The 57,671-nt window shown below is 45.5% G+C and carries 53 protein-coding genes and 1 tRNA gene (2 of these 54 cut by a window edge); 9 read left to right on the forward strand and 45 right to left on the reverse strand.

Annotated elements, in window-relative coordinates; translation table 11 throughout:
- On the forward strand, nt 1–567 hold the 3' portion of the coding sequence (locus NST33_RS20775) for a right-handed parallel beta-helix repeat-containing protein (RefSeq protein WP_339304892.1). 795 nt of this gene lie to the left of the window's left edge; the window shows 567 of its 1,362 coding nt (coding positions 796–1,362); its start codon lies off the left edge, out of view; its stop codon occupies nt 565–567.
- Nucleotides 568–708: 141 nt separating this feature from the next.
- Here the strand turns inward: NST33_RS20775 and NST33_RS20780 are convergent, their stop codons facing one another.
- Nucleotides 709–978 (reverse strand): DUF6809 family protein, encoded by a 270-nt coding sequence (locus NST33_RS20780; protein ID WP_339304894.1) that lies wholly within the window; start codon nt 976–978, stop codon nt 709–711.
- Nucleotides 979–1,091: 113 nt separating this feature from the next.
- On the opposite strand from NST33_RS20780, the gene NST33_RS20785 reads away from it, so the two are divergent.
- A complete protein-coding gene (locus tag NST33_RS20785; protein ID WP_339304896.1) occupies nt 1,092–1,310 on the forward strand; it encodes a helix-turn-helix transcriptional regulator in 219 nt (72 codons plus the stop codon).
- 251 nt (nt 1,311–1,561) lie between these two features.
- Here the strand turns inward: NST33_RS20785 and NST33_RS20790 are convergent, their stop codons facing one another.
- From NST33_RS20790 to NST33_RS20815, 6 genes are all read right to left on the reverse strand, one after another.
- Nucleotides 1,562–2,011 (reverse strand): hypothetical protein, encoded by a 450-nt coding sequence (locus NST33_RS20790; protein ID WP_339304898.1) that lies wholly within the window; start codon nt 2,009–2,011, stop codon nt 1,562–1,564.
- 88 nt (nt 2,012–2,099) lie between these two features.
- A complete protein-coding gene (locus NST33_RS20795; protein ID WP_339304900.1) occupies nt 2,100–2,282 on the reverse strand; it encodes a hypothetical protein in 183 nt (60 codons plus the stop codon).
- Between the two features lie 454 nt (nt 2,283–2,736).
- Nucleotides 2,737–3,000, reverse strand: coding sequence for a hypothetical protein (locus NST33_RS20800; RefSeq protein WP_339304902.1), 264 nt, complete (start codon nt 2,998–3,000; stop codon nt 2,737–2,739).
- A 163-nt stretch (nt 3,001–3,163) separates the two neighbouring features.
- The gene (locus NST33_RS20805; RefSeq protein ID WP_339304904.1) at nt 3,164–3,373 is read right to left on the reverse strand and encodes a hypothetical protein; all 210 of its coding nucleotides are present in this window, start codon (nt 3,371–3,373) and stop codon (nt 3,164–3,166) included.
- A 68-nt stretch (nt 3,374–3,441) separates the two neighbouring features.
- A tRNA-OTHER gene (locus NST33_RS20810) sits at nt 3,442–3,526 on the reverse strand.
- 79 nt (nt 3,527–3,605) lie between these two features.
- Nucleotides 3,606–3,746: a hypothetical protein gene (locus NST33_RS20815; protein ID WP_339304906.1), complete on the reverse strand. Its 141-nt coding sequence runs from the start codon at nt 3,744–3,746 to the stop codon at nt 3,606–3,608.
- Between the two features lie 384 nt (nt 3,747–4,130).
- Between NST33_RS20815 and NST33_RS20820 the strand changes: the two genes are divergently transcribed.
- Nucleotides 4,131–5,270 carry a beta family protein gene (locus NST33_RS20820; RefSeq protein WP_339304908.1) on the forward strand — a complete coding sequence of 380 codons (1,140 nt, stop codon included), beginning with the start codon at nt 4,131–4,133 and terminating at the stop codon, nt 5,268–5,270.
- Here NST33_RS20820 and NST33_RS20825 read toward each other — a convergent pair.
- From NST33_RS20825 to NST33_RS20855, 7 genes are all read right to left on the reverse strand, one after another.
- Complete coding sequence (locus tag NST33_RS20825) at nt 5,191–5,805, reverse strand: sce7726 family protein (RefSeq protein ID WP_339304910.1); 615 nt, start codon at nt 5,803–5,805, stop codon at nt 5,191–5,193. The genes NST33_RS20820 and NST33_RS20825 overlap by 80 nt on opposite strands.
- Nucleotides 5,806–6,065: 260 nt before the next feature.
- Nucleotides 6,066–6,692, reverse strand: coding sequence for a hypothetical protein (locus NST33_RS20830; protein WP_339304912.1), 627 nt, complete (start codon nt 6,690–6,692; stop codon nt 6,066–6,068).
- Between the two features lie 310 nt (nt 6,693–7,002).
- Nucleotides 7,003–7,851 (reverse strand): putative phage abortive infection protein, encoded by an 849-nt coding sequence (locus tag NST33_RS20835; protein WP_339304914.1) that lies wholly within the window; start codon nt 7,849–7,851, stop codon nt 7,003–7,005.
- Nucleotides 7,852–9,273: 1,422 nt separating this feature from the next.
- Entirely contained in the window at nt 9,274–9,471 is a 198-nt protein-coding gene (locus tag NST33_RS20840; protein ID WP_339304916.1) for a hypothetical protein, read from the reverse strand.
- Between the two features lie 231 nt (nt 9,472–9,702).
- Nucleotides 9,703–10,188, reverse strand: coding sequence for a hypothetical protein (locus tag NST33_RS20845; RefSeq protein ID WP_339304918.1), 486 nt, complete (start codon nt 10,186–10,188; stop codon nt 9,703–9,705).
- A gap of 78 nt (nt 10,189–10,266) precedes the next feature.
- A complete protein-coding gene (locus tag NST33_RS20850; RefSeq protein WP_339304920.1) occupies nt 10,267–10,881 on the reverse strand; it encodes a pentapeptide repeat-containing protein in 615 nt (204 codons plus the stop codon).
- A gap of 17 nt (nt 10,882–10,898) precedes the next feature.
- The gene (locus tag NST33_RS20855; RefSeq protein WP_339304922.1) at nt 10,899–12,146 is read right to left on the reverse strand and encodes a WXG100 family type VII secretion target; all 1,248 of its coding nucleotides are present in this window, start codon (nt 12,144–12,146) and stop codon (nt 10,899–10,901) included.
- A 646-nt stretch (nt 12,147–12,792) separates the two neighbouring features.
- Here NST33_RS20855 and NST33_RS20860 point away from each other — a divergent pair.
- Nucleotides 12,793–13,356 carry a DUF4879 domain-containing protein gene (locus NST33_RS20860; protein ID WP_339304924.1) on the forward strand — a complete coding sequence of 188 codons (564 nt, stop codon included), beginning with the start codon at nt 12,793–12,795 and terminating at the stop codon, nt 13,354–13,356.
- Between the two features lie 204 nt (nt 13,357–13,560).
- Here the strand turns inward: NST33_RS20860 and yaaA are convergent, their stop codons facing one another.
- The 8 genes from yaaA to NST33_RS20900 all read right to left on the reverse strand — a co-directional run bounded on the left by yaaA (nt 13,561) and on the right by NST33_RS20900 (nt 22,828).
- Nucleotides 13,561–14,313: a peroxide stress protein YaaA gene (gene yaaA / locus NST33_RS20865; RefSeq protein WP_339304926.1), complete on the reverse strand. Its 753-nt coding sequence runs from the start codon at nt 14,311–14,313 to the stop codon at nt 13,561–13,563.
- 214 nt (nt 14,314–14,527) lie between these two features.
- Nucleotides 14,528–15,406, reverse strand: coding sequence for a prohibitin family protein (locus tag NST33_RS20870; protein WP_237174498.1), 879 nt, complete (start codon nt 15,404–15,406; stop codon nt 14,528–14,530).
- 511 nt (nt 15,407–15,917) lie between these two features.
- The gene (locus NST33_RS20875) at nt 15,918–16,805 is read right to left on the reverse strand and encodes a cell wall hydrolase (RefSeq protein ID WP_336763640.1); all 888 of its coding nucleotides are present in this window, start codon (nt 16,803–16,805) and stop codon (nt 15,918–15,920) included.
- A 277-nt stretch (nt 16,806–17,082) separates the two neighbouring features.
- On the reverse strand, nt 17,083–18,300 hold the full coding sequence (locus NST33_RS20880) for an MFS transporter (RefSeq protein ID WP_036614537.1): 1,218 nt from the start codon (nt 18,298–18,300) through the stop codon (nt 17,083–17,085).
- A 113-nt stretch (nt 18,301–18,413) separates the two neighbouring features.
- Nucleotides 18,414–19,229, reverse strand: a complete 816-nt coding sequence (locus NST33_RS20885; protein ID WP_336763637.1) for a carbohydrate ABC transporter permease — start codon at nt 19,227–19,229, stop codon at nt 18,414–18,416.
- Nucleotides 19,230–19,278: 49 nt separating this feature from the next.
- Complete coding sequence (locus NST33_RS20890; RefSeq protein WP_017687487.1) at nt 19,279–20,151, reverse strand: sugar ABC transporter permease; 873 nt, start codon at nt 20,149–20,151, stop codon at nt 19,279–19,281.
- A 3-nt stretch (nt 20,152–20,154) separates the two neighbouring features.
- The gene (locus NST33_RS20895) at nt 20,155–21,429 is read right to left on the reverse strand and encodes an extracellular solute-binding protein (protein ID WP_221822229.1); all 1,275 of its coding nucleotides are present in this window, start codon (nt 21,427–21,429) and stop codon (nt 20,155–20,157) included.
- A gap of 214 nt (nt 21,430–21,643) precedes the next feature.
- A complete protein-coding gene (locus tag NST33_RS20900) occupies nt 21,644–22,828 on the reverse strand; it encodes an LLM class flavin-dependent oxidoreductase (protein ID WP_221822231.1) in 1,185 nt (394 codons plus the stop codon).
- 694 nt (nt 22,829–23,522) lie between these two features.
- Here NST33_RS20900 and NST33_RS20905 point away from each other — a divergent pair.
- Together NST33_RS20905 and NST33_RS20910 are read left to right on the forward strand one after the other, a co-directional pair.
- On the forward strand, nt 23,523–24,395 hold the full coding sequence (locus NST33_RS20905; RefSeq protein ID WP_221822232.1) for an AraC family transcriptional regulator: 873 nt from the start codon (nt 23,523–23,525) through the stop codon (nt 24,393–24,395).
- Nucleotides 24,396–24,865: 470 nt separating this feature from the next.
- Nucleotides 24,866–26,198 (forward strand): IS3 family transposase gene (locus NST33_RS20910; RefSeq protein WP_339304931.1). Its coding sequence is split into 2 segments (ribosomal slippage): nt 24,866–25,264 and nt 25,266–26,198, totalling 1,332 coding nucleotides; the frame shifts between segments, so codons are not numbered across the junction.
- Nucleotides 26,199–26,316: 118 nt separating this feature from the next.
- On the opposite strand, the gene NST33_RS20915 is transcribed toward NST33_RS20910, so the two are convergent.
- The 6 genes from NST33_RS20915 to NST33_RS20940 form a co-directional block, all read right to left on the reverse strand.
- Entirely contained in the window at nt 26,317–27,240 is a 924-nt protein-coding gene (locus tag NST33_RS20915; RefSeq protein WP_221825273.1) for a hypothetical protein, read from the reverse strand.
- 8 nt (nt 27,241–27,248) lie between these two features.
- The gene (locus NST33_RS20920) at nt 27,249–28,616 is read right to left on the reverse strand and encodes a nucleotide sugar dehydrogenase (protein WP_221825275.1); all 1,368 of its coding nucleotides are present in this window, start codon (nt 28,614–28,616) and stop codon (nt 27,249–27,251) included.
- 153 nt (nt 28,617–28,769) lie between these two features.
- On the reverse strand, nt 28,770–29,573 hold the full coding sequence (locus NST33_RS20925) for a response regulator (RefSeq protein ID WP_221825278.1): 804 nt from the start codon (nt 29,571–29,573) through the stop codon (nt 28,770–28,772).
- A gap of 275 nt (nt 29,574–29,848) precedes the next feature.
- A complete protein-coding gene (locus NST33_RS20930) occupies nt 29,849–31,249 on the reverse strand; it encodes a glycosyltransferase (protein WP_017687480.1) in 1,401 nt (466 codons plus the stop codon).
- 22 nt (nt 31,250–31,271) lie between these two features.
- The gene (locus NST33_RS20935; protein ID WP_091018251.1) at nt 31,272–32,480 is read right to left on the reverse strand and encodes a HEAT repeat domain-containing protein; all 1,209 of its coding nucleotides are present in this window, start codon (nt 32,478–32,480) and stop codon (nt 31,272–31,274) included.
- Between the two features lie 26 nt (nt 32,481–32,506).
- Entirely contained in the window at nt 32,507–34,732 is a 2,226-nt protein-coding gene (locus NST33_RS20940; protein WP_221825281.1) for a hypothetical protein, read from the reverse strand.
- Nucleotides 34,733–35,596: 864 nt separating this feature from the next.
- On the opposite strand from NST33_RS20940, the gene NST33_RS20945 reads away from it, so the two are divergent.
- Together NST33_RS20945 and NST33_RS20950 are read left to right on the forward strand one after the other, a co-directional pair.
- A complete protein-coding gene (locus NST33_RS20945; RefSeq protein ID WP_339177784.1) occupies nt 35,597–36,841 on the forward strand; it encodes a DNA polymerase IV in 1,245 nt (414 codons plus the stop codon).
- A complete protein-coding gene (locus NST33_RS20950; RefSeq protein WP_339304934.1) occupies nt 36,838–37,179 on the forward strand; it encodes a YolD-like family protein in 342 nt (113 codons plus the stop codon). Before NST33_RS20945 ends, NST33_RS20950 begins: the two co-directional genes overlap by 4 nt.
- A gap of 215 nt (nt 37,180–37,394) precedes the next feature.
- On the opposite strand, the gene glsA is transcribed toward NST33_RS20950, so the two are convergent.
- The 9 genes from glsA to NST33_RS20995 all read right to left on the reverse strand — a co-directional run bounded on the left by glsA (nt 37,395) and on the right by NST33_RS20995 (nt 49,130).
- Nucleotides 37,395–38,336: a glutaminase A gene (gene glsA, locus NST33_RS20955; protein WP_339304935.1), complete on the reverse strand. Its 942-nt coding sequence runs from the start codon at nt 38,334–38,336 to the stop codon at nt 37,395–37,397.
- 60 nt (nt 38,337–38,396) lie between these two features.
- Nucleotides 38,397–38,879 (reverse strand): GNAT family N-acetyltransferase, encoded by a 483-nt coding sequence (locus tag NST33_RS20960; RefSeq protein WP_339177788.1) that lies wholly within the window; start codon nt 38,877–38,879, stop codon nt 38,397–38,399.
- A 261-nt stretch (nt 38,880–39,140) separates the two neighbouring features.
- Nucleotides 39,141–40,376 carry an OFA family MFS transporter gene (locus tag NST33_RS20965; RefSeq protein ID WP_036675050.1) on the reverse strand — a complete coding sequence of 412 codons (1,236 nt, stop codon included), beginning with the start codon at nt 40,374–40,376 and terminating at the stop codon, nt 39,141–39,143.
- Nucleotides 40,377–40,556: 180 nt separating this feature from the next.
- Complete coding sequence (locus NST33_RS20970; protein ID WP_339304937.1) at nt 40,557–41,357, reverse strand: LytTR family DNA-binding domain-containing protein; 801 nt, start codon at nt 41,355–41,357, stop codon at nt 40,557–40,559.
- A 10-nt stretch (nt 41,358–41,367) separates the two neighbouring features.
- The gene (locus NST33_RS20975) at nt 41,368–43,020 is read right to left on the reverse strand and encodes a sensor histidine kinase (protein WP_339308735.1); all 1,653 of its coding nucleotides are present in this window, start codon (nt 43,018–43,020) and stop codon (nt 41,368–41,370) included.
- Nucleotides 43,021–43,919: 899 nt separating this feature from the next.
- Complete coding sequence (locus NST33_RS20980) at nt 43,920–44,207, reverse strand: stage VI sporulation protein F (protein ID WP_036614589.1); 288 nt, start codon at nt 44,205–44,207, stop codon at nt 43,920–43,922.
- A gap of 115 nt (nt 44,208–44,322) precedes the next feature.
- Nucleotides 44,323–46,368 carry an ATP-dependent DNA helicase RecG gene (recG, locus tag NST33_RS20985; RefSeq protein WP_221825296.1) on the reverse strand — a complete coding sequence of 682 codons (2,046 nt, stop codon included), beginning with the start codon at nt 46,366–46,368 and terminating at the stop codon, nt 44,323–44,325.
- A gap of 10 nt (nt 46,369–46,378) precedes the next feature.
- Nucleotides 46,379–47,242 (reverse strand): DegV family protein, encoded by an 864-nt coding sequence (locus NST33_RS20990; RefSeq protein WP_339177795.1) that lies wholly within the window; start codon nt 47,240–47,242, stop codon nt 46,379–46,381.
- 76 nt (nt 47,243–47,318) lie between these two features.
- Nucleotides 47,319–49,130: a DAK2 domain-containing protein gene (locus tag NST33_RS20995; RefSeq protein ID WP_221825302.1), complete on the reverse strand. Its 1,812-nt coding sequence runs from the start codon at nt 49,128–49,130 to the stop codon at nt 47,319–47,321.
- 637 nt (nt 49,131–49,767) lie between these two features.
- Here NST33_RS20995 and rpmB point away from each other — a divergent pair.
- Nucleotides 49,768–49,956, forward strand: a complete 189-nt coding sequence (gene rpmB, locus NST33_RS21000) for a 50S ribosomal protein L28 (protein WP_017687459.1) — start codon at nt 49,768–49,770, stop codon at nt 49,954–49,956.
- 194 nt (nt 49,957–50,150) lie between these two features.
- Here the strand turns inward: rpmB and spoVM are convergent, their stop codons facing one another.
- The 8 genes from spoVM to rsmB form a co-directional block, all read right to left on the reverse strand.
- Complete coding sequence (spoVM, locus tag NST33_RS21005) at nt 50,151–50,231, reverse strand: stage V sporulation protein SpoVM (RefSeq protein WP_019424875.1); 81 nt, start codon at nt 50,229–50,231, stop codon at nt 50,151–50,153.
- Nucleotides 50,232–50,398: 167 nt separating this feature from the next.
- Nucleotides 50,399–50,650, reverse strand: a complete 252-nt coding sequence (locus NST33_RS21010) for a hypothetical protein (RefSeq protein WP_221825304.1) — start codon at nt 50,648–50,650, stop codon at nt 50,399–50,401.
- Between the two features lie 3 nt (nt 50,651–50,653).
- Complete coding sequence (rpe, locus tag NST33_RS21015; protein WP_017687456.1) at nt 50,654–51,313, reverse strand: ribulose-phosphate 3-epimerase; 660 nt, start codon at nt 51,311–51,313, stop codon at nt 50,654–50,656.
- Between the two features lies 1 nt (nt 51,314).
- Complete coding sequence (gene rsgA / locus NST33_RS21020; RefSeq protein ID WP_047843681.1) at nt 51,315–52,223, reverse strand: ribosome small subunit-dependent GTPase A; 909 nt, start codon at nt 52,221–52,223, stop codon at nt 51,315–51,317.
- A gap of 61 nt (nt 52,224–52,284) precedes the next feature.
- Nucleotides 52,285–54,495 (reverse strand): Stk1 family PASTA domain-containing Ser/Thr kinase, encoded by a 2,211-nt coding sequence (gene pknB, locus NST33_RS21025; RefSeq protein ID WP_221825307.1) that lies wholly within the window; start codon nt 54,493–54,495, stop codon nt 52,285–52,287.
- A complete protein-coding gene (locus NST33_RS21030) occupies nt 54,492–55,268 on the reverse strand; it encodes a Stp1/IreP family PP2C-type Ser/Thr phosphatase (protein ID WP_017687453.1) in 777 nt (258 codons plus the stop codon). The genes pknB and NST33_RS21030 overlap by 4 nt, the downstream gene beginning before the upstream one ends.
- Nucleotides 55,269–55,275: 7 nt before the next feature.
- Nucleotides 55,276–56,316, reverse strand: a complete 1,041-nt coding sequence (gene rlmN / locus NST33_RS21035; protein WP_017687452.1) for a 23S rRNA (adenine(2503)-C(2))-methyltransferase RlmN — start codon at nt 56,314–56,316, stop codon at nt 55,276–55,278.
- Between the two features lie 254 nt (nt 56,317–56,570).
- Nucleotides 56,571–57,671, reverse strand: the 3' portion of a protein-coding gene (rsmB, locus tag NST33_RS21040) for a 16S rRNA (cytosine(967)-C(5))-methyltransferase RsmB (protein WP_339304939.1). The gene runs 378 nt beyond the window's last position; 1,101 of the gene's 1,479 nt are visible here — the last part of the coding sequence; the start codon falls outside the window, past its right edge; it ends in the stop codon at nt 56,571–56,573.

Consider the following 57,671-nt stretch of genomic DNA (forward strand, 5'->3'; position numbering starts at 1 on the left):
TGGGATCTCTATAGCAAAACGGACACAGGCGCCATCGGCGCGGTTACGATCCGCAACAGCATCGCCTACGCGAACGGGGCAACATCAGACGGCACCTCCACCTCCAACAGCGATGGCAACGGCTTCAAGCTGGGCGGTGAGAAGATTGCGGTGAATCATATCGTCGAGAACAGCATTGCGTTTAATAACAAAAAGCACGGCTTCACATATAACAGCAATCCCGGTTCGATTCAGATGAAAAATAACACCTCCTGGAACAACGGGCAAAGCAACTTTGCCTTCGATAAAGGCACCCATATCTTCACCAACAACCTATCCTTCCAAGGTGGCGCCAGCGACAAAACGAGCGGAACCGACGTCAGCAGCACCAACGTCTGGTGGAAGAACAAAAAAAGCGAGAACGCCAAAGGCCTGCTCGCCAGCGCAGCCGACTTTGTCTCCCTCGTGCCTTTGGTAACACGTAGCGCGGACGGAACGCCTGTCCTGGGCAATTTCCTCAAGCTTGCGGGTGGCAGTGATCTGATTGGCTCGGGTACGCCAGCGGGTAAGAATATTGGGGCGCGGTAGGTGGTAAGTAATAAGATAAAAGAATAATTTAAAAGCAAAATCCCCTCTCCCATGCCAGCCTGATCGGTGGTAATGGAGGAGGGGATTTTTGAATTGCTGTGTATTGTCTGCCGCTGGCTTATGAGGTAGATAGATAAATACTCACGGCTTGGCTAAAACCTCAATAATGAGTCTGCCACCTGTGCGAAAACCTTGCTCAAATGCCGCTTCCACATACATCGACGTGGATTGTCCAATCAAGTCGATCAGTTGCTCCAGAGCATCGTATTCTGTATCTGTGAGATTTGTTTTGTAGTTCTGCATCATGTCCGATATTTGACGATTGATCTCTTGATACACAGCCTGCTCAGGATGAATCGACTCGTCCAACCGCAGGTTCCCGTGAAACAAATCTTCGATCAGGTTTGACATGTTATCCCCACCTAGTCTTTTTACCAACTATTCTCACTATACTTTAGCGGATTTTCCGCTAAAAATCAATAGCGGATAACACGCTAAAGTATGATATTGGTGAGGTGATGAACATGTATGCTCGTATACGCAATTTGCGTGAAGACAAAGACTTATCCCAAACACAGATGGCCACCTATCTTGGCTGTAGCCAACGTGTTTATAGCAACTATGAACGTGGTGAATTGGATATTCCTACAACTATATTAATAAAGTTGGCTGATTACCATCAGACCAGCACCGATTATCTTTTGAATCGGACGGATGTAAGAAAGCCATATCCATCAAAGTGATTCGCCTTGAGTTTTACATACCCGTGGCTACCTAAATGCATTACCAAATTACAGTATAGCAAAGGTCTTCTATTTGTGTTGAGTTGGTTTCAACGTTTGGGTGACCATCATATGCATGCGTAGGCTCACTCAATGCCTGTTCTCCGCTCTTCAATGGCCTGATCCTTGTAGCCAGCCCCTTCGTACGTTCTCATATAAACAAGCTTAGAATGGCTCACATTTCGTGATATGAGAGCAAAAAAAGCACTCTATTATGAGTGCCTTCTTAGTAAATCCCAAATACCTTTAATATTATTGTTATAGAACTCCACCCATTCGCTATTCGCGTCTTCTTCAGAGCTGAGCATAATAGAAGTTTGGTCTTGGAATAAAATCGTCATCCTAAAATCACCAGTGTCAAAATATTCTGGTAAAACGAGATCGATGTTTTGAAGATATCTATAATCATAGGTTTTGGCTGAGATAAGTCTATCATTGTCGCTATTTTCATAAAATATAATTATTTTGTTGTCTGTGAATACATAAATCGTAAATCGGTTCTTATTATTCACATTCTTCAAGTATCCTTGTAAATAGAACAGTTGAATCTCGCTATCCTGAATATACTCTTTAATAGCATTTAGGAATCTCCAAGTAATAGTTGTACTGCCCCTCACCATTCTTTCACGTTGCGCCAGATCAGAAAATTCATTAAAATTCATTGTCTTTGCACATCCCTTCATCGTAATTCGATATCAAGCAGGTTTTTCCTCTAGATAAAAAAGCACCACAATGGGTGCCTATAAGCAGTTATTCTGCTTGCGAAGATTCAATCATTTTAACTACCGAATTGAAAGTTTCCGCTATAGCCTCGTCACTCAAGTACATCTTCATGTAATCTCCTCTATGAGAAGAAGCTTGCGAAATAACCTCTCCTCTGGCTTTAATAGCAGCTAACGTAATCTCCAAAGCCATTTCTGCATTAGTCTTCATACAACTACACCTCCCCTAACACTGATACAACGTGCTAGATATGATATACGCTCTTGGAACATATTGGTTGCAGAAATGATTAATTAAATTCATCTTTTCGTTTGAAACATAAGAAAAAGCATCACAATGGGTGCTATGGTCTGACATATACTGATGCATTACAGTTACTACAAGTGTATTTTGGTACATCTTCGTTATACAACCTTTGAACGACCATAATCATCTGAGGCGTATTAACATCATAGAATCAAAAAGTCTATCCCACTCTTCCTCGTATTTAAGTTTCTCATTACAACTTGGACATAACCCTTTGTCATTCTTATAACTCAATACAAGTTTATCCAAAATATCACTTCTTTCTACAGAATAATAAGTTTCTTTGATATAATTCAACAACTTATTACCATTTCCTACATCTAACAGAATGAAAAAGCACCCCGAAGGATGCTTTGAACTACCAAAAACTGTTTTGTTCGCCTTGATCAGTAAAACCTTCATCATCGTCGTCATCTGAATTTCCTGCATACTCAATTACTCGAATATATTGAATTTTGTCTGTTTGAACTATAACTTCGCCACCAGAGTCTTTTGAGCGAAACCACTTTGATGAGGTTATCTCATTAAGTACCTGTTCAACTTCTTCTCTAGTTTTACATGACACCATTATACTTTTATCTTCTCGTACACACAATTGAATAGCGAACTTATCAAAAACCATCCTTTTCACCTCCCTCACCCATACTTCGACAGAAAAGAAGAGAATTCCTCTTTTAACAACGACTTCTCGCCACCTGAAGAAGCGGCTCCCGATTCATTACCTGGTGCCGCATTGGAAATGCTCTCTGAAGATCACGCAGCCGCAAGGGCTTTGTCTTTACAGGTTATTCATCATTCTCCATGAACTCCTTTATCTGCTCCCACACTTTAGCGAACGTCTCTTTTTTCTCCTCCAGTGAACTGGTTACAGCCATAACAGCATCCTGTAGTCGTTCGCTTAGTTGATTTGTACAAGTGACAACAGCATCTCTCTGTTGTTCGGTCAGTGTTGCCCAGAATTCAAGAAGCTTAATTCGATCCGCGTCTCTGATCATTTCATTTCTCCTCAAAAAGAAAATACTGTCTCCGAAGAAGCGGCAAGCGTATTGCAAGGTTATAATAATGCCGACACCAGGACTTGAACCTGGAACCTCTGCTCTCTGTGTACAAGGGGCCCCGCAGCAATCTACCAAATAGATCTATATCGGTGAAGGAAAGTCTCGTCACACTCAGCTCTCCTTTATGTATTTTCACAAAAGAAAAAGCACCCCGAAGGGTGCTGAGAAATCAAATGTCATCTTCTGTTCCCTCAACAACATCCCAGATCTCGTCATAGTTAAGACCGAGTTCGTTTGCTGCTTCAGTTTCATCGACACCGTTCTCATCCATGTATTTACTTACTTCAGGATCTAATCTAAATTCTGGCATTCTAGTACACCTCCTCCCGAGACTCTTGTAGCAATTCGACGCATAGGAAGGATTTCCCTCTTACTGGTCATTAACCATTTTCTTGTATCGCTGATGACCGCAGACCATATGCCCGGTGCGTTCATTCCAGATGATAGGCTCCACACAACCGAGTTCCTCGATGCTATGCTTCAGCTTTTCATACTCTCGATCCTCAGGCTGAAGGTCACACGGGGACTGTAGGCTGCTGCATTAATCTGATCAATTGGCACGATTCTGATGTTCATTAAATGTACCTCCTAGTAGAATAAGGGAAAATTAAATGTAAATTATGGTACTTTTGTGATAGATTAAAAATAGTTCTTATTTCACACATAAGAAAATAAAAAATAGGAGGAATGACCATTGTTTAGTTCAGATCATTATGTTCCAGTGATTAAGTGGAAACGAGGTGAAAGAACTGCTATAGAGCACCTATCTTCCACAGCTAGAAACCGTATAACTCCTTTGCTAGAAATTCAACCAGTGCCTTACGATCATAAGACTGGAAATTTCACCAAAACCATTGATGATCATCTCTCCAATATTGGAAAGGATCTAAACAACTGCTGGAAATCTAAAGATCCAGTATTCGTCGATGCAGACACCATTTACGATAATGTAGATTTTGAGGATGATAATCTTACTAGTGGACAACATCCTCTTGAATTCATTATTGATTCAATTGAAAATGAAGGAAATCAAGCAATTCCCGTTACAGGAACAGCGAGAGATGCTTCATATCAAGCAGCTGTATACAACGTGGTGCAAAAATATCAAAGAGGTATTTGCATAAGAATCTATGAAGAACAACTGGATGACATTAACCAGCTTGAATCTGAAATCAATGATCTACTCTCCTTTGCTCATATTAACAAGAGTGACGCAGACATAGTCATTGATTTTGAGCAAATTAACCCTTCAAAAGAACAGGCTATTTATAGCCAGATTATCAACACATTGATTCAGTTTCCTGACATTAACGCATGGAGAACACTTACAGTTTGCGCAACGAGTATCCCAAAAACTTATTCTAAAATAATAAAAAAATTCAGCTCTGGAACGGTACCCAGAGCTGAATGGAATATTTATTCTAAAATTGTAAAAACGAATCTAATTCGTAAGCCTTCTTTTGGTGATTATACTATTACGAATCCTGATTTTGTTAATCTTGAGCCATGGTTGCTCACTAAGATCATCTCGAGTCTGAAGTATACCTGCGATACTGATTTCTGGGTACACCGAGGCGATCTGACTGGCAATGGATTTTCATGCATGAAGAATATTTGCTCTACAGTAGTGTCAGACCCAAGATTTTCAGGGCAAAATTTTTCATTTGGAGACTCATACATTTACAGTTGTGCAAACGGAGGGACTACAGGCAATCTTGAATCTTGGGTAGTTGCTGGTATTAATCATCACTTAACTAAGGTATCAGATGACCTCGCCAACCTTCCCTTGACTTCAAAAACTGGTTCACCTCAAACTTTAGTTCCTCAGCCTTAATAGAATCTGCAATTCTTTTATAAATGTCTCTTTTGGGCTTGGAAAGAATCCCCTTTTCAAGCCCTCTTTTTTTTAAGAGATCGATCGCTTCATCTCTCCATAATAATTGTGCTAAGGCTAATGAATCCAAAGAAGGATTAACTCTGCCTTTCTTTATAGTTCGTAAAGTAGGAATCCCTTTTTTATTGGTGACTTTTATTATCCCCCACCAAGATGGTACAATTTTCTTTACACCTTCTAAGTAATTGTCTGCTGTAACAATAGTCATTCTTTCAAAAACCTTATTGTACTCATTAACCTGTAAAGGTAATCTAATTAACTTATCACTTTCGCTCTTAATTTCATAACCTTGCATGATTCCATTAAGAACTGCCACATCTACCCGAGACAATCCTTGACTGACACTCATTTCATTAATGATCAGAGTCTCCGATGATTTAGAGTGTTCAAGTATAAGTCTTTCAATTAAAACCTCTCTAATTTCTGGATCTCTTAGTTTATCCATATTTGTACTTCCTTCATTAATTATTTTCATGTTCATTCTAACAGTTAAGATACATTTATACCAAAGAAATTTCTTTTTTATTCCATTTTTTTTGAAATAAGAAGATAGAATTGAGTTGAGTTGGTTTCAACGTTTGTGTGACCATCATATGCATGCGTAGGCTCACTCAGACGCTGTTCTCTGCTCTTCAATGGACTGATCCCTGAAATAGACGTTCTAATATTAAGAAGCTCAAAACATCTCACATTCTGTCATATGAAGGTAAAAGAAAAAGCACCACGACGAGTGCTCTAGTTTATTTTATATCTCCCATCTGCAGAGTTTAGTAGAAGACCTTCTTCTACCCATTGTTTCAAAGACTTTTTCAAAACACTTATACTTACAGAGGGCATAATACCTTCTAAAGCTGATAATGTTAAGCCATCGGGGAAAATTTCTAGTAATTGAATAACTCGTTTTTTTAGATTATTTTCGTTTGATAAATCAAAATTCTTAACTGTGTAGCTCGAGTTTTTGATGTAATAATTCTTTTTAATCATATCATTATACAATTTAAATAATTCTAATTTATCAAGAGCCTCATCAATTTTTTCTTTTGTTTGATCATTTGTGTTATCTTCTTTAGTTTGTTCCAAGAGATCTACTACCTCTCCAACGTTCTTGTTCTGAAGTAGTAAATTTACAAAATTGCTTTCGTCTACAAAATCACTCGGCGCATAAAGTACATTGTGCTTATTTACCAACACAAAGAAAAATGTTGCTACCAAGCCAACCGGGAACAACATGACAAACCATATAAATGTCCTTTGTATCTCTAAAGGTAAACCTAACAACACTCCAGTTCCTGCTATTTCTGCAATGCCCGCAAAGATCGCTATAATTGTAAGTGGATTCTGAACTTTGCTTTTATTGTTCATATGTCTAAACACCCCCGAACAATAATAACCTTATTTCCACAATGATACAATATGTGACAAATAGTTATTCCTTTGGACAGATAGGTCTACCACAAAACTGCTTCACTCCATCCCATCTGCCCCATATACAACCTTTACATAGTTCAGGTTGCAACTTTGATATACGAGGTTCAGGCCGTTCCTTAATTGCTACGTATCGCGGGTTTCTATTCAATGGATTGTAATCACCTCCTTTCATAACCCCAATCGCTTAATAATTCTGTAAAATAAAAAAAGGCGATGAGATTAATCATCACCTGCATTCATACATTTATGTCTTCATTCTGCGCATCCAGTTAGCATGATGCTTAGCGCTTGGATTAAGTTCGTCTAGAGAAATGAAACTTTCTAAGAGCGACCGAGTTTCTTCTCTATATCCCAATGCATAGAAGATAATATATCTTTCATCGTCAGACAATTGAGACAGAGCGATCATTGTATAATCTGAGTCCTTGATAACTTCTTTGGTCTTTGTGCAATGCTTATGTATTATCATGAGCAAAGAATAAAAATTATTAAGGTATTGTTTTATATTTCTGCCATTTCCATTATTCATGAATTCACTTATATTAGTTTCCAACTCTGTTTCGAACTGCGATCCATGTAATATGCTATTCATCCATTCACGCAGATAAAAAAGTCCCTCTCTACCATTATAACTATAGGAACCTAACGAAACAGTTAGTGAATTAATTAAGTTATGGTGTAGTTCGATCATCTTAAAAAAAGTATTTTCAAAACTTTGCTGTAACATTACATTCTTTTGTTCCTCAAGTTGATCACCGTTCCTTTTTACTTCCTTTCGTTGCAACTCTAGTTCCTTTCTCTGAAGACTTAGTTCGTAGCGTTGCACAAATAGAGTGTATACCAACCCAGCAAATGCAAGAGCAGAGAACAAGGCATTCACAGCCCCGAACATATCCCCAAAAGTCCCTCTATCGCTCCAATTACAGAAAAGAAAATAAACAATCATGCCTGACAGTCCCCAAATCAAGAAGAATGCTAAAATAATAGAGCTTAGTTTCCAGACCCTGAATCCTTGTTTCTTTTCTTCTCCATCTTTTACTTCTAAATCTTCTACGATGTGTTTAGTGTAAAACTTTTTGAACTTATCAAACATATGAACAACTCTCCTCAACCTGTTTTCACTACATGGGACATTATATAAGATTGTAATAGAGATAACTATAAATTATTTTATTTAGGTCCCGAGAATAAAAAGGAGCCACCCGTTATGGATGACTCAATTAAGGAGTAGTGAAACATAGACAAACCCGTTCGTTGCTTCGGCTGGGACCTCCCCCCAGACTGTTGCTATCAGATCATGATGCAGGCCCATAGGAGCCTGCTATATAATGATCCGTATTTCCATATCCCGCCCGGATGGAGCAGCCTCGGGGAATCTAACCCCATCCCCACACTGCACCCTTGACGATCCACGTCTAAGGAAACGCCTTCCCACAGCGCAGCCGAGACCGCTGCGATAACGGGCAGGCACACTAGAGAAGAATTTTCCTTCCCTATGTGCCTAGTGTATTGCTGTTTCACCGTCATTCAATTGCCAACACACTGTCAATTACACTTCACTTTTCAAATGGATAAAACATTCCACAATCCTTTAGTTTGTTAGCTATGCCCGTTTCACTATTCCAACTATATGATTGGGATGTAGAATCTTCAGTTTATCTCTTTATTGACACACTACTTATTGACGGAAGCATTATTGACTGAGGTGACCCTACCAAGTATTCCCCGAAGGTGAGGACATATGCGTCAGCTCTATCCGGTGATTTGAGACCACGTTTTTTCATGTCCTTCTTGCTCTCAAGAAGTATTTTACCTTTACTGGTCATTGACCATTTTCTTGCGGTCAATTGAGAAGTGAGTACATCATGATAGGATAATTGTAAGACCGCGGACTCGTTGTTTATATAATTGCTCATGTTTTATTCCAGTTTCCCCTTTATACGCCCACATTTCGGTACCGGTTTCCATAATGTTCATCTGATGATGAATAACCATTGTTGATTGGAAATACTTCATATGGGAATCCTTCTTCTGCTATTATTTCATTCAACCGATCCGTAACTCCGCCACCTACTCCGGTATCATCTATCCTGATTCCGGTATGAACGACTTCTGGGTACTGTGGCAGCAATTCTCATATCAAGTTCAACACCCAGCCAGCAGTAACCATTGTATCTTTCTTGAAATGATTATACTTCCTACTGATACGGGAACAATACCAGCCGTACTAGATGTCTCATTATTGCCTAACTAAGCAACGATACGTTCATTACTTCTTGTCTAGTTAAGTGAACTTCTCAAAGTTCCTAGTGCCAAACCAACAAACCCCAGCAATGTTTCTGCCTCAGCAGTGCACAACAGGGTTTATGATTATAAATTCATTTATTCTCTGTAATTTCTAACAACCTCACCTATACTGCCCACTGGTTAGCAAAGTCGGTCTGCTCTTGCTTCACAACAACGTCGCAATCTTCGAATTGTAATAATACAGCGCCCCATGCGTTAAATTGAACTCTTACCTTTCTGGAAAATGACTTTTGAGATCGACGATGGGAATTATTCCGAATGTCTGAAGGTAGTTCTCACTGTAAATTCCTAAACAGTTATAAAATTCATCATATTCCATGACTGCCATTACATCTTCATCATATGCTGGCGGCTCTCCAATAAAACACACTTTCTGATCGCCAAGGCCCCCTTCCTCTTCTGGCATGTGATAGGATGACAATTGTACTTCCAGTGGACCTGAACCACAACCATGTCTCTCATGGTCTCCAAAGTATTTTAATGCTCTGGGAAAATCAATAGTTCAGAAATAAGATTCGACTAATTGATCTATTTCAGTTTTTGTTGTCAGTATTTTGTACATCAATTATCTCTTCCTTAATATTAATCGGAATGCAGGATCAAAATGCTTTATGTTCCCGTTGTCATCATTTAGAAGTTATTCTATAGGATTTTTATAACACCAATCCGGGTCATACGGTAAAGATTTCAGTCTTTGTATGTCCTCCCAGCTGTATACCCAATCATTGTCTGCAATCCAGAAATAATCATCAGGATTCAGCTTGAGATATTCATAAATAAAATGAAGTATTAACTCTTGATTACCATAGATATCCTCAATATGCCCGACTTGGCACAGTGATATATTAGGATCTAAACCTAAATCTTCGTGATAATAAAATTCAGTACTTAGGCTACTCATGCTGTGAATATGGAAAATCAACGAGGATTCATTGTCCCCTGTAAATGACTTATGATTAATATTCAGCGTTGTATACAGAAACTTGCCTTCATTTGTATACGTTTTATTGTTATAAAAATAGAGAGCTACGTCCGAATGAAAAGCTGCAACAATCGTATCAGCTAGAAACTGCTCTGGTGAATATTTGTCTTTTTTTGTTAAAATGACAGCTGAAGTCCCCATCTCATTTAGCTTTCTACCCTATTACGAAGTGCAGTTTATCTGGTGAGCCCACATTACAGGCAAGTTCGAGCATAAAATCTATTCCTTACTCAAACTTTTGTCCAGCAACCACTTTATAGCTTCCTCACCCACCAGAATATTTGGTTCTTCTGGCGTTCCGATATTGATGCTTTTTATAAAGGCTTCTTCTATTCCCCTAAGCCCTGTTAATTTAGCACCGTGCAACAAAGTTCCTTTAAACGATGCTGAACTGACATCTACCTGATTCATATTAGCATCTCGAAAATCTGTAAGGTACAGGGAGCTGGAAATTAGCTTTGCATTTGACAAATTCGCATTTGTAAAAATGGACTCAGAAAGATCCGCTTTGGCAAACCTTGCACCTTGGGCATCTGCATCTGTAAAATCGGCATAAGACAAATCTGCCTTATAGAAATCAGCATTTACTACGTTGGTGTTAGTAAAGCTGGATGAACATAACAACGATGATGACATGTCCATATGTTCCAAGTTCATGCCATCAAATGCACATTCGGTCAAATAAGCTTGATCCAAAGGATATCCCGATAAATCGACATGACGAAAGTCTATTTCATCTACACCTAATTTTTCACCCTTTTCTCCAATGGTTTCAATCCACAATCGATGTGAATTTAATTGCTCTATCAGTTCTTGTTTGTTAATTGATTTCATTACTACACCACCTTTTATTATGGATACCAGATGATTCGTTCTGTAACTCCCGCATCTTTTACTGCCTCTTTTAACTGCTTGATGTGTTCAGGAACTAACTCCCGTGTATCAATAACAACATTATGACCACGATCAAACTCCTCGTTTATTTTATCCATAGATTTTACGACTGTAAATGCTCCCTTTCTCGGTGACGTATGACCATGAGGATAAGACTCAAAACTTTTCACGTCCCACTTTTGGCCAGTAGTGACGTCAATAAATTCAGCGCCTTTATTTTCTTGAGGATCACGCATAATCTTTCCTAATTTACCTTGTTGCTCTAAATCTAGTCCTATCTCTCTTTCTTTCAAACCTTGATCTCTAATTTTTCCGCCATGTGAAGGATCGCCTGCCAAAACATCCAATTCCTTTTGTGTTCTACCTCCGGTATATTTTCCATCCTTGGCATAAAGGTTAGACCCGTTACCTTGTCCCTTGCCCTCAGAACCCTTCTTCTGCTCATTCGCTTTCCTTGCTTCAGCCGCTTCCAAATTCTTTTTAATCTTCGCTACAGCTGGATGAGAAGAAGGCAACCGAAAAGGCCCTTTGCCACCTGGCATATTCCCACGAACCATCTGAAATGCCATAAATAGCTGGCTGAACTTCAGAGAAGTCAACATCATCTGAGCATACTTATCGGATACAGGCTCGCCTGTGAAGGGATGAATTCCATTTTCAAAAGCTTTGATCTGCATCGCATGAATATCTTCCCCTGGCGCTTCAGCATCCGTAGCTTGCATCCGATTAAAATCCAAATGCCCCTGATCCTTCTTATATGCCTGCAAGGCTGCCTGATCCGTAACACCATTCTCATTCACAGGCATCCACATCAGCTTCCCAAACATATTGACTTGTGCCATCCGGTAGCCCTTATCATCCGAACCGGCATAATATCTTGAGGTCTTCATCATTACTCCCGCACCTAGAGCACTAACAGCACTGCCAAGACTCACTTTTTCAGCATCTACATTCTCAAATCGTGTGGCAATATGCTTCAATTCCTTAGAGGTGTTCACCATACTTTCCAGCGCCTTCTGCAATACAGGGCGTGACCGCGCAAACTCATCATAAAAACGCTCCTGCGTCACACCCAGCCACATCTGCTGAAGGAACATGATCTGCCTTGTGAGATTCTCCCGTATATGCTCCAATTGTTGTCTCGCCTGATCCACTTGATTCGATACGTGATGTAACTGTTCAGGGGTAACTTTAATGGTATTCATCCATTTTCACCGCTCATCTAAGATATGATATAACTATGTTAGCAGAAGTTTAATGGCAATTACATCCGGCTAACCTCCTGATTTCACTGCATGAATCCACGCTCAGAATGATTTATATCCGTCCCTCAGCCCCATACGATCTCTATGTAGGTGTATACATGTTCCAGAGGGTTTTCCTTTTACGACTACAGGATACTGTGGCATTTTACTGCGACAAGCCGAAAACTTTAACAAATCATAGTATTAATGAAGAAACTTGACTGTGCCGATGATTAGTTGTACTATATGTTTGTATAAATGGAATATATTACAATTTAAATATTTATTTTGGAATCTTATATTTTCAAGATGAGTGTCAGAGCCTATCATAGCTAAGATATCAATGCGTATAAATGAGTTTTACATTTTGTCTGCAACACATAATCATTGGCAGGCATTCATTTTACATATACATTCCTACTTCATAGAGTTTTCTAGCCTGTAGAGTTCTACCTCCTTAATTTCTTTTTCAGTAAAGAAAAAAGGGGAAGAACCATCTTTAAAAGAGAGGAGGGCAAGAGGCTTTAAGCTGTAAGCAGGTCTATTTGTCGTAACCGTATGTTTTTGTAAAAGAATACCCCTAATAAGAAAGGTGGAATTTATTGCTATGAGAAAATTGATTAGTTTAGCTCTTATTCTTGTTCTAGTGCTTTCATTTAATGTAGCGGCCTATGCAGACGGTGACGTGACTCAAGCCAAACCTTTGACAAAGGAAGAAATTATTAATTCCAAAGAATTCCGTGAAGCTGTGAAAGCGGCTAAGGCTGAATTTGAATCTCAGAAGGCTGATAATGCGGGTGGTCCAGTTCTGTTTGCGCCTGCTCCGAAAGTATCTCACATTAATGTATATGGTGTCGTATCTCCTAATGGTGGTCAAGAAATTTACGGCTTCAACAACAACCCGCTCTCCACGACCAATGATCATGGTGGGGCTTGGATTCAGTGTATTACTTTCCAGATCGGTTATGACAGCAGTCACTACGGCACACTCGCCAGCAATACAATGACTAACAACTGGTCTGAAGCTATTGATCTGGACGGTGACCGTGTCGTAGATGCTTGGGCCCATTCTTGGGTTTATGAAGCGCCTACTACAGGGGGACAATTTGTAGGTACAGTCTATTCCATTAATATTCCAACACAGTGGACCGCTTGGATTAATGTTCGCTAACTGGAAGGATGTAATATGAATATCGGAGGAGTTGGCTATCCTGGTTCTATCATGAGGAATACGGGAAGTAAACCCAAAGGCTCATCAGCTTCGGACACGGATTTGATTCTTGATCAGGCGCAGGGATATACATCCCCTGCGTCTTTTCTTGTTGTCACATTAAAGGGCGCGACTTTGTATAGGAACCCACCGTTGTACAGCAGGCTACTTTCCCTCTGCTTGTATGAATACATACGTACTCTCGTCGGATCGTTCTTCTGAAAAAGCGAAATTTAACCGATCAAAGTTTCTTACGTCCTTCACATCTGTAATCTTGTGCTCTGCCATATAACGTACCATTTCACCTCTGGCCATTTTAGCCCAGGTTGCCTTTTCAACAAGCTTCCCATTGACCATTTGTCCGAATACACAAGTAATGAACCGGGTTTCCTCACTCAGAAAAGGAGTGATATTTTTGCTATACTCTTTGGAAGCCAGATTTAGGATGTAGTTGCTTTCTGATTGAAGCTGATCTGCGAGTTTGCTACCCCAGAATTGATAGAGCGTTTTGAAGCCCGTACCTTGCAGCTTGCCCTGCATCTCCAACCGATAAGGGGTAACCCCATCCAAAGGCCGCAACATGCCATAAAAACCGGATAATATGCGTAAATGCTGCTGAAGATACTCTAATTCCTCATTTTGAAAAACACCCGGAGCCATATATTGATACTGAATGCCCTCATAGGCATAGATGGCTGGCGTAAGATTTGCTTTTATATTCATATTCTGAATCCGTTCCACGTTCTGTTCGGCGATTGCATCGTTACACTTCCACATCGCTTTGAGTTCGTCATAGGATAACTTTTGAAGCAGACTCAATAGCTGTTCTGACTCGTTTATAAACTGCGGCATCTGTGCGATAGCCATAAGATCGGTATCAATCTTCATCTTTTTAGCTGGTGATATGATAATTCTCATCGTGCTGATCCATCCTTAATCTACCGTTGTTTTTGTCGTTATCCATTGTACAGGATTGGACAGGTGAATCCAATGCCATGGCTTAACTAAATCTCTCAAAGTACCTTTGAAAAAATTCAAAATGAACAAGTCAGCCCACGATTGGACCGGCTTGTTCATTAGAATTCAACACATTAAAATGGTGAAAAAGCAAGGCATGCATTTCAAACCGCTTTTAGGGCGATACACTCCCCGCGCCGCTATTTTGCTCTGTTTTTGTAGTTGGCAATTGAATCATTGGCGTGTTTGATCCACTCACATATGGAAGGGCTCCATCCCATTTCTTGATTGTTTCATATTCAACGAGTTGACTTGTTAATGATTGCTGAAGCTCTTTATTTGCTTTAGCTTGACCTTCTGCTTCGATCAATAGTTTGTCTGCATTACCCTGTGCTTCCACACGCTTACGATCTGCTTCTTTCTTGGCGATCTCCAGTTCAGTCGTTTTACGTTCCAGTTCTTGAGAAGCTTCAACACGCTTATCGATTGCTTCCTGAGTCTTAGCGTCAGGCTGAGGAACACCGACGGTAACGTTTGATACAATAAAGCCTAACTCTTTAACATCATCAGAAAAACGTTGTTCGACGTCTACGCCTGCTTCGGATGACTTTTCACCATAAACATCAATGACTGTAAACTTGGAAATACCTTTACGAGCTGCATCACGGAAACGTGTTTTGAGATATGTATCCTCAATTTCTTGAATGCTAATTGGCCCAAATGTATTAAAGATAGAAGATACTTTACTTGGTTCTACTTGGTAGTTGTAAGCAAAATCGATTGTGATGTTTTTTCCGTCAGATGTAGCAATTTGAATATCTCTGTATTCCACCGTTTGAATTCGGATCGGATATTTGGTTACTTTATCAAACGCTCCAACCAGTTTCCACCCTTGACTCAGTGTGCTATCTTTTACGCCTCCATTTGGTGAATATACGACCCCAACATATCCATTAGGAATTCGTGTTAAAAAGAAGGTCACCAGCAGCACGCCCACAATAATAACTAATGCAACCGTAATTGCCCCTACCCTAAACGTCTTTGAATTTTTCATCACCATTCTCCTCTTGTTTGAATTTATTGTATTTCTTCAAAATTCTACTACCTATTTTATTGAATAGCGGGAACATTAATGACCATAGAATGAATGCTAGGATAAAAATTAAAATGATTCCCCCAATAAATGGCATATTCGTCCTCCCCTCTATGGATGTAACCTAGCAAAACCTCAGTAGGCATGATCTACATCCTGTTAAATATAAATTCTCATTCATCCAAATCTACAATTAATAATTTATATCCTTCTTTATATATACTTTATTAATTCGATTCGGTTTCAATGATATCCCTTGCCGCTTCTTGTAGTGCGTTCTCCCCTAATGCAACGTAAATATAATTTATATGCTGACCATTCCCATTGATGTAGATTATATTGAGATTCCAACACTCCTCGCCTGCACAATCAAAATATAAAACAAACCCCGGTACACGTCTGCATTCAGCAGCGTACAGCCGAGGTTCACCATTATCATTTCAAATATTACACTACATATCTCTACTTAAACTCATCTTGTAAAATCATGCTGCCCAATAGTCAGCAACGTCGGCCTGCTCTTACTCCACACTGAAGTGGCAATCTTCGGATTGTAATAATACAGCGCTCCGTTCGTCGGATCAGCCCCATTCAAAGCCTTGCGAGCAGCCCTGTAAGAGGTCTGGGTTGGCTTGGTATTAAACTGGCCATCGTCTATAGCCGTGAATTGTCCTTTCTGGAAAATAACCTTCGAAATAGACGACGGGAATTCACTCGAATGTACCCGATTCAACACAACCGCTCCTACAGCGACTTGCCCTTCAAAAGATTCTCCGCGCGCTTCACCATGGATCAGCTTCGCCAACTGGCGTAACGTCTCGCCTTCGGCTTTGGCCTTTTTGTTCAGCCTATTCAGCGTCGCTGGACCTGCAACGCCGTCTGCACTCAGTCCCTGCGCCTGCTGGAACTTGCGGACAGCACCTTTGGTGATGGTACCGTAATATCCAGTCATTCCGGCGTCAAAGTACCCCAGATCGCTTAATTGCTCCTGCAATTGCAGTACATGCTCGCTGCGAACGCCCTGTTCCAGCTTCTGTGCTCCCGCTGAAGGAGCTGCCACGGTTAATCCCAGAGTCAATGCGCAGGCACCGAGAAGCATGCTGACCCTCCCTGCTCTTTTGCCAGCCGTGTTCCCCTTCCCATGAGTGACTTTCCGACTGACAGTGATAGGTTCCATGTTGTCAGCAAACGTTAATTGATCCAACCCCTCATTTGTGCTATCAACTGTAGTCCGTTCATTACTGTTCATATGGCTTCCCACCTTCATCTCTTTCATCTCACTCACGCTATCTAATTCACTTATCATATTCTTTTCATTGATTTCATTCGCTTGATCCATTTCAATGTTGTTCTTCATCATTCCATTAACCTCCACTTTTCTGAATCCAGATCCCACTTCTTTCCCCGAATCCTCACGGTTGGACATCCCGAGTGTCATTATAGGATATAGAAAAAATGAAGTCTATCGGACCGATGACGCAGTGAAAAAACGACGCTGAACATAACAAAAAGAGGCATGAGCCCATGGTCACACCATGGTCATACCCCTTCTTGTATCAACCAAATACCGCTTGTCCAACCCGTTATTTCCGTAGGCAGGCAGACCCGTACAAAAGTTGCGTTGTATTTATTGACAATTACTCGGCCAGTTCCTGACCCTTCGTTTCCCGGCCCCAGAACAGTACAGCCGCTGCGCCAATGAGGATTGTCACGAAGAAAATCGTGAAAATCAGGCTGATTGCCACTTCGCGCTGAACCAGCATACCGACCATTAATGGAGCAAGTACACCACCGATTCGGCCAACCGATGTGGCAAGTCCAACACCTGTCGAACGAACGGAAGTCGGATACAATTCGGGGCTGTAGGCGTACAGACCACCCCAGGCTCCCAGATTGAAGAAGGAAAGACAGATCCCCGCAGTCAGGATTGTCGCTTCCGTTGTTGCCAGTCCAAACGCAATCGCACTGAATGCAGTTAAGGTAAGATACACAACCAGTACGAACTTGCGACCGTAACGTTCAATGAAGTACGCCGCGGTGAAGTAACCTGGCAGCTGTGCGATCGTCATGATCAGCACGTATTGGAAGCTTTTAACCAACGTGAATCCTTTTGCCATCACAACCGAAGGTAACCACAGGAACATACCATAATAAGAGAAAATGACGGTAAACCACAAAATCCAGAGCATCAACGTTGTACGGCGATGTGGTGCTGACCAGACGGTAGCCACTTTTTCGCGGAACGTGATTTTATGAAGTTTGGTATGATTCTTGTACCGCGGCGGGTCCTGAATGGCACGACGCAGATACAGTGCATAGAACGCCGGAAGTGCACCAATGGCAAAAGCAATTCTCCATCCGTACTCCGGGATAACAAAGTTTGCAATCAGCGCGGATACAATCCAGCCCCCTGCCCAGAAACTTTCCAATAATACAACGGCACGTCCCCGTTCCGCTGTAGGCATCGACTCCGATACCAGTGTGGATGCAACGGGCAGCTCTCCGCCAAGTCCGATACCTGCAACCAGACGTAGTGCACACAATACAGCAAATCCGGTCGCAAGTGCAGATAGACCGCTTGCAATCGTAAAGATTAGCAAGGTCCACATCAGAATAGCTTTCCGTCCAAATCGGTCCGCAAGTGCACCTGCAAGCAAAGCACCTAGCGCCATACCGATGGAGTTAATACTCGTAAGCACGCCGACTTGTCCGGGACTGAGACTCCATTCCTTGGCGAGTGCAGCCACGATAAAGGAGATCATACCAACTTCCATCGCATCAAACAGCCAGCTCATGCCGGCACTGAACAGCAGCTTGCGCTGCTTGGGATTCCGCAATACTTCCAGTTTGCTCATCACTTATAGCTCCCTTGATCTCTATGTAGTCATTCTGACACTAAATCATTATTATGCAGAATGCTCCAGAAATCAATGCAAAATAAGCTTTTCCTTCCGATTTCTGCGATACCTCACCCCTTGAGTGAACCCGCTGTCAGACCTGCTACAAAGTAACGCTGGAGTATAAGGAACAGCGCAATCATCGGAATGGTCGTTACCAGTACACCCGTAAGCATCATCGGATAGTTCGTCACGTATTCTCCGCGGAACTGCATAAGCGCGAGTGGTAACGTTAGCTTGGACTTACTGCTGAGCATTAACATCGGAATAAGCAAGTCATTCCAGACCATGACGAGCAGGAACGTAGCCGTTGCCGCCAGTGAAGGTGCAGCGAGTGGCAGTGCAATCCGGGTATAGAGTCTCCATTCACTTGCTCCATCCATACTACCCGCTTCCAGAATCTCCGAATTGAGCATGCGCATGAAACCTGTCAGCATAAATACAGAGACAGGCATCAGCATCGCGGCAGATACCACAATCAATCCCGTGAGACTGTCCGACCACCCGAGTGTACGTGTGAGAGAATAGATCGGCAGCATACTCACTTGAGAAGGAACGATCAACCCTGCTACGAACAGAGCAAACACGATTTTTCCTACACTTCCACCCCAGCGGACAATGGCGTAAGCAATCATGCTACTCAGCAACAACTCAATGGCAACCGTACCAAGCGTCACGACCAGACTGTTCCCGAAATATTGCCACATCGGCTGATTGCGGAACATGCCAGTGATGTTATCCCACGTAAACGGGTCCGGCCAGCTGAATGGACTGGTGAAGAAGTTGCTGCTTGTTTTGAACGAGGATACAAATACAAAGTACAGCGGCACCAGAATCAGCAGCGCGTACACTAATAGGATCAGGCGATTGAACCATTTTAAAAACATGTGAACTCCCTTCTGCCTCGGTTGCAGGATGAATGCTCCAACATCAACCTCAATAACTTACCCGGTCGGCACGCAGTGCCTTGAACTGCAACAGCGTCAAGAGCGCGAGCAACACCAGGAAGATCATGGAACCGGCAGAAGCCAGACCAAATGAATAGCTGCCAAAGGCGGTATGATAGATATATGTTGTCAAAATTTCAGTTGCGTAGTTCGGGCCTCCGTCCGTCATTGTGAAAATGAGGTCAAATGCCTTGAACGACTGAATGGTCGTATAGGCCACAACAATCGTTGCCGAAGGTGCCAGCAGTGGCCAGGTCACGGTACGAAATACCTGCCATTTGCTGCCGCCGTCCATACGAGCCGCTTCATACAGTTCTGCCGGAATACCTTGCAGACCTGCGATGAATACAATCATCATCTGTCCGGCATGGGCCCATACCTGTACCGCAGCGATGGAATAGATGGCGATCTTGGGATCTCCAATCCAGTTACGAGCAATGCTGCTCATCCCAGCTTCATTCAGTCCATAGTTGATCAATCCAATGGATGGATCATACATAAATGCCCAGATCAGTCCAACCGATACGGAGGACAGAATCGCAGGCAGGAAATACAATGCCCGAAGCACAATGCGTGTCTTGGTATTACGTACCAAGAGCAGAGCCAGGACAAGTGAAATAAAGGTTTGTGCAATAACAACCGTTAACATGAACTCCACGTTATTGCCAAAGGCTTTGCGGAATACGATGCTGCTGAGACTGTCCTTGTAATTATCCAGCCCTACAAATGCATACGACGGGGATACCCCATCCCAGTCCGTAAAGGAATAGAACAGCCCCGTCAATGTAGGAAATACGAACAATCCAACGTACAGCAGCAATCCGGGGATCAGAAACAGGGATAGCTGAAGACGGTTTTTCATCGTTTATTTCCCGATATGCTGATCAATGATCGCTTGTGCCTGCTGTGCTGCTTCTTCCGGAGAAGTGTCGCTCAGTACAGCCTGAATGGAGTTGGTTACGGCTTTTTGATTGTCTCCGTTCAGGATGGTGAACCGTGGCTGGAACACGGTTTTTTTGCTCGCCCATTCTCCGGCTACCTGAAGCTCAGGTGTATCGTACTTCACATCATTCACCGTTACATTTTGTCCCGTTTGGTTGGCGTAGTCACTCGCTACATCGGGATTGCTAAGGAATTCGAGGAACTTCTTCGCTTCTTCCGGGTGTTTTGACTTGCTGTTCACCGCGAGCATGAACGTAGTGGTATGCACCCCTTCATACTTCGCTTGATCGGCACTTACCGTAATTGGTGCAAGCAGTTTTTGCTCCAGGTTCGGATTCTGCTGCTTGTTCTGAGCTAACTGATACGATCCACTTGCCAGCATCGCTGCTTTCTCTTGGATAAACAGTGCGCCCGCCGCAGGGTCTTTCGTACCCAGTGCATCCTGTTGGAAGTAACCTTTATCGTTCAGTTCCTTGATTTGAGTCAACGTTTTCACCCAAAACTCATCCGTCAGTTTGGCTTCGCCCGCTTCTACTTTGGTAAAAATGTCGTCACTCGGTGCATTGTTCATCACCATTGTATTCATGAATTGCCCTGGGCCAATGTCCGCTCCGGCAAAGGCAATCGGAATGATGCCATTGTCTTTCAGCTTCTGGCAAAGGGCCAGAAAGCCTTCCCAATCGGTCGGCGGCGTCAAGCCGTATTGTTCAAACAGCTTTACATTATAAATTGGATCGTTATATACGAGTTGATACGGGATCGCATATTGTTTGCCATCATGCTGTCCTGCTTCAATCAGCTTTGGATTGTAGGCCGACAGGAACGATGATCCGGTCAGATCCGTGAACAAGCCGGCTTTGGTGAAAGCTTCGAACTGTGCACCTGGGAAAGATGCAAATACATCCCCTACCGAACCGTCACTGATTTTGGATTGTACGGTGGACTGATATTGATCGGAAGGCAGTGTCTGCATCTCCACGTTGATGTTCGGGTTTTCTTTTTCAAATGCGTCAATAGTCTTGTTGAGTGCTTCGGAATCTTCTCCACGCCAGTGCATGAAGCTGATCGTAACTTTACCTGAACCCGAGGAGCCGTTCTCTCCAGATGACGCATTATCCCCGCCACCGCAAGCTGACAGCAGGATGGACATCACCAGCATACTGACAAGCGGCAGGATCAATTTTTTATTTTTTTTCATGAAAGACGACCTCCTGAGGATGCTTGATATTTTAACTAAATAATGTTTATACTGACCACTCCGATGACAGAATAACCTTCCGATCGCTGTTATCCCCAGATTTATTTGATTCCTTTTTATAAAAGTAAAAATCCGGGGATAAAGGCGAACGCTTCGCTTCTTCACGTTATTTCTGTCCTCTCCGTTTTCGTATAAAAAGATTAGTTAAACTTACTTAGTTAGTAGTAATTTGATGCTGCTTCTGTCTTATTTTCCATTTCTCGCGAATGATCGGCATCACGGTCCGTCCGAAGATTTCGGCCTCTTCCAGATGCGGGTAACCGGACAGAATGAAAGTCGTAACGCCGAGATCTCCATATTCCATCAGACGTTCTGCGACCTGTTCGGCTGTACCTACAATGAGGATCGCACCGCCGGATCGCACAACGGACAAGCCTGTCCACAAGTTTGGACCTACGACAAACTGCTGCTTCTCGGACAGTTCCCGTAACTCGTTCTGTCTGCGTTGGTTGGTTGCATCCGTCTCGGCAAAAGCGGCTTTGGCTTTCTCAATCGCTTCTGGTGGTACTTTGCTAATAATCTCCCAAGCCGCTGCCCATGCTTCTTCTTCGGTATCCCGAATGAGTACCTGAGCACGCATGCCGTAACGGAGCTGACGATCTTGTCCGGTTTCCTCTTTCACCTGCTGACGAATGACCTCAATCTCTTCGATCTGCTCCTGAATCCAGTCATGGGGCTCGCCCCACATGAGAAACGTATCCGCATGTTCAACAGCGACCTTCTTCGCAATTGGAGAACTTCCCCCTAGATAGAATGGTGGATGCGGATTTTGCACCGTCTCCGGCATGCCTACCGGTCCTTTGAAGTTGTAATACTGGCCGTTGAATTCAGGATTGGGATCGCTGGGTGCATCTGCGCCAGATTTTGAACCACTTCCAGCAAACTCCGTCAGATTCAGTCCCGTCGATTTGGTCCATGAACGCTTCATGACTTCCATATACTCGCTCGCCCGCACATACCGTTCATCATGCGCATATGCCAGTGGATCGCCGAGTTCCTCCAGATCTCGAACAGAACTGCCTGTCACCACATTGATCATGGCGCGACCACCTGATAGCTGATCCAATGCCGCTCCCATGCGTGCAGCGAGTACGGGTGTAACCAATCCCGGGCGAATGGCGACAAGGGGACGCAATGTCTTTGTGTGACTCATCACAGCTGAGCCAACCACCCATGCGTCCAGACAGGCTCCCCCTGTTGGAATCAGTACAAATTCGAATCCTGCCTTCTCCGCCGTCTGTGCCACATCGATCAGATAATCCAGACTTGGCTCCCGCTCCGGGGCAACCCCTACATACTTACCATCCCCTGCTGTAGGCAAAAACCATCCAAACTTCATATCTTCCTGTTCGCTCACAAAAGTCAATCCCTTCTATGAATAAATAAAGTCTCATGTTAAAAAAAGATCACTGTTCTGCAACTTGGCCGTTCCGGTTACGAATCGTTCTTACGATCACTGTTATCTCCAGATTTTTTTGATTCCCTTTTCTAAGGGAAAATCCGGAGATAAAGGTGAACACTACGTTTCTTCAGAATCGATTTCGTCCCCTCCACTACGTTTGCACTCGTTTAAAACTTATTTTTAAAGTGTGCCTAATTTCTAACTCATTTTCAAAGTAGGTATCCAAATGCCGATTAATTAACTTGGTTTAATAGGTATGGACATCATAACAATTGATTTGTCTGTGAGCAATGTCATTTCGCGGCAATTTTATTTTGTCATTTTGTGGTCTTTTCTCAGATTTAGGTCTTCCTGATCTTGAATATATATAAAACCCACCTGTATAATAGGTTTAAATACATGTTCAAAAAGTCTGGTTTTCAGTACCGAGAAGATGGAATGAAGCTAGAAATGGAGTAGTGGAGCGTAGGAAAACTACGTGAGCAACGGACATTTCGGCTGAATTTCAGCTTCGATGTTGATGATGCCACTAGGCATGATTCGTAATCAAAAGTGGACTTTTTGAACTACATCTACAAGCGAAACTTTTAGAATGTACAAACGATACTTATACAATAAAGAGGTGTTCCTGATGACCGAGAGCATGAAGGAGGACCACCATGAGTTTTTGGATATTTTTTTCTTCACTCCATCTGAATTCGAGAAAGCTGGTGGCGCCTGGCCGATCCGCATCGGCCGTAATATAGCCAAGACCAACTATCATATTGGCCCGCGCACTACACCTTATTATTATTTGCTATTTGTGCTGGAGGGGGAAGGTACATTCATACAGAACGGACAGCGTCACGCCCTTCGTGCCAGGGATGCGTTCTGTCTGTTTCCACATGTTACCCATGAGTACTGGACGGACCCCGAGGATACGTTGCAGAAAATATTTATTGCCTTTGATGGTGCACATGCAGCCGAACTGCTTTCCCGAATTGGACTTACACCCGACTCACCGCACCGTTCAGGTGTACTGACACCGGAGACTTCAAGTGCCATGCGCTCGTTCATGGAGGATGTTCGTAAACCGCAGGACCGGGCGAGTGATCTGGGACGACTCACCCGATTTCTAAACCTCTTCGACCGAATTGCGCGGTCCCCCGCAACCAAAGGATTGCAACCGGATTCAGCCACACCTTGGCTCCAGAAAGGCAAGGAATACATGGACATTCATTTTGCAGGCGGCATCTCCGTGGAAGGTGTGTCCGCTCATGCGGGTGTGGATCGAACCCATTTTGCCAAACAGTTCCGCAAAGCCTATGGCCTGTCTCCCGTTCAATATATCCAACAATTGAAAATGAATCAGGCCAAACGTCTACTCGTGCAGACGCCGCTAAGCTTAACTGAAGTGGCTCATTCCGTAGGTTACCCGGACTTGTTCTCCTTCTCCAAAGCATTTAAAAAGCAAGTCGGTCTGCCGCCCAATCGCTATCGCACAGCGGAGAGCACGAAAGAATGAGGGAGCGACCTTTCGCTCCCCAGCCTATAATCCTCCATGCCTCATGGACCACGCCTTGTGTACGGTTGTGTACGATACCGCGTCTACCAAATTGCAATAGACTCCTGAGTTTCATATCCTGCACATCATAGTGCTGCAAAACCCATTACTATATAAATTCAACTAAACATTTACACGAGAACGTAGAGGACAGAAATAACCTGAAGAAGTGGAGCGTTCGCCTTTATCACCAGATTTCCCCTTTGTAAAGCCAAATATAAAAAATCTGGGAATAACAGCGATCAGAAGGTTGTTCTGTCATCGGAGTGGCAAGTGTGAATTTTCTTTAGTTCAATTTATATAAATCCACCACCAAAAAAGGCAAGCCCCTCTACCTAAACTGTACCCTATAGAGTAGATACTTTAAAAAAGTCTCTCTATGGGGTATTTTTGTTGTATACCATGAATGAGACAAGGACGGAGAACGATTAATGAGTAAAAAAACATTTACAACCGGCGAAGTAGTGCAACTTGCTACAAATCCCTATGTGAAGTCTGTTTCGACCAAGGGAATCACTTATACGGACGAGTTCAAACAGTTCTTTATTACATTAAATCAGCAAGGAAGGATGCCTAGAGAGATCTTTGAGACATGTGGATTTGACGTTCAAATCATTGGGATGACTCGGGTCAAAGCCGCAGCTGACCGATGGAGAGCCAGTTACAACGAGCAAGGAGCTCTAGGCTTACAAGATACACGAGGCAAACATTCAGGAGAGTCTCTAAAACGTGAGTTAACCTTGGCAGAAAAGAACGCGAAACTCGAAGCACAGATTCACCTGCTCCAAGCAGAGAATGAACTCTTAAAAAAGATTCGCCTGGCCGAACGGGGGTGGAACCACGAGTAAAACTAACCCTAGTCTTCGATACAGGTTAATCCGAACCGTGATTGAGAAATACCATCTTCAGCGAATGGTAAGTGTTCTGTGTGAGACCGCCGAGGTCTCCAAAAGCGGATACTACCGATACTGGAGCACTTCAGCCATTCACAGACGCACGAAGAAGGAACAGGTTGATGAGGAAATAGGTGTGTACATCCGTCGAGCCTTCCAATTTAAGAAACGTAACAAGGGCGCTCGCTCCATTAAGATGACGCTGCAAGGACAATTTCAGATCATGTGGAATCTCAAGCGCATCCGAAGAATCATGAAAAAATACGATATTGTATGCCCTCATCGACGAGCTAATCCCTACAAACGAATGATGAAGGCAACCCATGAGCATCGAACCATGCCTAACCTGTTACAACGCAACTTCAAACAAGGCATCCCGGGCAAAATACTTCTAACAGATATTACATACATAAGTTACGGCCAAGGGAAACGCGCCTATCTGTCCACCATCAAGGATAGTTCCACCAATGAAATTTTGGCTTATCATGTGTCGGAGCGAATGACGATGGATCTGGCGACAAACACGTTGCTCCACTTACAGAAAAACCGCAAATTCAAGAAGAGTCATGATGCTTTCATTCATTCCGATCAAGGTACGCACTACACTCATCCGGATTTTCAGAAGAAAGTGAAACGGATGGGGCTTGGGCAATCCATGTCCAGACGAGGAAATTGTTGGGATAACGCACCGCAAGAGTCGTTTTTTGGTCATTTTAAGGACGAAACTTCCTTAAAGAGCTATGCCACGTTAGACGAAGTCAAACGAGAAGTTAAAGCCTATATGACCTACTATAATCACTATAGATACCAGTGGAACCTAAAAAGGATGACCCCTGTACAATACAGAGATCATCTTCCTGAAGCCATATAGTTTTTTTTAGAAATGTCCTTTACATAGGGTACAGTTTAACCCGGAACTTGCCTTCTTTCTATACTATAGTCTTGACGCACGCACCATGAATCAGGAACTTGTTAACATTGACCTAACGCTATTCCTTCTTCTCATTCTTGCGCGCAAGCGGAATACCGTTCTCTTTCGCATACCATGCTTCATAATGATGCACAGCCACACCTGCAAAAGAAGAATGAGAGGTACCGAGATCAAACACCTTTGCCATCTCTTCATTCATATTGCTAACCGGTTTACGGAAAAAGGTCAGGTGATCCCCCTCGTGTGTATCCGCGAGTTCCGCTCCGATCCAGACTTTCTTGCCGAGATCATCCGCTTCGTCCAGTTCTTCCTTGGATAGATCATACATCTGCTGTCCGCTATCCCGGTAAGCCATAATAGCTACCGCATCGAAGTGGGAAATGACCCAGCGACTGAATGTACCCTCACCTTCAGCCGACTGACGGGCATCAAGCCAGAACGGAATGGCAGCGCTCATGTACAGTCCGGCATCCTCGCCGGCTTTTGTCCAGGCCTTCATGTTGTTCTGCCACTCTGCAATGACGCTGCTCTCCTCGTTCTCCCAGCGCTTCAGCTGATACGGCTCCACATCCAGTTGAATACCTTGGAAGCGTTCATTCTTGGCCGAAGCTGCATTGTATGCTCGTACTCGCTCGATAAAAGCAAGTCCTTCATCCCGCTTCTCCTCATAGGCCCAGTCTGCATGACCGTTAAGTCCATGCACTTCAATCTCAGCCTGTCGGGCAGCCGCAATGAATTTGCGGTATGTTGCGTCAGGCAACTCATCCTGGATTTGCAGGAAGATGGTATCCACGCCCTGTTCTTTGGAGAAAGCAATAATCTCAGGTGTCTGCTCTGCAATAATGGACGCGTCCCACAGCCAGGTCGCTTTGTGTTCCTCTGCCGAGAACCATTTGAACATCCAGGACAGAAGCAGCAGGCACAACACCACAGCCAGAATGGCCCATTTCGCCATACCCACCAGTTTGCCCCGTTGCCTCATATATTTCCTCAGACGAGCAACGCTTCACTTGGTTCAAGCACAGGATGCTGTACCGAGTGACCAATCTTGTAGATATGCGGATGTGTGTACGAACGGAACGCATTACGTGTATCCAGAATCGGTACACCCATCTCGGCAATATCAAAGTAAGGCAAATCGCTGTGGTTGGTGATCAGCACGATGCAATCGTACTTTTTGAACTGTTCCAGATTGAACACTTCGCTGTGTACGGTCTCCCCATGCTTGTCCTGGAATGAATCTGCATGTGGGTCGTAGTAGCTTACGTTAGCTCCACTTTCCTTGAACAGTTCATATACTTCCAGTCCTGGTGATTCACGCAGATCGGCAATATTTGGTTTGTACGACATGCCGAGGAGCAAAATATTGGATTTACGTACGGATTTAGCGTATTCGTTCAAAATCGTTGACGTTTTGTTCAACACATAATATGGCATGTTGTCATTGGTGGATTGCGCCAGCTCAATGAATTTGCTATAGAAACGGAAGCCTTTGGCCTTCCATGACAGGTACATCGGATCCAGCGGGATGCAGTGTCCACCGATACCTGGGCCTGGATAGAATGGCATGAAACCAAATGGTTTCGTCGCCGCCGCGTCAATAACTTCCCAGATATCAATGCCCATACGGTCACACATCATCGCCATCTCATTTACAAAGGCAATGTTCACACTGCGGAATGTGTTCTCCAGCAGTTTCGACATCTCAGCCACTTTTGGTGAAGATACCGGTACTACGGTTTCTACATATTTGCTATATAGCGCTGTTCCAAGTTTCAGGCAGGCTTCGGTTGTGCCCCCGATTACTTTCGGCGTATTAAATGTTGTGAAACGTCCATTGGACGGGTCCACACGTTCAGGCGAGAAGCAGAGGAAATAGTCTTTACCCGCTTCTTGTCCGATCTTGTCCAGCTGCTGCTGGATCAGTTCTTCGGTTGTACCTGGATAAGTGGTACTTTCCAGCGTAATTAGCATGCCTGGTTTCATATGCAGCTTGATCTGATCTACAACGGTCTCGATGTAAGACGTATCCGGGTCCTGATTCTCACTAAGCGGTGTTGGTACGCAGATACTGAGTGCGTCGATCACGCGCAGCATGCTATAATCTGTCGTTGGCTGGAAACGACCGCTTTGCATTACTTTTTTCAACTCATCGGACGAAATATCGTGAATATAGGAATCTCCTTGATAGATACTGTCTACTTTGGACGCATCCAGATCAATTCCGATTACCGTGAAACCTTGATTGACCATTTCCACGGCAAGTGGAAGTCCTACGTAACCGAGCCCGACAACGCCGAGTACAGCTTCTTTATTTTCAATCGCATTCAGTAATGTGTGGAATTGTTGATTCTCCATGATATTCCCTCCGGGCAGTGTATTTTGGTGGTGCTTAAATCCATATAAATAGATGAGTGTCTGTGCTCTAAATGTTGCTCTAATCTATCTGATTCATAGTGTGAAAAAGCTCTTACTTGGCACTTCACACAATCAGCTTATTCAAGCCGTCTTTTAATGCAGGCAGCGTCTGATTCGGGCATCCAGCTCTACAGGTGAGAACGGTTTGGTCATGTAATCATCGACTCCGCTGCGGAAGCATTGACTGATCGTCTGCTCGACACGTTGCTCGGTCAACACGACAATTTTGGGCGGATGCTCCATCTCCAGATTCTGGATATGATGGATGAACGGCAAACCGTCGATGCCATACAGATTTAGCTCGGTGAGCACCAGGTCTGGTGTAACTTTCTCGATCAACTCCAGTGCAGCCAGTCCATCGACAGCTTCATAGGTTTCGTATCCCTGCATCTTCAACCGCAATTGCAGAAATTCGCGTACCGTAGGATCGTTGTCCACAATCAAAATGCGTTCCGGCTCGTCCGCCGTATTGTCCAGCGTGTAGATATGGATCTCCGATGAATCTATAAGCTTCGAGGACTCAGCCATATGCTGAATGGTTGCCTTCGAAGGGCGCTCCCCTTCCGGGAAACTGGCCAATGTAATCTGTGGATCGGCACCGGGCACGGTCTCTTGCAATTCATGCTTGATCCGAAGTCCTTCATAATGAACTTCATCCAGTGACAACCCTGGCAGCAGGACGGCAATCGCCTGAGTGGCACCATCCTTCCACACCTGGAAAGCTGTCCCGCTCGTCTGCTCCAGATGTGTCCTGACCTGCTGCTCAGGTTGAGAGTTTCCTGCACAATGGATGAACATTAAGCCGCATGTTTCGGCACCCGTTTCCTTCAATCCCTGTTCTACACTTCGGTACACATTAACGGCAGCCTCACGCTGCAATGTCGCCGTATTTGGCATGTTCTTTTCCACCCTTCTCCTCGATTATCTATATAAGTCCAAAAAATATTATTTACACTGACACTCCGATGACAGAACAACCTTTCGATCACTGTTATCCCCAGATTTTTTGATTCCTTTATACAAGGGGAAATCCGGGGATAAGCGTATGCTTTCGATGCAGCTTTCTTTCAGAAAGCTTTTAGGTGCACGCTTCGCTCTTCAGGCTTTTTCTGCCCTCTCCGTTATCGTGTAAATGTCTAGTTGGACAAATAATTGCTTTGATTATTCTTTAATCAAGCGGCTTCGCTTGTTTTCTTCTCATCCTCGGACCAGCTTTGGCGTGTCATAGTCCCCCATGAGTTGTTGTTTTGCATGAACTGCACATGTCCCTGCAATCTCCACAGTACGCCGAGCTGGTGGTAACCCACGAATTTCAGCGCGGAGTAGACCAGCATTTTGACCAGATCGGAGAGCTTGTTGTAACGTTTGAAAGCAATCTCCTCCAGGACAAGTGCGCCTACACTCAGCAGATAACCACTCACAAAGTTCAGCAGTCCGAACAGGACCAGAATCGGCCATTGCGTCATATCCAGAAGGACATATCCAGCGAGAGCCAAAAGTCCGGTAATCCGGAAATATGGGTTGAGCGCTTCAAAAAGGACGTTATATGGCATGGTCACCATACCCATAACCTTATATTTTGGATTGAACAACATGCCGCGATTCTCAATCATGTTCTTCAGGTTCCCACGGCCCCAGCGCTTGCGCTGACTGGACAAGATCCGGTAGGAATCCGGTGCCTGCGTCCAGCATACGGCCTCAGGGCAGAAGGCAACGCGATACTTCAATTTGTTTTCCAGCATGTAACGGTGAAGTTTGATGATGATGTTCATGTCTTCCCCAGGATAACCATCCCGGTATCCACCCACGGCGATTACTGCGTCCTTACGGAACATGCCGAAGGCACCAGAGACAATGATCAGACCGTTCATGTGACTCCAGCCAATCCGTCCGCCCAGGAAGGCTTTGAGATATTCGATCGACTGGAACATGGGCCAGATTTTGCGTGGCAGCGATACATCTTGCACTGCCCCATTTTCAATTTTGCAGCCATTGGCGATCCGTACATCTCCACCGATGGCTACCGTCTCTTCCGGGTTCTCCATATACATGCGTGCCATGCGGATCAGGGCATCCTTCTCCAGCAACGAATCGGCATCGATGGAAGAGATTAGCGGATAATGAGACAGGTTGATCCCGGCATTGAGGGAATCGGCCTTACCGCCGTTTTCCTTGTCAATGACATACAGATCCGGGAACTCCGGGTTATGATAGATCCCACGAATTTTCTGACAGGCGATCTTGCCCCGAATCTTCGTATTGGGTACTGGCTTCAGCCGATATTCCTCCAACAGGATATTCAGCGTGGCATCACTGGAGCCATCATTCACGACGATTACTTCATATGTTGGATAATTCAGCGTCATCAAGCAGTTCACATTTTCAATAATCGTCAGTTCCTCGTTGTATGCCGGTACCAGCAGAGAAACGGAAGGTACCAGTTCCGAGCCTGACAATGTATTGTATTTGGAATAATGCGACCGCCGGAAGATCGTCCAGATGTTACGGAACGATAAGGCCAGAATGGAGAAGTAGAGCGTATTTACAAAAACAACATAGTAGATTGCGACCATGCCGTAGATTAATAGTAGATCCCTAAGCAGTGTAATCCCCTCCTACCGTAGCGACACCTGTACGTTTCTTGCTCGTTCTGTTCTCTCGCACAGGGCCAAAATAGCGATCGTACAGCAGTCTTTTTTTGTTATGTGCAATCATCTGCTCTACAGCTCTGTCATCGGTTCTCGTATGCTGCATGGTACTCTCAATCTGCTGCATCGCAATCTCGCGCTCAGCAACTGTACCTTGCACCGCAGCCTGACACAGTGCTTCGAATCCCGGTTCACCGAGCTTGCTCAGACTCTCCGCACTGTTATAGCGAACTCTCCAGTCTTCATCCCGCAGCGCTTTGCGCAGCAATGGAATACTGCCAGATGCATGCTTGGAACCAAGCGCTTGCACCACTTCGGCGCGAACTTCCGGATCGGGGTCCTGGATCAGCTTCAGAATGGTCTCATCCCGGAGCGCCGGACTTGCGCTAAGATACAGCTTCACTGCTTCGGCACGTACATCCTGATGTTCTGCGCCTACCAGTCTGTCGAGTGCAGGCATCACTTCAGGTACAGCTTGTCCCCACATGGCAACCAGTCCGACTTTGACAAAATCAGGATTCCGGTCTTCCAGCAATTCGATTAGAATTCTGCTCGTATCCAGACTCGTTTCGAGTAGAATATCTGCTGCAAGATGGTGAATGGACTTACCTTTGGTTAACAGCAAGGCCAGCATGTCTTTCAGTTCACCTTGCCGAGTCGTACATCTGGAGATGGAACGACCAATCATAATGGCCATCGGGCCCGGTTTCTCATCCTTCAGCAATTCCATCAAACCCGGAACGGCTTCGGGACAACGCATGCCCCCCAAGCGATACGCCGCATCGATCTGGCGACCGTAACGCAGACGGCCCAATTCCTTCAGATCATGCTCTACGAATCCTGCTTCACGGCACAGTGCGATTAATTTGTCGCGATACTCACCCTTGAACTGGTCGATCCATTCAATCAGTCTGTCCTGAATGACTCTGCGTTCCAGCGGAGCCAGTTTGCCTGGTGGCAATTTAAGTGGACTATTCTCGGTCAAGGCTGTTTGCAGATAGGTGAAATAGTCACGCTGCTTCAATTCATAGAACGCCGTCTTGCGTCGTTTGCCATTGTGGGACATTTTCATGGCAAACAATACGATGACGCCTACAACAACAAGTGCGATACAGATGTACAAAAACAGATAGGCCAAAGCCAAACTTGGAAACATGTGAAAAGGTCCTCCTTTATACTCATTTATTCGATCTGAAAACTAGGAATTTTTCCATAACTCTTCTTCATTTTTTCGTAGCTTAGCTTCAGGCGTTCACTATACTGCACCTGCTCCCAAGGCTGCCAGCTATATACCGGCAATGTCTTCAGATCCAGAGTCGTCTGTTCACCCCCAGGCCAAGATACTTTCTTCGTGGCGCGGTCCGTTAACCACGGAATGAGTGCAACGCCTTCCACAGCAACTGTAGAGAACTCACGTCCATTCTTGAGCGGTCCATAATCGATCGCTTGCAGCGAACTCGGATCACCGAACCCGAGCAGCATCCAGGGAACTCGCATCTCCACCTGATTGCCGTTATACTGCCATGCCGTTAATGAATCCGTATCGGGCTGACCGGGAGCCGTCGTTCCCCGCTTCAATGTTCCGACCTTTTCATTCATGAATGGATGAGCAGATCGGGTATCCGGCGGTGTCATTCTCAGGCTGACTGCCAGATTCCATGGATGGAACGGATCTGCGGAGTCTGACTGCTGATCTGGCAGCATGTCGTATCCATCCTTGCCATACAGACGCTGATTAAAGTCATAATCCTTGGCGATCTCCACCTGAGATTCTTCATCCTGCCCCAGTGTAATCACCGTCTCAAGACCATCACTGAGCGTCCGGCCCGGGAGTAACTTGTCAGGCTGACTGCCTCCAGAAAGTGTATCGGTCCCAATTCGCAGCACTGTCTTAGCCGGGTCAAACGGTTGATCCAAGGTCAGCCCAATATACAGATAGGCTTCATCATGGGTCATCTTCATTTCCTGAATGCCGTCCACTCGGCCCTGCCAATTCGTGACCTCTTCATCCTTCAGATCATTCCAGTCATCCAGTGATCCGTCGATGGTCAACTGTTCCTGTTTACCGGGGTCCATGGCAAGCAGACCAAACATTTTCTCGTTTGTCAGCACGTTCAGCCAATATGCACGGCGATCAGCCGGGATTTCCAGTGGCATCGTGTTCCATGTTTTTTTGAACCATTCATCCTGCCACATGAACACAATCGCTCCCGAGTATCCTTCATCATAGATATCCTGCGTCAGTGACGCGTCAATATCTCCCTGCTCTACTTCGTTATGTCCACCCTGATTCCGTCCTCCCATACCCAGATGGGAAATACCAAGAGAAGAGGGTACGCCATACTCTGTAATCATTACAGGCATATCGGAAAACTCGGCTTTCAGCTTGCGCAGATAACTTTTGTACGTGTTGTACTCACCGTTCTCATCCTTGATGGTTTGGAGTGTTTTATCGATATGGAACAGATCCGGGTAATACGGGTACACATGGTAGGCTGCAAAATAACCTCCCTGCCACGCCTCCGGCTGAATATGTCGGGCATCCACACTGACGAGATCCTCTTCATACAGCGGCTCGCCGGGATGATCCAGCACATCGGTGGTTACCCAGTTGGTGAAGGTCATCGGATGTTCCCATCCATACTTCTTCTCCAGGACCGCCGTATGATCCAGCAGCTCTGCGAGCCAGTTCTCGAACGGTGACGCTTCTGGACTCGCCGAGAAATGAACTCCCTTGTACTGCGGCACGTCCGCATGTTTTGCGTTTGTGTTGTCTACCATCGCCGGGTCCCATTCCGTCCCTACATGCCAGGCCATCAGGTATTTTCCTGCATTCGTTTTGTATTTGCCGCTGGACTCTCCCTGCTTGGCAGGAATGTCCGCATCGCCATAGACAGCAGATACGGCCTTTTCAATCTCCTGCTTGAACGTCTGCTCAATATGGGTCGCATAGGCATCCTGCTTCTCAATTAACTCTTCTTCAGGTGACCATATGCCCTGTATAAAATATAACGGTTGCTCCCGGCCGCGGTTATATTCGACCAATGCGGAGTAGAAAATCGGTTCGTGAACCGTGTATACCCGGATTACATTGGCTCCCAGATCCTCGATCTGCTGGAACCACCGCAAGTAATCCTCTTTGGTCAGCGGGAATTCTCCCGGGTAATGCCCCGGTGAAGTTGCGCCCAGGTTGACACCTTTGACGAACATCTCCCTCCACGTTCCATCTGGCCCGTATTCCATGAACCGGTCTCCATCGGTCTTGAATTTCATCTCCGTGCCGTTCTCCGCTGTGTACGTAACGAGCTTGGGTTGCATATAGTGCCACCCGGCAAATATCCCGCCAGTCACCACCACTGCTCCTGTCAACACCGTTAATAACCAGCGTCTTCGTCTTTGTCTGCTCATGTCTTTAGATTGCTCACCTCTCTATTATGCATCCTGCTTCAACACCGAATGGTCCAACATGAAGCATAGGAATCATTCCGCTTCGGATGTCCGCTTGGTAGAGATGTCAGCGGTGTAGTTCTCACTATAGCGCTAAGACTCTGCATTTGTAACTAGGCTGATGGAAGCAAACATGAAATGGAACATTCTGCCCATGATTCGTAAAAAAGTCCATCAACTACCACTCGGAGGCCTCTGGGATACCTCTGATTCCCAAACACTAATATTTGCTCGAATTGCATGGATTAGATGCCTGCTGATCTTGCACTTCTGGAACCTTTATTGTTATGTGCAACGCGGGTACAGGCATCGTTTTCCGTTTGAACACATACCCCATTAAACGCGAGTCATATGTTAAAGTTGCGGACCTTTTTACAGTATTAACCATAAAGATTACAAAATTGATACTATAGTCCGATAACGCATCAGCGATATTCCGCGTCACATCAAGGTTTTCTGAAAAATGCAGAAAATCAAAAAAGGACGTCAGTCCCCCTCTATAGGACTGTGCCCATTTATAACCCTTTTACAAAAACCTAAATGAACGCCCGGTCATCACCCAGAGGTCACAGATCTCTCACATTAAATGTAAAAAAGCACATCTTATTTCCTAATTTCTGCCTCTAATATAGCTAATCCATAATTGTGTCCAATTTTCAAAATAATTCCGGTTGCCGCATTTCGAATTGTCAGATATGCTTATAAAACAAGAACACTTGTTCCATACTGTAAATAAACTGTTAATTATCGATGTTCAAATGAACAAATGAAGATAATGAATGCTTAACAGAAGAGCTTAGCATCACGGATAAGGAGAGAAGTCTTATGCCCCGCCAAGACAGACGTGTCATCATGCTGGCAGACTGCCAGTCATTCTATGCCAGTGTGGAGAAGTCTGCACATCCCGAATACAATGACCGCCCCCTCGTTGTTGCGGGAGATCCGGCTCGCCGTTCGGGTATTATTCTTGCGGCCTGCCCACTCGCCAAGTCCTATGGAATTACGACAGCAGAACGACTGGGCGAAGCGCTCGCCAAATGTCCGGATGTTGTTGTTGTTCGCCCCCGGATGGCCGAGTACATTCGGGTGTCCCTTCATATTACGCGTATCCTTCAGTCTTACACCGATCTGGTGGAACCCTATAGTATTGATGAACAGTTCCTCGATGTCACCGGAAGCCTGGATCTGTTTGGCAGTCCCGAGACGATTGCACGCAGCATTCAATCCAGAGTGATGGATGAGACGGGTGTATACATTCGGATCGGCATCAGTGATACCAAGGTTGTTAGCAAGATGGCCTGTGATCTGTACGCCAAGAAAGTCCCCGGGGGCATCTGCACGCTGCCTCGCAAAGATCTGCCTTCAACCATCTGGAAGAAGCCTGTGCGAGACATGTTCATGGTTGGTTCCCGCATGGCGCAGCATCTCTACAAGATGGGGGTCCATACGATCGGTGATCTGGCCCAGACCCCACTGTCCCGACTAAGAGAACGTTGGGGGGTGAATGGCGAGGTACTGTGGCGTATTGCCCGTGGTATCGACGATTCTCCGGTCAAACCCGGGACATATGCTCATCAGCAGCAGGGGATCGGACATCAGATGACGCTGCCCCGGGACTATGACTCCTGGGAAGATATCAAAGTGGTACTGCTTGAACTGGCGGAACTCGTCAGTCGACGTTCCCGGGACAAATCACTCATGGGCCATGTGGTCTCGGTTGGATGTCGCGGACAGGATTATGATCGGCCAACCGGTTTCTCCCGCCAGATGAAGGTGAATGAACCCACCAACATTACGGATGAAGTATATGATGCAGCCGCAGCTCTGTTCCTGCGCCATTGGGACGGATTACCCATCCGCCGTATCAGCGTGTCACTGACCGGACTTGTACCCGATTCCGAAGTACAGCTGTCCTGGTTTGATGATCGTGAACGTAAAAGAGAATTGGAACGTGCCACGGATGATATCAAGCGCAGGTACGGAGAAACCGCCATTATGCGGGCATCCTCCCTCTGCTCGTCCGCGCAAGCCCATGAACGTTCTCATAAAATTGGAGGTCATTATAAATGAGTAAAAAATTGCAACAAAACGGTATCTTCGAATCCTCACGCATGATGCTTCCCGAACACCGGGAAGCCTATATTCTTCATCAGGAACAGCTTGCTCCTCGTACCCGCCCATCCCTGGATGCCCAGGCCGCAGAAGAAATGTCCCGTTTGCTTAGTAACTCGATGACGCTTGGAGATAAGGTCACTATTACGTTGTTTCACGAACATGACGATATCCGTTACACGGGGCAGGTGCTTCGGCTGGACCGCCCTGCCCGAACCCTCAGACTACTGATGGAAGATGGGTCCCGGAATATTCAGATGAACCTCATTACAGATGTGGCCCTAGCCGATGACTGAAGGGAGATATACTCACCCCGATGTTGTGGATATTCCATGATAGATGCAGCATCCCCGTTGCCATGCAGGACTGTCTTCCTACACTTCCAAGTGAATACCAAAAGTAGCCGACGAGACATATCCAGACCATTCACTTCGTTCTAAAGAAGCAAAATATCAGATACGTGATTCATCGGCTACATATAAGGGTAAAGCTTCTTTTTTCTGAAAAACTTTTAGAAAAAGCTCCAGTCAAATTCCTTCGACAGACGCTCGAGCAGATGCACGCCGGCAATACTGTTGCCTTTGCGGTTCAGAGCCGGGCCAACAAGACCTATGCCGAATTGTCCCGGTACAAGGGTCAGTATCCCTCCAGATACTCCACTTTTGGCGGGCAATCCGACCTCGATGGCAAATTCGCCTGATGCATTATACATACCACAGGTGGTCATGAAGGTTTTGGCAATCTGAACATAGCGACGAGGGATGAGTTCTTCTCCCGTAATTGGGTCTCTTCCATTATAGGCCAGAACGAGTGACATTCGAGACAGATCTGCACACGTCACTTCAATGGAGCAATGACGGAAATACACGGCAAGCACGTCTTCAACGTCATCCTTAATGACTCCGTTGTGCTTCAAAAAGTAGCCAAGTGAACGATTCATATGACCACTCTCCGATTCGGACTGGAATACCTCTTCGTTATAGCCCAGACGATCATTGTGTGCCAGTTTGCGGAAAAACTCCAGAATGCGCCGTGACTTCTCCTCCTTACAGTCTCCTCCAACAAGCGAGGACACCGTAATCGCACCCGCATTAATCAAGGGATTAAATGGAATACCGGGTTCGACTAGTTCAAGCTTAACCATCGAATCGTAATCGTCGCCTGTGGGTTCTTTTCCTACATTAAAGAAGACCGCTTCTTCTCCATGATCCATTAAAGCCAGAATAAGGGTAAATACTTTGGAGATACTTTGCATCGTAAATGGGACACCGCAATCCCCTGCCGACACATAGTTCCCTTCAGCGTCCATGATATGTATACCAAGCTCATCCTGAGAGGCTTTGACAAGCTCTGGAATATAAGAAGCCACCTTACCCTGCCCGGTGTGCAAACGACTGGTCTCCAGCCACTCCGGCAGCAATGCATTCAGACGTTCCATGGTTGAATTGCTCATATGTCATCTCCTCCACATCTCTATATAAGAAAGCATCTGATTACCCTCAGAACAGTTCCTTTACCGATTTATTTGAAGGTTCAACTCCAAAATCTCACCAGGAAGACCATCGTAATCGCCTATCCAGGTGGATACAAAGTTCTGTCTGGTCAAGATCCGGCGGGAAGCAGCGTTACCTGGATCGATAACTGCATAGAGTGATCCCATCCCTGCGGCTTGTGCCTGTATAATCAACCGTGACGCTATGGATGTGCCTTGACCTTTGCCCCAATGTTCAGGCAGGATCATGTAACCTATCTCAGCCCTGGTCGGGTCCTCCTGATCCGGAATCAATTTGGCATACGCTACACCGGCCCCATCTTCACTGAATACCCGGTAATGTCCGCAAGTGGAACGCTCATTAAACTCCAGCATGGACTCGAATTGTGTTCTCGCCTCTTGCTCAGGTATTGCACGTTCTGTAATCTGTTTCATTACTTCCATATTGGAAACCAATGCATAATAATCATCAAAATCAGGTTGTGTGTATTTAATGAACTTCATGATATGCCTCCTCTGGGGTACATAACTTGGTCTTAGTCTTGATGAATTCACCTAGAGTATAACAGATGCGAATGATGGAATGCACACAAGGCACCACGCTTGCAGGCAGCCAGATGGTCCGATAGGCTAACAGTCCGGCAATCTGACAACTGTAGATACCAAAAAGCGGCCTCATCTGGAGACCGCTTTGTTTACTTTATTTTTTAATTTGCTTTTTAAGATGAAGAAATATTCTCTGTTCCGTACTTCCAGTGCATGTTGTTAGCTTGCCCGTGATGAAGGGTTAAGATTCATCTGTTTTTCACGTTGACGTGCACGACGACCTTCACCTGGAGGGGTGATGATCAGTGCGAGCAACAACGAGACAGCGCAGAGTACAGCAATCACGATGAAGGTTAAATGGAATCCGCCCAGCAGGGCGCTGATGAATGATCCAGCCAAAGCACCAAATCCAAATCCCTGATAGATGACACCATAGTTTTTGCTCTGATTTTTCAGTCCGAAGTAATCGGCCACAATCGCCGGGAATACCGTAATGTTACCGCCAAAGCAGAATGCAACGGCCGCCACACATGCGAAGAAGATCCCGAAGGTCAGTGGAACCAGACTAAGTGTCATGACCGCTACGGCTGTAACCAGCAGCGCACCAGCGATGACTTTCATTCGTCCTACTTTATCCGACAGCGCACCGAGAATAATACGTCCTGCCGTGTTAAAGATCGCAACCATGGCCACTGCGTTCGCAGCGGTAGCTACATCAAGACCTGCAAGCTGTACACCGATATCTTTGACAATACCTATCAGATACAAACCGCTCATACACGCCGTGAAGAAAATAACAAACAGCATGTACGCTTCTTTTGTACGCAGCATCTCTTTCACCGTGTAATCATGACGTGCCACGACTTGTTTGGATCCTTCCTTGCTTGCCGGAGCCTGTTCACGAACAACCGCTTCACGGATCAGGAATGATCCCGCAACGACCAGAACCAGAACGATAATGCCCCAGTACATAAATGCCTGAGCAGGACCAACGGCACCAATCAATGCCGTGTTCACATATTTGAACAATAAACTACCAGTACCAAAGGCTCCGACCGAGATCCCCGAGATCAGACCTTTACGCTCCGGGAACCATTTGATCAGATTAGACAGCGACGTAATGTACGCCGTACCATCTGCAAAACCAACGACAAATCCAGCCAAAATGTACAGCAGTGTTAACGAGGTGACTTGGGAACTCAGAATAAGACCCAGCCCAAGCACAACCCCGGCTACACGGATCAGGCGCTGAAGACCCCAACGTTCCTGCAACCGGCCTGCAAACAATGTGGCAAATGCCAAAGCAAAACTGGTAATTGAAAAAGTTATCGCGACCGAGCTGACGTCCCATCCGAAACGATCAGACAACGGTTGATTAAATAAACTCCAAGTATAGATGGTTCCAAGACCCATTTGTACAATGATGGTCCCCAAAACAATAAGCCAGCGGTTCATTTTTGTAGGTGCAGATGTTGATTCAGGTGTTGATGAAACGGATGAAATTGTTGCTTTCATCGTGATCTCCCCTTTGCCGATGTCATATACATGAATGCGTTCACAAGCTAATCATACATGAAAGGGGATTCATCACACCGTTTTGAGCATGAGTTGCATCAGATGCGGAATGAACTGCTTCTAGATGCGCATGAGTTGCCTGAATTCTTTGACCTTCCCGCGACTCACGGGCACTTCAGCTTCCAAATCGCGCAGACGGAGCAGATACGTATTGTTAAACCAAGGTACAATTTCACGGATTTGCGACAGATTTACGACGTACGAACGGTGGCAGCGAAAGAACATATCCTGTGGCAGACGGCTGTGAAAATCCGATATGCTCACTGGCATGGTGAACTCCCCATTTTTGGTATATACCTTCGTCACTTTCTCTTGCGCTTCCGCATAGTAGATGTCTGCCGTATCCGTAACAATAATATTGTCATTCCGCAGCAGATTAATTCTTCTGTCTGTATGGGAATTCGTATCTCGTTCTCGTAACAGATCTCCCTGTACAGCAGATCCGTCCACCATAGTAGCTGGTCCATCCTCAACATGTTTCTCCATCGGCGTATGATCACGTTTGAATGCGAGCTCCAGCTTATGGAGCATTGCAGCAATTCGTTTCTCGTCATACGGCTTCAGAATATAATCAAACGCCTCCAACTCAAAAGCTTCAGCTGCATGTTCCTTGTACGCCGTAGTAAATACAATATAGGGTTTAATTGCAAACTTCCCAATATGATGGGCCAGCATCATGCCATCCAGCGAGGGAATATTAATATCGAGGAAAATGACGTCAATTTCTTGTTCCTGCAAAAACTTAAGTACATCCAGCCCGTCTTCAAGGCGATCCACCACCTCAATCTGACTATGTTCCTGGATTAAATAATTCAATTCCTCACTTGCCAGAATCTCGTCTTCCACAATAAGAGCTCTCATTGATCCATCATCACCTTGTTACGACATCTCCTTTGGGCACATCAAATAAAATATCGGTTCCTTGTTCCAGCCTAGTAATGGTTACACCTTGTCCGTAAATAAGTTTGACTCGGCGATGCACATTATATAGCCCGATCTGGTTACCAGGCATACGGTCGTGGTAGACACGTTCAATAATATCTGCACTGATGCCTGCTCCTGTATCACTGACACTGATTCGTACAAACTCCGGATAATCCTGTACCCGAATTCGAATAGTCCCGGGTCCTTTCACCTTGAGAATGCCATGAATAATTGCATTTTCGACGAGCGGTTGGATAACAAGACTCGGAATATGCACCGCGACCTCATCAATCTCATAGATCACATTCAGTCGGCTGCCGAAGCGGGCTTTCTCAATTTCTACATAATTACGGACCTGCTCCAGTTCCTTATGAATATCAATTAACTCATCCGACAGCTCCAGATTGTAACGCATGTACCCGGATAGGTTCACAATCAGCTCCCGCGCTCGATCCGGTTTGGTTCGGATGGACGATGCAATCGCATTTAGCGCATTAAACAGAAAGTGAGGATGAATGGTCGTCTGTAAAGCACGGAGCTCTGCTTTGTTCGCAGCAGCCTTGATCTCTTCTACCCGTGATACCTCCATCTGAGTGGAAATGATCTGCGACAGACCTACAGCCATCGTTTGCAAAGGATACGTAATTTTATACGCTTTGCGATAATAGATTTTGAGCGCACCTGTAATGTCTCCTCGTTCTTTGAGCGGAATGATTAACAGCGAGTGGATATCGGGAGTTTTTTCATCAATCACATCATTACTGATCGTAATCTCCCCGCTGGATATCGTCTTCTTGGTCATCTCACTTATAATTTCATTACCGATATGATAGCGTTCCTCACCAAATCCTACATAAGCCAGTACATTCCGGGTATCCGTAATTGCAACCGCATCAGCCTGAATATCCTCCTGGATAATCCGGCAGATTTTGCGCAGAGAATCCTCATCAATTGAACGGAAATACGGCAAGGTTTTGTTCGCAATCTCCAATGCAAGCTTCGCCTGACGGGCTGCAATCATTTCCTTTTCCCCTTCAACACTCTGCACCAAGAGCACAATAAGCCCAATGTTGACTTCACCCAGAATCATAGGCAGCGCAATCTTCGAAACAATGTCGGCACCCAGAGGATCGGGATAGGAAAATAGCAGGATCAGTAACATCGTGAGAGCTTCACAGATCATTCCGGCACCAATACCGATAATCCATCGCTTGGGCTTGGGCGTGTACTTATGTATATATCCAGAGACCAGACCTGCCAGGATACTTGTGATCAGACAAGGTATAGCTGTGACTCCATCCATATCGATCAAATACCGATGCACCCCGGAGACAATCCCCGTAATAATACCCACAGGCCCTCCGAACAAAATACCACCCGATAACACGGCGATGATCCGTACATTCACCAGTGAACCTTCAACATTAATGCCCGTATATGTCCCAAAGATGGCAAAAGCACAGAATAACAAGGTAACCGCAATATATTCCTGCCACCTTAATTTCCCCTTTTGTAGAATCTGCCTAAACCTTGGCACCCTCGACAGAAAGAATAAAAATATAATCAACAGCGCCGCCCGTTCAAATAAACCCAGCAGCATCGTAAACATCTCCAATCGTACTTCCTCCACATCTGTCCAAAATAAAAACATGTCTCATTGTAACGCAATTTCCTTCATCTCGTATGCAACAGTTTACCGCTCCCCCCGGAGGAAAGCAAAGTCCATCCTGTGAAAATGCATCAACCATACTGCACCATTCACACTATATTTCATCCCTTAACTTCTATGAAAATCTGCGTTTCCAGAAAAACCTATGTTATAATTAGTTGTCATGTTATTCCAATTGTTTAATGAAATTAATACAGAAAGGTGTTCATGCATGCTTGCAATTCTAATCTTAGGTTCACTTCTACTTTTTAGCCTAATATGGCTTACCCTATATGCTGTCTCCAGACGATCCAATAACCCTGATCGCTCAACAAGACTTGTCCTGCAAATTATTATATTTATCTCAATCCTGATCTTACTTGTGCAAGACTACATACTCAAAGAATATCCATATAACAGCACTATAATTGTAGTTCTAATCATAACTTTAATCATCCTCAGCTCTTTTCCTGATCAAAGTAAGAGTGCAGCGGATGAAAATACATAAACACCATTTAAAGCCCAACTAAAACCTTCTTCATCCCTACCTCCACCAAAAAAAGGGGGTGTTCCATCATGTCATCTGCATGACTTAATGGAACACCCTTCTTTACATTACCACACCAACTTGAGTGTAATTTGGCTTTTCTAAAGTACTTTCGTTTACACAACAACGGAGAGGGCAGAACCAATCTGAAGAAGCGAAGCGTGCGCCTTTATCCCCGGATTTTACCCTTTAGAAAAGGGAATCAAAAAAATCCGGGGATAACAGCGATCGAAAGATGGTACTGCACTCGTAGTGCCCCCGTGTAAACAAAGCTCTTTAACCCACCCAACATTACACCAAATCCCTACCTAAACATCCCCCACAGCTTAATCAAATGAAACGTATTGTTTGGATCAATCTTCTGCGCGAGCACAAACGCAACAAACTGCTCCTCCTGCGCCGGAGAGAAATTCTCATTCATAATGACAGCGGAAGACTTAACCAACCTTCTGACCTTAGCCTTATCTTGCAGATCAGACTTGGTTACGCCATCAATCAACTTTTTGATACGCTCTTTGACAGCGGGATTTTTCATCTTTAATTTGATCCGCTCCACCAGCTGCGGACTAATTCCATATTGTTGGTAACCCAAAACGTATAGCACCTCCCAAAAGAATGAACTCACTTCTTATTCATATGTCGGGAGGGCTTGTACACTTGTCATTTTTTACAAAGGTAATACGAAAAACTCGCTATTATGGCATACATTAGTCAATCAGATCACCCTTGAATACTTGCTGTTGCTGCAGGAAATCACGCAGAGGTGCATAGTCCATAGAGGTCCAGAAGGTCGCATCCTCAATTAAGTGGGTCACGTCATCTCTGGCCTGTTCCAGCACAGCAAAATCGGCAACCATATCGGCAAGACGGAACTCAGGCAATCCGCTTTGTTTGGTACCAAAGAAATCACCCGGACCCCGGAGATCGAGGTCACGCCGGGATACCTCGAATCCATCCTCCGTTTCCGTCATAACCTTCATACGTTCCTGTCCAACCTCCGTCTTGGGATCAGCAATGAGTACACAATAGGAAGCATGCGCACCACGACCGACCCGACCACGAAGCTGATGCAGCTGGGAGAGACCGAAGCGGTCCGCGTCCATAATGACCATCAACGTGGCATTTGGCACATCGACCCCGACCTCGACAACGGTGGTGGAGACAAGCAACTGAATATCATTGCTATAGAAGTCTCGCATCATCTCTTCTTTCTCCGCGGCTGTCATCCGTCCATGCAGCAGACCTACACGATATTTTGGAAAGTTCTGCTGCATCTGCACATGCAGATCAATGGCATTCTGCACATCCAGCTTCTCCGACTCTTCAATGAGTGGACAGATCAGATAGGCCTGACGCCCCTGATCCACTTCTCTGGATATAAACCCGAGCACCCGCTCCATCATATCGTGCTTGACCCAATACGTGGAGATGGGAATCCTTCCCTTCGGACGTTCCGAGATCGTGGATACCTCAATATCCCCAAAAGCTGTAATGGCCAGTGTCCGTGGAATTGGCGTTGCCGTCATCGTTAACACATCCGGGTTATATCCTTTGCGTCGTAAAACGCTGCGCTGATTCACCCCGAAGCGATGCTGCTCGTCCGTCACCACAAGACCCAGATCACGGAAGAAAACATCTTCCTGAATCAGGGCGTGTGTACCCACCACGATATCAATCATGCCCATTTGCAACGAGGCAATCAGATCTTTACGTTTACGTCCATTTACACTGCCCGTTAACAGCCCCACAGTTACCCCAAACGGTTCAAACAGCTTTTGCAGTGAGCGCATATGCTGCTCCGCCAGAATCTCTGTAGGCACCATCAGAGCCCCTTGGAAACCGGATCGAACAGTTGTGTATAGCGCAATTGCCGCAATAACCGTTTTACCCGATCCCACATCACCCTGCAATAACCGATTCATGGCATAGGGCGAACGCATATCATGCAGAATTTCAAGCTCCACCTTTTTCTGAGCATCTGTTAATTCAAAAGGTAAACTTCGTACAAACTCACGGATTGTCGTATTGTCCGTGGTATGCACTACACCATCCATGCGATTCCGGTTGAGCGCGCGATACGCCTGCATTTTCAACTGGAACAGAAACAGCTCTTCATACACCATCCGCTGTCTGGCCTGCTGACCTTCCCGGTTGTCCTGTGGACGATGAATTCCCGCAATCGCTTGTTTACGGGGCATCAAGCTGTATTTCTTCATCAAGGGCTGAGGCAGAATCTCAGGAATCATATCTCCGAATTGGATTAATCCCTGATTGATCGTTTTCCTCATCCATTGTTGCGTCAACTTGCCGGTTACCGAGTATACAGGTTGCAGTGTACCTGAACGCCCATCCCCTTTATCGGGGAACTCCGAGTCAGTGACCGTCATCTGCATACGTTTTTGTTCCCATTTCCCTGTGATCACAATCTCCCGATTGGGCGTAAGCTGCTCTTTGAGGAAATGGCGATTGAACCACGTTGCTGTAATCATCCACTCTTCCGTCATGATCTTACAGGTCAGACGGGACTTTTTACCGTATCGTTGTAATACAGGAATACCCATCACCTGTCCCTGGACCGTGATCTTGTCCCCATCCTTCACTTCACTAAGGGAACGCAGACGATAATCCTCGTAACGGAACGGATAGTACTCAAGCAAGTCTTTAACAGTAGAGATGCCAAAGGCGTGAAGCTCCCCCTCTTTGAGAGCACTCACGCCGTTAATTTGCTTAACTGATATTTCTTCCAATTTCATGTCTAATCCCTCATTCCGGAACAGGCCACATAAAGATCGCAATGACACCAGGTCCAACATGACTGCCTATTACGGCTCCAATATTGGTATAGATCACTTCATTCAGTGTAAAATGACCCCGCAGCTGCTCTGCACAAGCGATCGCTGATCCCGGGTCAGCGGTATGACCTACCGCCAGGTTAACCCGTTTGCCTGCAAGATCCTTCTGGAACAGCTCAATAATGCGTGCCATTGCTTTTTTATGACCTCTGACTTTCTCAACTGCGTAGATAACGCCTTCTTCATCAATAGACAGGATCGGCTTAATGTTAAGCAACGTTCCCAAAATGGCTGAAGCTTTGCCAATCCGACCGCCTTTTTGCAGATACTCAAGGGTATCCACGAGAAAGAACAATTTGCGAGATTGTTGCATCCCTTCAATGGCAGTAGTGATTTCGACTGCTGACTTGCCCTGTTCGGCAAGTTCAGCAGCCTGTACTACCATTAGACCGTATCCATACGATGCTGACTTCGAATCCAGCACGGTGATGTCACCCTCACGCTCCAGCAAAGACTTGCCAAGCATGGCCGATTGGTAGGTACCACTCATGCCGGATGACAGGTGGATCGATACAATCGGGCGTTCCGGGTTCTCATCAAGAAGTGTTTGGTACACATTCATGAAGTCAGTTGGAGATGGCTGTGAAGTTGTAGGCAACACAGATACCTTCTTCAATTTTTCGTAGAACTGTTCAGAAGTCAGATCAACGCCATCTGCATAGGTCTCTTCACCGAAAAGAACACGCAGCGGAACAATATGAATCCCGTATTTGCGAATGAGTTCTTCGGGAATATCCGCCGTACTGTCTGTTACTATCGCAACCTTGTGGCTCATGACTCTCCTCCTCTTCGCTAGAGTGCTATAAGTACATGTTCAAAAAGTCAACTAGAGACTTTTTGAACAACCTTTATTAGGACTCTACGGAGAACAAATAATAATATACAGGCTGTCCTCCAAGATGTACCTCTACCTCAGCATCAGGATACTGTACTTCAAGCCATGCAGCGAGGGCAGCAGTAACCTCAGGGTCAGCTTCGTCCCCTTCAAGGATTGTCACCACTTCATCTCCACTCTCCATCATCTGTTTGAGCAGACCTTCACATGCTTGAAGCATGGTTTCATCCGTCGCTACAATTTTGGAGTTATGAATACCGATATAGTGCCCCGCCTTAATATCTAATTCATCGTATTGCGTATCACGAACCGCATGAGTCACTTGACCGGACTGTACCCGGCTAATGGCCTCCAACATTTGGTCACGGTTTGTTTCCGCAGACTCATCTTCCTGGAAAGCAAAGGCAGCAGCCATCCCCTGTGGAATGGTTTTGCTTGGAATAACCGTAATCCGGCGCTCATCTTCAAGCAGTTCACGAGCCTGCTCCGCAGCCAGTACAATATTCGAGTTATTCGGGAGTATAAATACCTGCTCCGCAGCAATGGAACGAACGGCTTTTACAAAATCCTCAGTACTCGGATTCATCGTCTGTCCACCGGACAGAACCACATCAACACCAAGACTTTGGAAAATCTCTGCAATACCGTCACCGGAGGATACCGCAATAAAACCATACGGTGCCATCTCATCTGCAGGAAGCACAGCCTCTTCCATACTGCGCGCTGCCTCAGGTGGAATCTCTGCAAACAATTCAGGTGATGGAGCAATGTCCATGCCTGCTGTGAGGAGATCCCGATGTTGTTCACGCATATTGAGAATATGAATCTGTGTAATCTCACCATAATGCAGCGCCAGGTTTAATACATCGCCTGGTGTCTTGGAATGGACATGAACTTTGATGACTTCATCATCGGCAATGATAATGATCGAATCCCCATTAACTGACAACGCTTTCCGGAATGCTTCGTCATCAAATGCCACTCCTGCGTTCTCTCCAAGCTCACGGTTAATGAAGAATTCCATATCATACAGGAATTCAATATCTTCCGTTTCCAGTCTCGCCTGAGCAGACAATGGCATCTCCGGTGCAATCACCTGCTGCTGTGCAGGCTTCTTGATATCCACTTCTGTTGGTGCAGCCGGTTTCAAAGCAGATGCTGCCACGGATGAGGTTACTTCTTTGTTCAGCGAAGTACGACTCCCTCCGTCACTTTGCAGCAATACTTCCATAAAGCCCTCGTAGATATATACAAGCCCCTGACCACCTGAATCCACAACACCAACCTGTTTCAGTACAGGCAGTAATTCCGGAGTCATTGCCAGTGCTTCTTTTGCTTTTAACAAAACTTCATTCATTAATTCAGTAATATCATTCGTCCGTCTTGCGTAGTAGTTGGCATGTTTCGCCGCTTCCTTGGCTACGGTAAGAATGGTCCCTTCAACGGGCTTTACGACTGCTTTGTAAGCTGCGTCAACACCGTTCTGCAGGGCTGCTGCAAATTGGAGCGTATTCAGTTCCTCATAGGGAGCAGCTGAACGACTAAAACCACGGAACAATTGCGACAGAATAACTCCTGAATTCCCCCGTGCGCCCATAAGCAGGCCTTTCGATAGAATACCGGCAGCTTCGCCGATGGAGGCAGAACTTTTTCTTTTAATCTCTGCGACTCCTGCACTCATTGTCAAATTCATGTTCGTTCCCGTGTCACCATCCGGCACAGGGAAAACATTCAGGGAATTGACGTGCTCTGCATGCTGTCCAAGTTGTTCCGCTCCGGCAAGTACCATTGCGGTGAAATCTGTTCCATTTAAAGAACGTATACTCAAGTGAGAATTCCCCTTCCTAGCTTGATACACGAACACCTTGCACCAAGATGTGTCTGGTCTGTTCATGCGCTAACGCGGACTGCGTTATTCTTCGTCCATACCTTGTCCGGCACAGGCATACAATACAACATGTCAGCCGGATTAACGGTCTGGGCGGCCGGACTACCAATATCCTGCACTCTCTGCACCCCTAACTTCGGGGCATACGGATATGCACCGGTATCAAGAGCCGGCATGAATGCCGCATGGAGACTGGTGCCAATGATGGAATGCCGCAGCTCACAGCGTTGCCAAAAAGCAGACCACCGACCTCTAAGTACGGTTTATTCTCCGACTTCCTCGCGGCAACAGCCTGTTCACCACTGTATTATGGACTACTCAACATTGTACTATATTAGACAGGAGAAATAAATAAAGTTTTTGGATCAGTTGACGAAGCTTTTTTAATTATGATATTATATTCAAGTATTGTTTTATGCAGGTTAAGTAATGGAAATGATCCGGTTCATGCCGGCTTAAACAACGCCATTAGCTACTGAAACCTGATCTTTATGATCAGGAAGAACAATTTAGCCCTTATGGAATGACTTTTCGTTTCTGAAGGCAACTGGTTATTTTAGGATAGGAGGTGTAATCTATGTCTCGCAAATGTTATGTGACAGGTAAGAAACCGGGCACCGGTAACCACGTATCCCACGCTAACAACCGTAACCGTCGTACTTGGGGCGTAAACGTTCAGAAGGTCCGCATTCTCGTTGACGGCAAACCAAAACGTGTATACGTAAGCACCCGTGCACTGAAAGCCGGTAAAGTGACTCGCGTATAATCACGCAAAGCTACTATAAATCGGGTAAGCAAAAAGCACCTTGTTCCTTGCAGGTGCTTTTTTGGTATTCAAAAAAAGGATTCTTGAATACGCTCATTAACATGTGAATGGCCGCCGCATGGCGCTTCGCAGGTACGAATTCCAGATAAGCCTGAGCCAAAGCGGCGGTATTCCCTGTTACCTTATCAATCGGATCAGTTCTTTTGAAACGTATTAAGTATCGCCTTTACAAACCCTCCCAAAAACTTCGGCAGTTTGAATGTGTAAAATTTCATAATTCACCCTCCCCATCATGCTCATGCGTCCGCCGTATCCTATGCTTCAGGCCTTCTTCACCTCAAACACGACAAAAAAGGCTACATGAGAAACCTGCTCATGTAACCATATTTATGCGGAACCTTCGATCCCTATTCCACAATGACAAGCCCGAAGATCAGTTCATTTACGTTTGGGAAGGAATATATTGATAGACAGCGATCATGAAAACACTCAGTACATAATACAGTATGCTGAATATGACAAAAGTAACCCGATGTCCGGTACGATCAAATTTGCGGAAATACATAATAACAACGCCTACCCCGATTAATGACGTAATGGCATTAAACGGGGATTGAATAACCGCAAACAAAGCAAGCACAAGTCCCGTCACGAGACTCGCAGCCATCGTCCACAGTGTCTCCTTGAAGGTCATAGATCAGCCTCCGTAGCTACGGCGAATTTCAGTAATCGCTGCAGCGCGATCCTCACGTCCAAATACGGCACTCCCGGCAACGAGCACATCTGCTCCAGCCTCCACTACAAGTGGAGCTGTATCGGCTGCAATCCCGCCATCTACTTCGATATGTACATCATGGCGTCCCTTTTCGTTCAACCAGGTACGAATCTGCTTGATTTTGTTCATGGTACCCGAGATAAATGCCTGTCCGCCAAAGCCAGGATTGACCGTCATAACAAGAACCATGTCCACATCATCCAGAACTTCGAGAATGGCAGACGCTGGCGTTCCTGGATTAAGGGCAACTCCTGCCTTCACTCCTTGCTCCTTAATGAGATGAATAACGCGGTGCAAATGCACACAAGCCTCAGCATGAACAGTAATTACCGCTGCACCCGCTTTGGCAAATTCCTCAACATAACGCTCCGGATTCTCAATCATCAAATGCACATCGAGCGGCAAGCTTGTATGTGGAGCAATTGCCTTCACAATAGCAGGTCCAAGTGTAATATTAGGGACGAAATGACCGTCCATAACGTCAACATGAATCCAGTCTCCTCCTGCAGCTTGGGCTTCTGCAACTTCCGCACCAAGGCGGGCAAAATCAGCTGATAATATCGATGGGGCAATTTTAATCATGTTAATACCTCCGCTTCTTATCTTTCATTTCGGTCAGGAACAGCACATAGTGCTGATATCGGCTTTCGGAGATCAGACCTTCCTCTTTGGCCGCAAGCACACGACAGCCTGGTTCATGTGTATGGGTACAACCTCGGAATTTGCACTGATCTGCAAACTGGGCGAATTCCCGGAAACAAGTGGAGAGTTCCTCCACACCGATCTCCAGAAAGTCCAGTTGGCTGAATCCTGGCGTATCCGCAACAAATCCACCATTATCCAACGGAATAAGCTCCACGTGCCTGGTGGTGTGTTTCCCTCGCCCCAGACGCATGCTGATTGCATTTGTCTCCAGCGTCAGGCCCGGCATCAATGCATTTAACATCGAAGACTTGCCTACACCGGATTGTCCGGAGAATACGCTGATCTTACCAGCCAGACGATCTCTGAGCAATTCACTTCCTTCACCGGTACGTGAACTTGTGGAAATCACTTCATAACCAACCTGTTCATACAATGCTTTCACTTCAGCAACAGTGTCTTTGGATGGATCAGCCAAATCCAGTTTGGTCAAAACAATGAGTGCATCCAGCCCCGCCTGCTCGATGTGAACAAGGAACTTGTCCAACAGGTTCAGGTTCATATCCGGTTCCTTCACAGAGAACACGAGAACAGCCAAACTTACATTCGCTACAGGAGGACGGATAAGTTCCGTCTCACGCTTCCGAATTTCATCAACCGTTCCTTCTCCGTTCTCAGTCAACATGTAGCTGACGCGATCACCTACAAGCGGTGACGTTCCCCGCTTTCTGAAGATACCTCTGGCTCGACATTGAACGGCGGAACCTTCAACCGAAGGAACCCCGTTGTCTTCCACTGGCATGACATAATAGTAACCGCTTAGCGCTTTAACGATGATACCTTCTGGCATAGCTCCGTCGCCCTCCTTTAGATGGTGGTACATTTACTCCAGACGCCAGCATAAGCCGCCCTTATGGACGGCTTGATGCGTTAATGACTTCCTTTTTCTTCTCTTTTTCCTTGCCGTGCCCCTTACCATTATTCATGGCAGAAGTGTCCTCATCTACACTGTCACCTTCACCGTCTGCCGGTGTGGACTCAGGTTCACCTTCCTGATTGGGATCAACACTTCCCTCATCAACGCTACCTTCACCTGGATCAGGCTCATTTTCTGGCGGCGTCTCGGTGCTTTGTTCCGGGTCAATGGAAGGTACGTTTACTGTTCCGTTTTTGGCTTCACTGTAGGAGACAAGATACGTATCCAGGAACTGTCCATCACGATATACGGACACAGCCCCATTTTCATTTGGAGCGAGCACAAGTGGAATGGTCAAGGTCTGGGTTGAGTTCACGGTGCGTGTTCCCCATTCCTGATTCTTGCCACGTGCGTCTTCATATGTGATACGGATTTTACTGTTTTTGCCCTCTTCTTTGGGTGATACATTAATATCAAAAGGATATTGCAGCGCTTCAGGTGGATACCCTGTACTAATAAAGATCGTAATCTTATCACCAGGATTCACCTCTGTGCCCGCTTCCACAGGCCATTGCTGCGTCACTTTGCCCTTTTCCATCGTATAACTTGGTTCTTCCTGCACCTGAGCAAGTTCCAGTCCAGCAGATTTAAGCTTTTCTTCAGCTTCACTGCGGGTAAGATTTTTCAGATCAGGCATTTTGACCGTTTCAGTGCCTTTACTTACGGTTAACTCAATCTGAACCGCCTCTGGATCGAATTCCTCATTAACGCCAGGTGTCTGGGAAATAACAGTACCTGAAGCCACATCATTGGAGAACTCATCTTTCCGCTGAATCTGATCTTCCTTAATACCAAGCTTAGTCAATTTCTTGACAGCCTCGTCATAAGTCTCTTGTTTGACATCAATCATCTTCACCAGTTCTTTTTTTGCACCAACACTGATCTGGACCTCGGAGCCTTCTTTGACAACATCGCCTTCTTTTCTGCTCTGTTCATAGACGATACCGGGTTCGACGCCTTCCTGGTACAGACGGATGACCTCATCACTTACGACGAGTCCTTTCTCCTCAAGCATTTCCCGAGCCTTTTCTTCTGTCTGGGTGATCACGTTAGGGACGGTTACTTCAGGTACAACCAGCATACCTTTGACATACCATACAACGCCCACCATGGCGATTAGAATAAGAACGGTTAATGAAATGAGTAGAGCTGGCTTCTTCCAGCTCTTGGATTTTGCCTTACCCTTGCCAGTTTCTTCATCAGACTCCATCACAGGCACTGCACCCGTCGATGTAACTCCACGAGGTTCAGGCTTGATCGCTGGCATAACGCGAGTCTGGTCTATATCGTCCTCATCCGGAAAATCAATCTTCGTTTCATTACGTCTCTCCGGCATCAGGCAAGTTTCCAGATCGGTCTGCATTTCTTTGGCCGACTGATAACGTTCCTGCGGATTTTTACGCATGGATTTTAAGATGACATTTTCCACACTTTGCGGAATCAATGGATTGAATTTGCGTGGTTCATCGAACTCTTCCTGCAAATGCTTCAATGCCACACTGATTGGACTTTCACCCAGAAACGGAAGTTGCCCGGTAAGCATTTGGTAAAGTACGATCCCAAGAGAATATAAGTCCGATTTTTCACCAGTAACGATGCCTTTGGCATGCTCTGGTGAGAAGTAATGTACAGAACCAACTACGGAACCGGTCTGCGTAATCGTTGTAGATGTAACCGCACGGGCAATCCCGAAATCCGTTACTTTCACACGGCCATTCCGGCCAATTAATATATTGTGGGGTTTGATATCCCGATGAATGATTTGATTATGATGTGCATGATCAAGAGCATCTGCAATCTGGGAAGCGATTCGCACCGATTCGTCCACCTGCAGAGGGGCGCGTTCTTTAATAATTTCATTCAAGTTTTTGCCTTCCACGTACTCCATGACAATATAATGAACGTCATCTTCCTGCCCCACGTCATAAATGCTAACTACATTCGGATGAGACAGCGATGCTGCCGACTGTGCTTCCCTGCGGAAACGGCGAATAAACTCTTCGTCATGCACAAACTGTTGTCTAAGGACTTTGATCGCTACATTCCGGTTCAAGAGAAGATCCTGGGCTTTGTACACAAGAGCCATGCCGCCACCGCCGACACGCTCAATCACTTCATAGCGTCCGCCTAGTTGGTGCCCAATCATGACTCACACCCCGTTTCCGTATCCACGGAACCTTCCCTCTGCAACTCGAACAAAGCAAGCGTGATGTTGTCGTCTCCCCCAGCAAGTAAAGCCAACTGAAGCAGTCGGTCTGCACGATCTTCCAATGCCAGTTCCAGATTGCCGGCAACCTGAATAATCTGCTCATTGCTGACCAGGTTACTGAGACCATCACTGCACAGGAGAAGAACTTCGCCTTCCTCCAGCTTGACGGTATCCAGATCTACCTTCACCTCGGCATCTGTTCCAAGCGCACGAGTTAGTACGTTGCGACGTGGATGATGGGACACATCCTCTTTGCTAATCTGACCATTTTTGAACAATTCATTCACCAGTGTATGGTCCTCGGTTAGCTGGATCACAGCTTTGTTCGCAATTTTGTAGGCTCTGCTATCACCGATGTGTCCAATAACACCTTCCGTATCGTTCAATAAAGCCGCAACTACCGTTGTTCCCATGTTGTGATACTTGTCATCTGTTGATGCCGTGCGGAAGATAACTTCGTTGGCATGCAAAATAGCATCGCTGAGAGCCGCAGACAGAGACGCATGTGACAGACCTGGTTCCAGTGTTCCCAGATCTTTCACCAACGTCTCTACTGCCAAGCGGCTTGCCGTATCCCCTGCAAGATGTCCACCCATGCCATCGGCAACAATACCCAGAATATATCCTGTATCGAGATTACGAATCCAGGCTGAATCTTCATTCACCGAACGCACTCGTCCGATATGGCTCACATGAACTGTTTTGATCAAAACGTTCTCACCTCAACTCCATATGCTTTGCACGAAGCTGACCGCAAGCGGCAGCAATATCATGTCCCTGTTCACGACGAATGGTTACATTAACACCCTGTTCCGAGAGTATCTTCTGAAAATTGAAAATGTCGCTTCTCGATGTTCTTACGTATTTGCGTTCAGGTACATGGTTAACCGGAATCAGATTCACGTGGCACAACATGTTCTTAAGCACACTTGCCAGTTCAGCTGCATGCTCTGGCTGGTCGTTTACCCCACCAATAAGTGCATACTCGAACGTAATTCTCCGACCTGTTTTGGCCAGATAATAACGAAGGGACTCCATCACGTCTTCAAAAGGAAAACGACGGTTAACCGGCATCAATTTCGAACGAAGTGCATCATTTGGTGCATGGATCGAAATGGCGAGGTTAATCTGTGTATCTTCATCCGCAAACTTGTAGATGTTCGGAACGATTCCACTCGTGGATACCGTGATGTGACGCTGACCGATGTTCAGCCCTTTTTCATGAATCATAATGCGCAGGAATGTCATCGTAGCTTCATAGTTTTCGAAAGGTTCACCCGAACCCATGATTACAATACTGCTGACACGCTCGTTGCGTTCATCCAGAATTTTCTGAGCCTGCACAACCTGGGCAACAATCTCCCCAGCCGTAAGGTTACGCTTGAGACCACCCAATGTGGATGCACAGAACGTACAGCCAATACGACAACCAACCTGTGTGGTTACACAGATGCTGTTCCCGTAGTTATGCTTCATGATTACCGTCTCAATGGCATGATCATCATGAAGACCAAAGAGGAATTTAACCGTTCCATCTTTGGATTCAAACTTGGTAATTTCCTTAAGCGTTACGAATTCAAATTGCTCTGTCAGTTTTTCACGTAATGGCTTGGACAGATTGGTCATTTCACTGAAATCATTCACGCGTTTTACATAAATCCAGTCAAAGATTTGGCCACCGCGAAACGCCGGCTCCCCATTCTCCACAGCCCATTGCTGCAGTTGTTCCAGAGAATAATCATATATAAAAGGTTTCATTTTGTTGTCAACACCTATTCCTTCTTTTCTTTTCGTTGGCTTCATTCTTTTCGTTCCATTCGTCCTATTCTATCACAAAGACCACGTTACATCCATGTATACCCTTGATATCTGTACTTCATGCATTATAACACCTCAATGCCACCATCGCACCCTGTCATCACTTTTCTCTGACAATTATATCGAAGTCCCATCACAAAGAAATCCGCCGAAGTTCCCCCTCGGCGGTCATGCTTCCGTGCTCTATTAAACTGTTATTCCGCTGTTTTTGTCAACCGTGCGATGAAAAATCCGTCGCTGTGAGCGTATTGTGGCAAGATCTGAATACCACCGTTCACAACCTTCAAGTTCATTGTCTCCGATTCAGACCAAACGGATGCTCCTGCTGGACTATATTCCGGATGTCGATTCAAGAAGTCTGCAACCATATCCTCATTCTCAGCAGGCTCAATGGTACACGTGCTATACACCAGAATACCACCTGGTTTTAACAACGGCGCGACCTGATCAAGCAATTCACGCTGCAAGCCTGCTATATCTTCGATATCTTCTACGGTTTTGGTCCATTTCACATCTGGTTTGCGGCGAATAACACCCAGACCTGAACATGGTGCATCCAGCAAAATGCGGTCAAACGACGCTTCCGGATACCGCTCGTTCAGATCTAGCGCATCTCCAGTTACAGCATCGATGCAACTCAGACCGAGACGCTCCGCCTGATCCAGGATCAGCTGGCGCTTGTGAGCATGTACATCATTCGCTACAATACGACCGCGATCCTGCATTTTCTCCGCCATGTGAGCTGTTTTACCACCTGGAGCTGCGCAGCAATCCAATACAAGTTGGTCTACTTCTGGCGCAACGGCTTCAGCGACAAGCATGGAACTTTCGTCCTGTACAGAGAACAACCCGTCCCGATACCAGGACGTTAGAGCCATATTTCCGCCACTACGTACAAGAATACCATCGGAACTCAGGCGAGATGCTTCAACGACTGCACCTGTGCTGGTCATCTCATGCATCAGTTTCTCCCGTGTGGTCATTGTGGTGTTGACCCTGACACTCACCGCTGGCGGCTCATTATTCGCACGACATATCGCTTCTGCCGTCTCCTCGCCGTACTGGGCAATCCAGCGTTCAACCATCCATAACGGGTGGGAATGCTCCAGTGAAATACGTTCGGCAACAGGCAGATGTTCTGGAATACGAAGTTCATCCCGATTACGGATCATATTGCGAAGTACACCATTCACCATGCCCGAGATTCCCTGATGGCCCAGTTTCTTCGCCAGATTAACCGCTTCGCTCACCACGGCATGCTCCGGAATACGATCAAGGTACATCATCTGATATAC

The sequence above is a fragment of the Paenibacillus sp. FSL L8-0435 genome (assembly GCF_037965655.1).
Classification (GTDB): domain Bacteria; phylum Bacillota; class Bacilli; order Paenibacillales; family Paenibacillaceae; genus Paenibacillus.

What these genes read in the sequence shown, in the direction of transcription:
- NST33_RS20890 (WP_017687487.1), bottom strand. Translation starts at nt 20,151, where the DNA reads ATGAAAAACCGTCTTCAGCTATCCCTGTTTCTGATCCCCGGATTGCTG.
- NST33_RS20950 (WP_339304934.1), top strand. Translation starts at nt 36,838, where the DNA reads ATGAGTAAAAAATTGCAACAAAACGGTATCTTCGAATCCTCACGCATG.
- NST33_RS20845 (WP_339304918.1), bottom strand. Translation starts at nt 10,188, where the DNA reads ATGGGGACTTCAGCTGTCATTTTAACAAAAAAAGACAAATATTCACCA.
- rlmN (WP_017687452.1), bottom strand. Translation starts at nt 56,316, where the DNA reads ATGAAACCTTTTATATATGATTATTCTCTGGAACAACTGCAGCAATGG.
- NST33_RS20945 (WP_339177784.1), top strand. Translation starts at nt 35,597, where the DNA reads ATGCCCCGCCAAGACAGACGTGTCATCATGCTGGCAGACTGCCAGTCA.
- NST33_RS20975 (WP_339308735.1), bottom strand. Translation starts at nt 43,020, where the DNA reads ATGCTGCTGGGTTTATTTGAACGGGCGGCGCTGTTGATTATATTTTTA.
- rpe (WP_017687456.1), bottom strand. Translation starts at nt 51,313, where the DNA reads ATGATTAAAATTGCCCCATCGATATTATCAGCTGATTTTGCCCGCCTT.
- NST33_RS20895 (WP_221822229.1), bottom strand. Translation starts at nt 21,429, where the DNA reads ATGAAAAAAAATAAAAAATTGATCCTGCCGCTTGTCAGTATGCTGGTG.
- NST33_RS20800 (WP_339304902.1), bottom strand. Translation starts at nt 3,000, where the DNA reads ATGGTTTTTGATAAGTTCGCTATTCAATTGTGTGTACGAGAAGATAAA.
- NST33_RS20780 (WP_339304894.1), bottom strand. Translation starts at nt 978, where the DNA reads ATGTCAAACCTGATCGAAGATTTGTTTCACGGGAACCTGCGGTTGGAC.
- NST33_RS21010 (WP_221825304.1), bottom strand. Translation starts at nt 50,650, where the DNA reads ATGACCTTCAAGGAGACACTGTGGACGATGGCTGCGAGTCTCGTGACG.
- NST33_RS20925 (WP_221825278.1), bottom strand. Translation starts at nt 29,573, where the DNA reads ATGCCAAATACGGCGACATTGCAGCGTGAGGCTGCCGTTAATGTGTAC.
- NST33_RS20860 (WP_339304924.1), top strand. Translation starts at nt 12,793, where the DNA reads ATGAGAAAATTGATTAGTTTAGCTCTTATTCTTGTTCTAGTGCTTTCA.
- NST33_RS20965 (WP_036675050.1), bottom strand. Translation starts at nt 40,376, where the DNA reads ATGAACCGCTGGCTTATTGTTTTGGGGACCATCATTGTACAAATGGGT.
- NST33_RS20990 (WP_339177795.1), bottom strand. Translation starts at nt 47,242, where the DNA reads ATGAGCCACAAGGTTGCGATAGTAACAGACAGTACGGCGGATATTCCC.
- rpmB (WP_017687459.1), top strand. Translation starts at nt 49,768, where the DNA reads ATGTCTCGCAAATGTTATGTGACAGGTAAGAAACCGGGCACCGGTAAC.
- rsgA (WP_047843681.1), bottom strand. Translation starts at nt 52,223, where the DNA reads ATGCCAGAAGGTATCATCGTTAAAGCGCTAAGCGGTTACTATTATGTC.
- NST33_RS20815 (WP_339304906.1), bottom strand. Translation starts at nt 3,746, where the DNA reads ATGCCAGAATTTAGATTAGATCCTGAAGTAAGTAAATACATGGATGAG.
- NST33_RS20870 (WP_237174498.1), bottom strand. Translation starts at nt 15,406, where the DNA reads ATGAAAAATTCAAAGACGTTTAGGGTAGGGGCAATTACGGTTGCATTA.
- spoVM (WP_019424875.1), bottom strand. Translation starts at nt 50,231, where the DNA reads ATGAAATTTTACACATTCAAACTGCCGAAGTTTTTGGGAGGGTTTGTA.
- NST33_RS20795 (WP_339304900.1), bottom strand. Translation starts at nt 2,282, where the DNA reads ATGAAGACTAATGCAGAAATGGCTTTGGAGATTACGTTAGCTGCTATT.
- NST33_RS20930 (WP_017687480.1), bottom strand. Translation starts at nt 31,249, where the DNA reads ATGGTCGCAATCTACTATGTTGTTTTTGTAAATACGCTCTACTTCTCC.
- NST33_RS20785 (WP_339304896.1), top strand. Translation starts at nt 1,092, where the DNA reads ATGTATGCTCGTATACGCAATTTGCGTGAAGACAAAGACTTATCCCAA.
- NST33_RS20825 (WP_339304910.1), bottom strand. Translation starts at nt 5,805, where the DNA reads ATGAAAATAATTAATGAAGGAAGTACAAATATGGATAAACTAAGAGAT.
- NST33_RS20855 (WP_339304922.1), bottom strand. Translation starts at nt 12,146, where the DNA reads ATGAATACCATTAAAGTTACCCCTGAACAGTTACATCACGTATCGAAT.
- NST33_RS20790 (WP_339304898.1), bottom strand. Translation starts at nt 2,011, where the DNA reads ATGAATTTTAATGAATTTTCTGATCTGGCGCAACGTGAAAGAATGGTG.
- NST33_RS20875 (WP_336763640.1), bottom strand. Translation starts at nt 16,805, where the DNA reads ATGATGAAGAACAACATTGAAATGGATCAAGCGAATGAAATCAATGAA.
- NST33_RS20885 (WP_336763637.1), bottom strand. Translation starts at nt 19,229, where the DNA reads ATGTTTTTAAAATGGTTCAATCGCCTGATCCTATTAGTGTACGCGCTG.
- NST33_RS20920 (WP_221825275.1), bottom strand. Translation starts at nt 28,616, where the DNA reads ATGGAGAATCAACAATTCCACACATTACTGAATGCGATTGAAAATAAA.
- NST33_RS20960 (WP_339177788.1), bottom strand. Translation starts at nt 38,879, where the DNA reads ATGAAGTTCATTAAATACACACAACCTGATTTTGATGATTATTATGCA.
- NST33_RS20840 (WP_339304916.1), bottom strand. Translation starts at nt 9,471, where the DNA reads ATGCCAGAAGAGGAAGGGGGCCTTGGCGATCAGAAAGTGTGTTTTATT.
- NST33_RS20915 (WP_221825273.1), bottom strand. Translation starts at nt 27,240, where the DNA reads ATGAGGCAACGGGGCAAACTGGTGGGTATGGCGAAATGGGCCATTCTG.
- glsA (WP_339304935.1), bottom strand. Translation starts at nt 38,336, where the DNA reads ATGAGCAATTCAACCATGGAACGTCTGAATGCATTGCTGCCGGAGTGG.
- NST33_RS20905 (WP_221822232.1), top strand. Translation starts at nt 23,523, where the DNA reads ATGACCGAGAGCATGAAGGAGGACCACCATGAGTTTTTGGATATTTTT.
- pknB (WP_221825307.1), bottom strand. Translation starts at nt 54,495, where the DNA reads ATGATTGGGCACCAACTAGGCGGACGCTATGAAGTGATTGAGCGTGTC.
- NST33_RS20805 (WP_339304904.1), bottom strand. Translation starts at nt 3,373, where the DNA reads ATGATCAGAGACGCGGATCGAATTAAGCTTCTTGAATTCTGGGCAACA.
- yaaA (WP_339304926.1), bottom strand. Translation starts at nt 14,313, where the DNA reads ATGAGAATTATCATATCACCAGCTAAAAAGATGAAGATTGATACCGAT.
- NST33_RS20940 (WP_221825281.1), bottom strand. Translation starts at nt 34,732, where the DNA reads ATGAGCAGACAAAGACGAAGACGCTGGTTATTAACGGTGTTGACAGGA.
- NST33_RS20970 (WP_339304937.1), bottom strand. Translation starts at nt 41,357, where the DNA reads ATGAGAGCTCTTATTGTGGAAGACGAGATTCTGGCAAGTGAGGAATTG.
- NST33_RS20830 (WP_339304912.1), bottom strand. Translation starts at nt 6,692, where the DNA reads ATGAACAATAAAAGCAAAGTTCAGAATCCACTTACAATTATAGCGATC.
- NST33_RS20900 (WP_221822231.1), bottom strand. Translation starts at nt 22,828, where the DNA reads ATGAAGTTTGGATGGTTTTTGCCTACAGCAGGGGATGGTAAGTATGTA.
- NST33_RS20835 (WP_339304914.1), bottom strand. Translation starts at nt 7,851, where the DNA reads ATGTTTGATAAGTTCAAAAAGTTTTACACTAAACACATCGTAGAAGAT.
- recG (WP_221825296.1), bottom strand. Translation starts at nt 46,368, where the DNA reads ATGAAATTGGAAGAAATATCAGTTAAGCAAATTAACGGCGTGAGTGCT.
- NST33_RS20850 (WP_339304920.1), bottom strand. Translation starts at nt 10,881, where the DNA reads ATGAAATCAATTAACAAACAAGAACTGATAGAGCAATTAAATTCACAT.
- NST33_RS20935 (WP_091018251.1), bottom strand. Translation starts at nt 32,480, where the DNA reads ATGTTTCCAAGTTTGGCTTTGGCCTATCTGTTTTTGTACATCTGTATC.
- NST33_RS20880 (WP_036614537.1), bottom strand. Translation starts at nt 18,300, where the DNA reads ATGAGCAAACTGGAAGTATTGCGGAATCCCAAGCAGCGCAAGCTGCTG.